This window comes from Actinomycetota bacterium (genome assembly GCA_040757835.1).
GTDB lineage: Bacteria > Actinomycetota > Geothermincolia > Geothermincolales > RBG-13-55-18 > SURF-21.
Window position 1 is genome coordinate 56,593 of sequence record JBFLWJ010000005.1, and the last position, 54,153, is coordinate 110,745.

At 64.2% G+C, this 54,153-nt stretch carries 44 protein-coding genes and 1 tRNA gene; 16 read left to right on the plus strand and 29 right to left on the minus strand.

What is annotated here, in order from left to right; all coding sequences use genetic code 11:
- The coding region (locus tag AB1384_06755) for a hypothetical protein (protein ID MEW6553969.1) at nt 1-223 on the plus strand (223 nt) is incomplete at its 5' end.
- A 238-nt stretch (nt 224-461) separates the two neighbouring features.
- Nucleotides 462-1,625 carry an ATP-binding protein gene (locus tag AB1384_06760; protein ID MEW6553970.1) on the plus strand — a complete coding sequence of 388 codons (1,164 nt, stop codon included), beginning with the start codon at nt 462-464 and terminating at the stop codon, nt 1,623-1,625.
- Between the two features lie 40 nt (nt 1,626-1,665).
- On the opposite strand, the gene AB1384_06765 is transcribed toward AB1384_06760, so the two are convergent.
- Nucleotides 1,666-1,741, minus strand: a tRNA-Arg gene (locus AB1384_06765).
- A 370-nt stretch (nt 1,742-2,111) separates the two neighbouring features.
- On the opposite strand from AB1384_06765, the gene AB1384_06770 reads away from it, so the two are divergent.
- The 6 genes from AB1384_06770 (at nt 2,112) to AB1384_06795 (ending at nt 5,883) form a co-directional block, all read left to right on the plus strand.
- Entirely contained in the window at nt 2,112-2,792 is a 681-nt protein-coding gene (locus AB1384_06770) for an energy-coupling factor ABC transporter permease (protein MEW6553971.1), read from the plus strand.
- Nucleotides 2,792-3,196, plus strand: coding sequence for a PDGLE domain-containing protein (locus AB1384_06775; GenBank protein MEW6553972.1), 405 nt, complete (start codon nt 2,792-2,794; stop codon nt 3,194-3,196). Before AB1384_06770 ends, AB1384_06775 begins: the two co-directional genes overlap by 1 nt.
- Nucleotides 3,193-3,954 carry a cobalt ECF transporter T component CbiQ gene (gene cbiQ, locus AB1384_06780; GenBank protein MEW6553973.1) on the plus strand — a complete coding sequence of 254 codons (762 nt, stop codon included), beginning with the start codon at nt 3,193-3,195 and terminating at the stop codon, nt 3,952-3,954. The genes AB1384_06775 and cbiQ overlap by 4 nt, the downstream gene beginning before the upstream one ends.
- Before the next feature lie 2 nt (nt 3,955-3,956).
- Entirely contained in the window at nt 3,957-4,736 is a 780-nt protein-coding gene (locus AB1384_06785; protein MEW6553974.1) for an ABC transporter ATP-binding protein, read from the plus strand.
- 112 nt (nt 4,737-4,848) lie between these two features.
- A complete protein-coding gene (locus AB1384_06790) occupies nt 4,849-5,388 on the plus strand; it encodes a hypothetical protein (GenBank protein MEW6553975.1) in 540 nt (179 codons plus the stop codon).
- A gap of 72 nt (nt 5,389-5,460) precedes the next feature.
- On the plus strand, nt 5,461-5,883 hold the full coding sequence (locus tag AB1384_06795; GenBank protein MEW6553976.1) for a hypothetical protein: 423 nt from the start codon (nt 5,461-5,463) through the stop codon (nt 5,881-5,883).
- A gap of 34 nt (nt 5,884-5,917) precedes the next feature.
- Here AB1384_06795 and lon read toward each other — a convergent pair whose 3' ends face one another.
- From lon to xseA, 7 genes are all read right to left on the minus strand, one after another.
- Entirely contained in the window at nt 5,918-8,482 is a 2,565-nt protein-coding gene (gene lon, locus AB1384_06800) for an endopeptidase La (GenBank protein MEW6553977.1), read from the minus strand.
- Between the two features lie 34 nt (nt 8,483-8,516).
- On the minus strand, nt 8,517-8,966 hold the full coding sequence (locus AB1384_06805) for an Hsp20/alpha crystallin family protein (GenBank protein ID MEW6553978.1): 450 nt from the start codon (nt 8,964-8,966) through the stop codon (nt 8,517-8,519).
- A 165-nt stretch (nt 8,967-9,131) separates the two neighbouring features.
- Nucleotides 9,132-10,148 (minus strand): BMP family ABC transporter substrate-binding protein, encoded by a 1,017-nt coding sequence (locus tag AB1384_06810; protein MEW6553979.1) that lies wholly within the window; start codon nt 10,146-10,148, stop codon nt 9,132-9,134.
- 77 nt (nt 10,149-10,225) lie between these two features.
- Nucleotides 10,226-11,134 (minus strand): DMT family transporter, encoded by a 909-nt coding sequence (locus AB1384_06815; protein MEW6553980.1) that lies wholly within the window; start codon nt 11,132-11,134, stop codon nt 10,226-10,228.
- Between the two features lie 247 nt (nt 11,135-11,381).
- A complete protein-coding gene (locus AB1384_06820; GenBank protein ID MEW6553981.1) occupies nt 11,382-12,731 on the minus strand; it encodes an LCP family protein in 1,350 nt (449 codons plus the stop codon).
- Between the two features lie 114 nt (nt 12,732-12,845).
- Complete coding sequence (xseB, locus tag AB1384_06825; GenBank protein ID MEW6553982.1) at nt 12,846-13,091, minus strand: exodeoxyribonuclease VII small subunit; 246 nt, start codon at nt 13,089-13,091, stop codon at nt 12,846-12,848.
- 84 nt (nt 13,092-13,175) lie between these two features.
- Nucleotides 13,176-14,594 (minus strand): exodeoxyribonuclease VII large subunit, encoded by a 1,419-nt coding sequence (gene xseA, locus AB1384_06830; GenBank protein ID MEW6553983.1) that lies wholly within the window; start codon nt 14,592-14,594, stop codon nt 13,176-13,178.
- 201 nt (nt 14,595-14,795) lie between these two features.
- Between xseA and AB1384_06835 the strand changes: the two genes are divergently transcribed.
- Entirely contained in the window at nt 14,796-15,302 is a 507-nt protein-coding gene (locus tag AB1384_06835) for a hypothetical protein (GenBank protein MEW6553984.1), read from the plus strand.
- A gap of 15 nt (nt 15,303-15,317) precedes the next feature.
- On the opposite strand, the gene AB1384_06840 is transcribed toward AB1384_06835, so the two are convergent.
- The 3 genes from AB1384_06840 to AB1384_06850 all read right to left on the minus strand — a co-directional run bounded on the left by AB1384_06840 (nt 15,318) and on the right by AB1384_06850 (nt 19,126).
- Entirely contained in the window at nt 15,318-15,605 is a 288-nt protein-coding gene (locus AB1384_06840; protein MEW6553985.1) for a hypothetical protein, read from the minus strand.
- A gap of 1 nt (nt 15,606) precedes the next feature.
- The gene (locus AB1384_06845) at nt 15,607-17,256 is read right to left on the minus strand and encodes a M23 family metallopeptidase (protein ID MEW6553986.1); all 1,650 of its coding nucleotides are present in this window, start codon (nt 17,254-17,256) and stop codon (nt 15,607-15,609) included.
- 268 nt (nt 17,257-17,524) lie between these two features.
- Nucleotides 17,525-19,126: a PASTA domain-containing protein gene (locus tag AB1384_06850; GenBank protein MEW6553987.1), complete on the minus strand. Its 1,602-nt coding sequence runs from the start codon at nt 19,124-19,126 to the stop codon at nt 17,525-17,527.
- A 327-nt stretch (nt 19,127-19,453) separates the two neighbouring features.
- On the opposite strand from AB1384_06850, the gene AB1384_06855 reads away from it, so the two are divergent.
- Nucleotides 19,454-24,253 (plus strand): PAS domain S-box protein, encoded by a 4,800-nt coding sequence (locus AB1384_06855; protein ID MEW6553988.1) that lies wholly within the window; start codon nt 19,454-19,456, stop codon nt 24,251-24,253.
- 188 nt (nt 24,254-24,441) lie between these two features.
- Here the strand turns inward: AB1384_06855 and AB1384_06860 are convergent, their stop codons facing one another.
- Both AB1384_06860 and AB1384_06865 read right to left on the minus strand, forming a co-directional pair.
- Nucleotides 24,442-26,337, minus strand: coding sequence for a CocE/NonD family hydrolase (locus tag AB1384_06860; protein MEW6553989.1), 1,896 nt, complete (start codon nt 26,335-26,337; stop codon nt 24,442-24,444).
- Nucleotides 26,338-26,495: 158 nt separating this feature from the next.
- On the minus strand, nt 26,496-27,686 hold the full coding sequence (locus AB1384_06865; protein MEW6553990.1) for a 4Fe-4S dicluster domain-containing protein: 1,191 nt from the start codon (nt 27,684-27,686) through the stop codon (nt 26,496-26,498).
- 132 nt (nt 27,687-27,818) lie between these two features.
- On the opposite strand from AB1384_06865, the gene AB1384_06870 reads away from it, so the two are divergent.
- Nucleotides 27,819-28,682: an aminotransferase class IV gene (locus tag AB1384_06870; protein ID MEW6553991.1), complete on the plus strand. Its 864-nt coding sequence runs from the start codon at nt 27,819-27,821 to the stop codon at nt 28,680-28,682.
- Here the strand turns inward: AB1384_06870 and pabB are convergent.
- Together pabB and AB1384_06880 are read right to left on the minus strand one after the other, a co-directional pair.
- Nucleotides 28,624-30,102, minus strand: coding sequence for an aminodeoxychorismate synthase component I (gene pabB / locus AB1384_06875; protein ID MEW6553992.1), 1,479 nt, complete (start codon nt 30,100-30,102; stop codon nt 28,624-28,626). The genes AB1384_06870 and pabB overlap by 59 nt on opposite strands.
- Nucleotides 30,099-30,659, minus strand: coding sequence for an aminodeoxychorismate/anthranilate synthase component II (locus AB1384_06880; GenBank protein ID MEW6553993.1), 561 nt, complete (start codon nt 30,657-30,659; stop codon nt 30,099-30,101). The genes pabB and AB1384_06880 overlap by 4 nt, the downstream gene beginning before the upstream one ends.
- A gap of 191 nt (nt 30,660-30,850) precedes the next feature.
- Between AB1384_06880 and AB1384_06885 the strand changes: the two genes are divergently transcribed.
- The gene (locus AB1384_06885) at nt 30,851-32,449 is read left to right on the plus strand and encodes a carboxylesterase/lipase family protein (GenBank protein MEW6553994.1); all 1,599 of its coding nucleotides are present in this window, start codon (nt 30,851-30,853) and stop codon (nt 32,447-32,449) included.
- A gap of 179 nt (nt 32,450-32,628) precedes the next feature.
- On the opposite strand, the gene AB1384_06890 is transcribed toward AB1384_06885, so the two are convergent.
- Nucleotides 32,629-35,217 (minus strand): YCF48-related protein, encoded by a 2,589-nt coding sequence (locus AB1384_06890; protein ID MEW6553995.1) that lies wholly within the window; start codon nt 35,215-35,217, stop codon nt 32,629-32,631.
- A gap of 416 nt (nt 35,218-35,633) precedes the next feature.
- Here AB1384_06890 and AB1384_06895 point away from each other — a divergent pair, with 416 nt between their 5' ends.
- Nucleotides 35,634-36,827, plus strand: a complete 1,194-nt coding sequence (locus tag AB1384_06895; GenBank protein ID MEW6553996.1) for a glycoside hydrolase family 172 protein — start codon at nt 35,634-35,636, stop codon at nt 36,825-36,827.
- Between the two features lie 79 nt (nt 36,828-36,906).
- On the opposite strand, the gene AB1384_06900 is transcribed toward AB1384_06895, so the two are convergent.
- The 8 genes from AB1384_06900 to hgcC all read right to left on the minus strand — a co-directional run bounded on the left by AB1384_06900 (nt 36,907) and on the right by hgcC (nt 44,376).
- Entirely contained in the window at nt 36,907-37,041 is a 135-nt protein-coding gene (locus tag AB1384_06900) for a hypothetical protein (GenBank protein ID MEW6553997.1), read from the minus strand.
- A 97-nt stretch (nt 37,042-37,138) separates the two neighbouring features.
- Nucleotides 37,139-38,305 (minus strand): uroporphyrinogen decarboxylase family protein, encoded by a 1,167-nt coding sequence (locus AB1384_06905; protein MEW6553998.1) that lies wholly within the window; start codon nt 38,303-38,305, stop codon nt 37,139-37,141.
- Between the two features lie 168 nt (nt 38,306-38,473).
- Nucleotides 38,474-40,054 (minus strand): hypothetical protein, encoded by a 1,581-nt coding sequence (locus tag AB1384_06910; protein MEW6553999.1) that lies wholly within the window; start codon nt 40,052-40,054, stop codon nt 38,474-38,476.
- A gap of 8 nt (nt 40,055-40,062) precedes the next feature.
- A complete protein-coding gene (locus tag AB1384_06915; protein MEW6554000.1) occupies nt 40,063-41,697 on the minus strand; it encodes an FGGY-family carbohydrate kinase in 1,635 nt (544 codons plus the stop codon).
- Between the two features lie 254 nt (nt 41,698-41,951).
- Complete coding sequence (locus tag AB1384_06920; GenBank protein MEW6554001.1) at nt 41,952-42,605, minus strand: lactate utilization protein; 654 nt, start codon at nt 42,603-42,605, stop codon at nt 41,952-41,954.
- Nucleotides 42,606-42,721: 116 nt separating this feature from the next.
- On the minus strand, nt 42,722-42,988 hold the full coding sequence (locus tag AB1384_06925; protein MEW6554002.1) for a ferredoxin family protein: 267 nt from the start codon (nt 42,986-42,988) through the stop codon (nt 42,722-42,724).
- The gene (gene hgcA / locus AB1384_06930) at nt 42,981-43,985 is read right to left on the minus strand and encodes a mercury methylation corrinoid protein HgcA (protein MEW6554003.1); all 1,005 of its coding nucleotides are present in this window, start codon (nt 43,983-43,985) and stop codon (nt 42,981-42,983) included. Before hgcA ends, AB1384_06925 begins: the two co-directional genes overlap by 8 nt.
- A gap of 121 nt (nt 43,986-44,106) precedes the next feature.
- The gene (hgcC, locus tag AB1384_06935) at nt 44,107-44,376 is read right to left on the minus strand and encodes an HgcAB-associated protein HgcC (protein ID MEW6554004.1); all 270 of its coding nucleotides are present in this window, start codon (nt 44,374-44,376) and stop codon (nt 44,107-44,109) included.
- A gap of 232 nt (nt 44,377-44,608) precedes the next feature.
- Between hgcC and AB1384_06940 the strand changes: the two genes are divergently transcribed.
- Complete coding sequence (locus tag AB1384_06940) at nt 44,609-45,625, plus strand: uroporphyrinogen decarboxylase family protein (protein ID MEW6554005.1); 1,017 nt, start codon at nt 44,609-44,611, stop codon at nt 45,623-45,625.
- Between the two features lies 1 nt (nt 45,626).
- Here the strand turns inward: AB1384_06940 and AB1384_06945 are convergent, their stop codons facing one another.
- Complete coding sequence (locus tag AB1384_06945; GenBank protein MEW6554006.1) at nt 45,627-46,622, minus strand: metallophosphoesterase; 996 nt, start codon at nt 46,620-46,622, stop codon at nt 45,627-45,629.
- A gap of 178 nt (nt 46,623-46,800) precedes the next feature.
- Between AB1384_06945 and AB1384_06950 the strand changes: the two genes are divergently transcribed.
- Both AB1384_06950 and AB1384_06955 read left to right on the plus strand, forming a co-directional pair.
- Nucleotides 46,801-47,751 carry a cysteine synthase family protein gene (locus tag AB1384_06950; GenBank protein ID MEW6554007.1) on the plus strand — a complete coding sequence of 317 codons (951 nt, stop codon included), beginning with the start codon at nt 46,801-46,803 and terminating at the stop codon, nt 47,749-47,751.
- A 106-nt stretch (nt 47,752-47,857) separates the two neighbouring features.
- Nucleotides 47,858-49,537, plus strand: coding sequence for an ATPase, T2SS/T4P/T4SS family (locus AB1384_06955; GenBank protein ID MEW6554008.1), 1,680 nt, complete (start codon nt 47,858-47,860; stop codon nt 49,535-49,537).
- A gap of 1 nt (nt 49,538) precedes the next feature.
- Here the strand turns inward: AB1384_06955 and AB1384_06960 are convergent, their stop codons facing one another.
- The 4 genes from AB1384_06960 to AB1384_06975 form a co-directional block, all read right to left on the minus strand.
- Complete coding sequence (locus AB1384_06960) at nt 49,539-49,883, minus strand: STAS domain-containing protein (GenBank protein ID MEW6554009.1); 345 nt, start codon at nt 49,881-49,883, stop codon at nt 49,539-49,541.
- Nucleotides 49,867-51,330 carry a hypothetical protein gene (locus AB1384_06965; GenBank protein ID MEW6554010.1) on the minus strand — a complete coding sequence of 488 codons (1,464 nt, stop codon included), beginning with the start codon at nt 51,328-51,330 and terminating at the stop codon, nt 49,867-49,869. The genes AB1384_06960 and AB1384_06965 overlap by 17 nt, the downstream gene beginning before the upstream one ends.
- Before the next feature lie 121 nt (nt 51,331-51,451).
- A complete protein-coding gene (locus tag AB1384_06970) occupies nt 51,452-52,279 on the minus strand; it encodes a hypothetical protein (GenBank protein ID MEW6554011.1) in 828 nt (275 codons plus the stop codon).
- Between the two features lie 193 nt (nt 52,280-52,472).
- Nucleotides 52,473-54,153, minus strand: a 1,681-nt coding sequence (locus tag AB1384_06975; protein MEW6554012.1) for a hypothetical protein, incomplete at its 5' end; no start/stop codon positions are given.

The following is a 54,153-nucleotide window of genomic DNA, read 5'->3' on the forward strand; positions in this document are numbered from 1 at the left end:
CGACGCGTCGGTCATGGTCATCCAGATAACCAGCGCTACCGGCACCCTCCCGGTGGCTAGCCTGTTCACCGGGGACAGCGAACGCACCCGCAACTCCGCGCGCCGGGCCGTGCACGCCTGGAACCTGCACCCTGCGCGTGGCACGCAGCCTCGCAATCCTGGAGAGGGAGCTGGCCGTCGTGCTGCTGGACGCACCAATGCCGCGCCGCGGGGCCGCGCGTGACGGGGCAGGTGGTCTCTTCTGGGCGCACCTGCGCGAGCGGGCGCCCTCGTGGCGGTACGCGCTCGCTCCCGGGTACGGATAAAAGAGAAACGCCGCGACATAACGATTATTCAGCATGAATTAAGTGTTGTCATTATTGCTTACTTAAATATGTCATTATTTATTATTATACTATGCAATAATGACAGTTTATTTGCACCGCGAGCTTGCCGAAACCGCAAGGCGTGCACTCGAACAGATGCCGGTTGTAGTCGTTAGCGGCATGCGCCAAGTGGGCAAGAGCACCATGCTGCTTAAAGACCCTTCTTTCAAGGGCCGGGAATATATAGATCTGGATGATCTATCTCTGCTGGCGGCGGCAAAGAATGATCCCGAGGCTATATTGAGCAGAGGTGAACGCATTGCGGTCGACGAGGCTCAGCGTTGTCCGGAGCTGTTCTTGACCATTAAAAGGATGGTCGATGAGAACCGGCGCCCAGGCCGCTTCCTGCTGTCCGGCTCGGCGAACGTCTCACCCCTCAGAGAGGTGACCGAAAGCCTGGCGGGTAGGGCGATCTACTTCAACCTGCTACCCCTCACGTTACGCGAAATAAGCCGAAATATCGCTGAAGAACCGTTTATTCTGCGTTTTATAAAGGATTTCAAACTACAAGGCAACAACAAACGCCATTCTCCCATAAAGGACAACAACATACTTGACGGAGGCATGCCCCAGATACTGCTCGGAAACATCACAGACAGGGAGATCTGGTTCAAGGCTTACGAGCAGACCTATCTGGAGAGGGACTTGAGGGACATCGCGAGTGTCGATAACGTCCTCGCTTTCCGCCGCCTGATGGGCCTTACAGCCCTGCGTACCGCACAGGTATTGAACCTGAGCAATCTCGCACAGGATGCCGGGATCAATAGGTCGACATGTGAGCGATATCTAGGCCTGATGAACGTTTCTTTCATTACACATGTTCTGCCCCCTTATCTGAAGAACGCATCAGCGCGCTTGAGGAAGGCCCCGAAGCTGATGATGGCCGACTCCGGTATAGCCGCATATCTCGCTAATGTCGCCGATCTCAGGGACAGCTCCATGAGGGGGGCACTATATGAGACCTATGTCTTCCAAAATATACTGGGCATTCTGGAGCCGCATCTCATCCGAACGAGCATATATTACTGGCAGATCGCCGGCAGGCACGAGGTCGACTTCGTGTTAGAGCTGGGAAAGGATATTGTTGCCATCGAGGTAAAAGCTTCTTCCAGCTGGGGAAACAGTGACCTTTCCGGCCTTCAGGCTTTTATAGAGCGGAATCCCGAGTGCAAGGCGGGCATCCTGGCCTACAACGGCAGGGAGGCAGTAAGCCTGGGAGGTAAGATGTGGGCAATTCCCTTGTCGCTGCTTTTATCCTGATCTAGCGATAAGCGAGGACTTAGCTAGATGTATAAATATGTGGAGCCCCTGGCCAGAATCGAACTGGCGACACAAGGATTAGGAATCCTTTGCTCTGTCCACTGAGCTACAGGGGCCCGCATGCCCGCGTCTGCCACGAGCACATTTCACCTCAAGAATTATAGCTTGAGGGGGTGGAGCCTTCAAACAGCGCGATATCGGCTATCATTGACGCCGCGGCGGCGGGGCCATTATATTTAGAGGTGCGAAAACGGTCGCGAAGGCCGGAGCGAAAGAGCGGTTCAGAGTAGAACGCCACGGAGGCGCAGGCGATGAGAAGTCGCCGCCGTCCGAGGCGTTTTTTTCATAGGTCGCAGGGAACAATAGGTTAACGGTCACGAAGGCCGAGGACGTTGCCGGGATGAAGGAGCCACGTAGGCTCGAGTGGCGCGAAGCCGCCGGGTGCCGTGGCGTTTTTCTTCAGGCAGGATATCGGGAGGTTGATAAATGCACATACCCGACGGCTTTCTGAGCACCGGAGTGAGCATCGCCACCGGCGTGGTGGCGGCGGGAGCGGTGGGCTACGGGCTGTACAGGGCCCGGGAGGAGCTGGACGAGAAGACCGTGCCCATGCTGGCCCTCTGCGCCGCTTTCGTCTTCGCCGCGCAGATGCTCAACTTCCCCGTGGCCGGCGGCACCAGCGGCCACTTCCTAGGGGGCGTACTGGTCGCGGTCCTGTTGGGTCCGTGGTTGGGCAGCCTGGTCATCGCCCTGGTCCTGCTGGTGCAGTGCCTGGGTTTCGCCGATGGCGGCCTCACGGCCCTGGGGGCCAACATCTTCAACATGGCGGTCATCGGCACCATCCTCTCTTACTACATCTTCTACGGTATAAAGCGCCTCCTGCCCAAGAGCAGGACTGCTTTCCTGGGAGCCACCGGCGTGGTGGCCTGGCTCTCGGTGATGCTGGCCTCGGGCGCCGTCTCCTTCGAACTGGCGATATCCGGCACCACCCCTCTGAGCGTGACCCTGCCGGCCATGCTGGGGGTGCACGCCATCATCGGGGTGGGCGAGGCGATTATCACCGTCCTGGTGGTGGGCGTGGTCATCGCGGTGCGCCCCGACCTGGTCAAGACCTATGACTACCCGACTCCAGTACGCCGGTACGAGGAAGCGGAGGTGAGCCAGTGATGGAGTCACGCAAGAAGAGTATCATCATCTTCACCCTGGCCGGACTGGCCATCGCCGTGGCCCTGGCCCTGGTCGTGTCTCCCTGGGCATCCTCGTCCCCGGACGGCCTGGAGAAGGTCGCGGAGGACAAGGGGTTCATCGAACAGGCCGAGGAGACGGAACCGGCATGGGAGAGCGCTCCCATCCCCGACTACGCCGTGCCCGGACTTACCGAGGAAGCGGTGAACGAGGAGACGGGCGAGTTGGAGGAGGTGCCCAACAAGCTCGCCACCGCCCTGGCCGGTCTCATCGGCACCGTGGCCATCTTCCTCATCGCCTGGGGGCTTGCCCTGGTGCTCAAGAAGAGGGGTGGCGATACGGGAGGGGACGCTCCCGGAAGAACCACGGCGGAAGAGAGTACATGAGCCACGTCTTTCTGGACAAGTGCAGCGACCTGAAAAGCCCGCTCCACCAGCTTGACCCACGGGCCAAGCTGGTGGGCTTCGTCGCGCTCATCGTCATCTGCGTGACCACGCCGCCCGACCACTACGCCGCCTTCGCCGCGTACCTGGGTCTGGAGATCGTCCTGGTGGTGATGTCGCGCCTGCCCTGGGGGCACGTGCTCAAGCGCATGCTCATCGTGCTGCCCTTCATCCTGGTGGTGGCGGTGTTCATCCCCTTCTTCGACCACGGAGGCGGCAGCTACAACCTGGGACCGCTGACGGTATCCGCCCACGGCCTCATGGTGCTGTGGAACGTGGCCGCGAAATCCACGGTGAGCGTGCTGGCGGTTATCCTCATGTCTTCCACCACGCCCTTCCCCGAGCTGCTCAAGGGCATGGAGAAACTGAGGGTGCCCCACCTCATGACCACCATCATGAGCTTCATGTACCGTTACATCTTCGTGCTCATGGACGAACTGCAGCGCATGCGCCGGGCCCGCGACTCGCGGGGGTGGAGCGGCAAGTGGCTGTGGCAGGCCCGAGTCATAGGCCACATGATAGCCGCGCTCTTCCTGCGCTCCTACGAACGGGGCGAGCGCGTCTACGCCGCCATGCTGGCGCGCGGCTACGATGGCGAGACACACACCCTTTACCTCTACGACTTCGGCGCGGCGGAGATGGGGTTCGTGGTGCTGGCGGCGCTATTCCCGCTTGCGGCAAGGCTCATCGTAGGGGGTTGACCATGCATCACAGGCCGGCGGTGGAGATAAAGGACCTGCGCTACGTATATCCCGACGGTACTCCCGCCCTGCACGGGGTGGACCTGACCATCGAGGAGGGAGAATCGGTGGGCATCGTCGGTCCCAACGGGGCCGGCAAGTCCACCCTGCTGCTCCACCTCAACGGCATCCTCACCGGGCAGGGAGAGGTGCGCATCTTCGACCTGCCGGTGGAGAAGAAGAACCTGCGCGAGATCCGGCGCCGCGTGGGGCTGGTCTTCCAGGACCCCGACGACCAGCTCTTCTCGCCCACCGTCTATGACGACGTGGCCTTCGGCCCCACCAACATGGGCATGCCGCGCGAGGAAGTGACGGCCGCCGTGGCGCGGGCCCTGGAGGAGGTGGGCATCGCGGGCATGGAAAAACGCTCCGCCTATCACCTCAGCTACGGGCAGAAGAAACGGGCGGCCATCGCCACGGTGCTGTCCATGAACCCCGACCTGCTGGTGCTGGACGAGCCCTCCAGCAACCTCGACCCGCGCGCCCGCAACGAGTTCTCACAGCTGCTGCAGGGCATGAGGATAACCAAGATACTGGTTACCCACGACCTGCCCTTCGTCTTCGAGAACTGCGACCGTGTGGTGATCATGAGCAAGGGGAAGATCGCCGCGGACGGCGACTCCTTCACCATACTCTCAGACGAAGGCCTCCTCTCCGAGTACGGCCTGGAGCTACCCTATGGCTTCTTTCCCGTGCGGCGGGAGGATACCCCGGATCACCATGACCGGGAAAGGGAGGGCTGAGAGCCGCCGGGAGTCGGACGCTCGACCCGAGGGATCCTCATACACCGGCGTCATGGACGGCCAGTGATGGCGAACACCTTCAAACCCACCCCCAGGCTATATACTTATGGTCATGGAGGAGAACGAAGAGGGAACGGCGGAGAAGCCGGCGGCCAGAGCGGGAAACACCGTCAAGTGGGCCTTCGTGGTGGGGCTGGTGGCGGCCGCGGCCGTCATCGGGTTCTTCGCTATATTCCGCGGCCACGCCGCCGAGGACACGGTGCGCAAGGCGCTGCAGGCTGTCGAGGAAGGTGACGCCGACGGGTTCGTGACATATTTGGACCCCGAGGGGCAACTGGGCAAGATGTGGGAGGGGAACGAACAGGGCGCCAGGGACGCCGCCCTCTCGCTGCTCGAGAGCTACCGCTTCGAGTTCTCTTCCCTGAAATTCTCCACCCGGGCGCAGGGGGAAAACGCGGAGGTGGAACTCGAGGGGGGGCGGGTCACCGTCTATAACCGGGATGGCGGAGGGCCTCCCGCGGCCTTCTTCGACCTGAAAGACAGCGGGCTGGTGTTCTACGTGGAGAAGAAGGACGGCCGCTGGCTCATCGGGGGCGTCAACTACGACCTCGAGGAGCTCCTCTCCGGAGGCGCGGACCTCCTTCCCTTATGAGCCGTGGGGGTCTAGGGGCGGGAAAGCGCGAGCAACGGTGAGGCCATGCGGAGAGAGGGTAGCGGGATGATCATGAGCGCGATGACGCCGGGACGCCGCCTCGCGCTGCGGTTGGGGGTAGCGGCCGCCATGCTCACCTGCCTGGCGCTGATATATTGCGGCTGTTCCGCTTCCACGCCGCAGCGCGCGGTGGGCGATTTCATCTCCGCCCGCATCGCCGGCAAAGACGACAAGGCCGCGAAGATGACCGTAGAGGAGACCCTGGAGGGTTACGCCGGCGGTGAGGCCTACCTCTATGCTTCCAGCGTCACCTTCACCATGGACCCGCCGCAGGTCGACGGGGACCGTGCCGTGGTCACGGTGCACTATGCGTGGGACGACAAGGTGGTGGACCTGCAGTACGTTGCGCGGCGCGTGGGCACGAAGTGGAAGGTGGCCCTGGCCGAGACCGAGGAACTGTGGCTGCCGGACATCGACCTGGACGGCGGGCCTTGAGACATCAAGGCCCCGGCATGTCCTGAGTATTGCCTCAGGACCTGCCCCCCGCTCTCTTCTTTCCCCCGGCGGACGGCGTCTTCTTCGCGGCCGGCCTCCTGGCGGCGGACTTCGCGGGCTGCCTGGACGTCCTCTTCACGGCCGGCTTCGCGGCCGGCCTGGAGGTCTTCTTCGCCGCGGGCGCCGCCGGTTTCACCGCCGCGCGCTTCCTGACCACGGTGGTGGGAGACTTCGCGGCGCCCTCCCGCGGCGCCTTCTCCGCCGGGTGCAGCGCTATTCTGAAGACCTCCTCGATATGCGTGACGGGGATGAACTTGAGGTCCTTGCGGATGAAGGCCGGGATCTCCTCCAGGTACTTGCGGTTCTCCTCGGGGATGATCACCCGTTTGACTCCGGCGCGGTGGGCGGCCAGGACCTTCTCCTTGAGGCCGCCGATGGGCAGGACCTTGCCGCGCAGGGTTATCTCCCCGGTCATGCCCACCTCCTTGCGCACCTTGCGTCCGGTGATGGAGGACATGAGCGCAGTGGCCATGGTCACGCCCGCGCTGGGCCCGTCCTTGGGTATGGCCCCGGCGGGCACGTGCACGTGCATGTCGTTGCTGCGGAAGAAATCCGCCTCCACGCCGTAGCGGCCAGAAACGCTGCGACAGTAGGTGAGGGCCGCCTTGGCGGACTCCTGCATCACGTCGCCCAGCTTCCCGGTGAGGATGAGGTCGCCCTCCCCGGGCATCACCTGCGCCTCCACGAAGAGGACGTCGCCGCCCGCCTCCGTCCAGGCCAGGCCCGTGGCCACGCCCACCTCGTCCTCCTCCTCCAACACCTCGAAGCGGAAGCGGGCCGGCCCCAGCAGCTCGTGCAGGTCCCTCTCCAGGATCTTCCTGCTCTTGCGCTTACCGGCCGCGATATCCCTGGCCACCTTGCGGCAAACGGTCGCTATCTCCCTCTCGAGGTTGCGCACGCCCGCCTCGCGCGTGTAATTGCGGATTATGGCGCGCAACGCCTCCTCGGTGATGTTTATCTGGCTCTTCTTCAGACCGTGGGCCTCGTACTGGCGCGGCAGCAGGTGGTCGAGTGCGATGTGCACCTTTTCTACCTCGGTGTAGCCGGGAAGCTCCAGCACCTCCATGCGGTCGAGCAGGGCCGGGTGGATGGGTACCGGGGTGTTGGCGGTGGTGATGAACATCACCTTGGAGAGGTCGAAGTCCACGTCGAGGTAGTGGTCGGAGAAAGAATGGTTCTGCTCCGGGTCCAGCACCTCCAGCAGCGCAGAGGCGGGGTCGCCGCGGAAATCGGCGCCGATCTTGTCCACCTCGTCCAGCATGAACACCGGGTTGTTGGAGCCAGCCCGCTGGATGCCACGGATGATGCGGCCAGGCAGCGCGCCGATATAGGTGCGCCGGTGGCCCCTGATCTCCGCCTCGTCGTGCATGCCCCCCAGCGAGATGCGCACGAACTTGCGCCCCAGGGCGCGAGCAATGGACTGCCCAAGGGAGGTCTTGCCCACGCCCGGCGGCCCCACGAAACAGAGGATGGGCCCCTTCATGTCCTCCTTGAGCTTGCGCACCGCCAGGTACTCGACGATGCGGTCCTTGACCTTGTCCAGGTCGTAATGGTCCTCGTCCAGGACCCGCCTGGCCCGCTTGATGTCCAGGTTGTCCTCGGTGCTCTCGTTCCATGGCAAGCTGGTGAGCCACTCCAGGTAAGTGCGGGCCACGGTGTACTCGGCCGCGGCCACCGGCATCTTGGCCAGGCGGTCCAGTTCCCGTTCCGCTTCCTTGCGGGCGCCCTCGGGCATACCGCTCTGGTCCATCTTCTCCCTGAACTCGTTGATCTCCATGGTGCGCTCATCGACCTCGCCCAGCTCCTTCTGGATGGCCTTGAGCTGTTCGCGCAGGAAATACTCGCGCTGGCTCTTGGACATCTCCGTCTGCACCTCGGACTGGATCCTGGAACCGATCTCCAGGATCTCGATCTCCTTGTTCAGAAAGACGGTCAGCTTCTCCAGGCGCTCCTTGACGTCGAAGGCCTCCAGGAGTTCCTGCTTCTCCGCAATGTCTATGTTGACGTTGGAGGCGATGAAGTCCGCCAGGTTGTTTGACTCTCCTATGTTCATGGCGGCGATAAAGATCTCGCTGGGCAGGTAGGGGGCCAGTGAGACCATCTTCTTGAACTGGGTGAGGACGTTGCGCGCGATCCCCTCCAGCTCCACCGACTCCTCGATTATCTCCTGCACCTTCTCCACCCGCGCCTTGAGGTAAGGCTGCCGCTCCACGTACTCCATGACCTGGATCCTCTGCACGCCCTGCACGAAGAGCTGCATTGAGCCGTCGGGCAGCTTGAGCATTCGGATGATGGCCGCCGCGGTGCCGATATCATAGAGCTGCTCCGGCTCCGGCATCTCCACCTCCTCCCGGCTTGCCACCGCCGCGACCAGGCGGTCCGCCGCCAGGGCGTCGTCGATGAGCTTGACGTACTCCTCCCTGGTGATGAGAAGCGGCACGATGATATGAGGGTAGATCACCGTGTCCTTGAGGGGGAGCACGGGAAGGACCTCGGGTATGTAGTTCTCGTTCGCCATCGGGACATCGTTATCAGGCAAGGTTAACCTCCTGTTCCGGCGGTCGATACCGGGATCACTCGCTGCTGATGTCCACGCCGCGCAGCTTTTCCCGCTTGAGTTTGGGCAGGATGATCTCCAGCAGACCCTTACGGTATATGGCCCTGGTCGCCTCGGCATCGATATCGGTGGGAAGCTCCAGGACCCTCTCGAAATCGCCGTAGTTTATCTCGAGCATGTAGGTGTTGCTGATATCGGAGGGGTGGAAGCGCTCGCGGTGCCCGCGGATGGAGAGCACCCTGCCGTGCAGGGTCACCTCCACCTTCTCCTCGTCCACCCAGGCCAGTTCCACCACCACGGTGAAGTTGTCCGCGCACTCATATACGTCGCAGAGGGGCTTCCACGCCTTCTCGAATACTGCGGAGGGCCTCCTCCAGTACGGCATATTGCCGAAGAAGCGTTCCATGTCGCTGTGCAGGCTGAAGAAATCATCGTAATCATCGCGGTTCCAGAAAGCCTCCGTCACTTTCTGACCTCCTTAAACGGATGGGATCAAAACCGGAACGCTTCTATTATACCCAAAAGGTTATGGGGTCAGCCCCTGACATGTGACATTTCCAGCAAAGGCAAATCTTCAAGCATTTCGGCTATCAGGAAATGTCACATGTCAGGGGCTGACCCCATCTTCCCATTAGCTGAAGTCCACCTCGGAGATGTTCTGCTCCAGGTCGCGCAGCTTCTCCTTGATCTCCTTGCGGATATAGGGATCGCTGCCGTGAAAAGGCGCGATGCTCCACGCGCCTACCTCTTCGCCCCAGGCCTGGCGGCCCGGCGCCATCTCTCCGTCCACGGCTGCCGCCACCGCTGCGAAGACGGTGTTGTCGTCCCTGAGCACCAGCGAGGTGAGCACGTGGTCGGGCGACTCGGACGAGCGGTCGGCTCCCACCAGGATAACCAGCACGTCCTTCTCCTCCGCCACCTCGATCACCTCGTCGTTGAAGAGCCCCGGGGTGCAGAAGATTATATCGATGCCGTCTTCTACTGCTTCCTCCGCATACGCCCTCGCCTGCGCCGAGTCGCCGGCCTTCTCCAGGTGATAGCTGTAGGTCCCTTCCTTGCCGAGGCCGGCTTCGACGCCCTTTCCAAATCCGACGTTGTAGTAGATCAACAGGGGGTCGTCCTTGGCGCCGATGAAGGCTACCAGCGGGACCGTGTTGGTCAGCGGATGGTCGCTGCGCCCGGTCAGCCATCCCGCCAGGTAACCGCATACGTAGGAACCCTCCTCGACACGGTAACGCACCAGGGAGGCCCCATCCTCTCCCTTTACCGTCTGCGGGCTCTCGAAGTCCAGGGCGCAGGCCGCGGCCTCGCTGCCGGCGGGCCGGGCGGAGAGCATGTCGAGGGAGGATTCCCGCCCCAGGGAGATCACCAGGTCGTAGCTGTCCTCGCCGCCGCTGAACAGGTCTCCATAATCTTCTCCCGCCGCGGGCAGGATGAAGTCCACGTCCACTCCCAGTTCCGCTTCCGCCCTGCGCTTGCCGTATTCGGCCAGGTTGTTGCGCTCCTCGCCCGCGGTGCCTTCCCCGAACCCGATCAGGGCAACGCTAAAGGGGGAACCCGCATCGCTGCACGAGCACGCCGCAAGCGGCAGGAGCAGGCAGGTACATGCGAGCGCGGTGGCTGCCAGCCGGCGTGAACACATCCCCATCCATAAGCTCCGATCAACGGTCGTTAGCCATCTTTTCCGCCCGTATACCGCGTCCATTATAGCACCACACCGCGCCGTCACCTGCGCGCCGAAGGAAAGGTGACCAGCAGTATGCCCGAGGCCACCATCACCGCGGCGAACAGGAGGGTGTAAGAGATGGGTTCTCCCAGTGCGAAGTGGGCGAAGAGCAGTGCCAGTACCGGTTTGAGGTAGAAGAGGCTGGCCCCCCGCGACGCCGGCACGCGCCTCATCCCCTCGAAATACAGTATGTATCCGATGCCCACGGTGACCATCCCCAGGTAGAGCAGCCAGGCCCAGGCGCGCAGGTTGTAAGCGGCCATCTCGGACCATCCACCCTCGACCGTGAGCAGCGCCGCCAGCAGCAGCGAGCCGGCGGCCATGGTCAGAAAGGACACCGCCAGGCTGCCGTAGCGCTCGGAGTATCTCTTGCCGAATACGGTGTAGACTGACCAGGTGGCGGCGGAGGCGAGCACCAGGATGCCGCCCAGGAAATCCTCCCGGGAGAAGAGCCCCGCGAATTCGAAGCCGGTTACGGCCATGAAGGCCCCGGCCAGGCCCAGGGCTACCCCCAGCCACCCCACGAGCCCCAAGCGCTCGCGCAGCACGACGGAGGCGATGAGCACGGTGAACACGGGGTTCATGGAGAAGATGACCGCCGCGGTGGACGCGCTGGCCGATTCGATGCCCTCGTGCAGCAGGAAGAAAGTGAGAAAAACCCCCACCGCACCCAGCATGGCGATGGGCAGGCCGTCGGCCTTCACCGCGGAGACGATGAACTTCCCCTGGCGTTGGCCCAGCAGGAGGGCGAGGATAAAGGCCGCCCCCAGGAGAAAGCGCAGGGTGGCCACCTGCTGCGGGCCTACCCGTGAGGCTGCGCCCGCTCCTGACTGGAGGTATTTGGAGACCACCTCGATGGTGCTGAAGAGGACGATGGCCCCCAGGACGAAAAGATAACCACGTCTCATCGGCCGCGTCTCGCTCTCGCTGCTTTCATGCGGCGATTATAACGCACTGCGCAGGACACCGTAGGCTGGTGGTCTCTTACCTTTCCATCTCGCTCTTTAAAGGAGACGGCACGCGCTGTGGCAAGAGGACTGTGTCTTGATGCTGCCGCCGATCAAAAACGCCGCCGTATACCAGCGCCGTGTTGAGGAAGAAAACCCTGGCGTTTGCAGATCGAGACCACCGCTGCGAGGTGGTGATGCGGCGCGTTCAGTCGACGTAGTCCTTGCCGATGACCAGGACCACATCGGCGCCGTAGGTGGTGGCCACGTCAGCGTCCTCGTCGATGATGAAGTCGGCGCTGGGGCTCAAGTCCCTGGCCACCATGCGCGCCGCCTCCTCGTAGCCGGGGGCGTAGTAGATGGTGGTCTCCTCGTAGAGGTTGACGGTATTGCCGGTGGTGATGTCGCGGTAACCCTCTTCCTCCAGGATGCCGGCCACCTGAGCGGCCATGCCTTCCCAGCGCGCGCCGTTGAGGACCGACAGGTCCACATCGGAGGGATCGGGTGCCGCGTCTGTCTCGGCCAGTTTCTCTTGCTGCCGTTCGTTGGCCTCCTGGGCCGCCTCCTGCTCCGGGGTCACGGTGCTGCAGTAGAGCTTGATGTTCTGGAAGAGGGTGGCCGCCGCAGCCTCGTCGTAGATGTAATACCAGGGCTGTCCGGGAGGGGGGTCCGGCTCGTCGCCGGGCAGGGTGACGAATTCCACGTCGTCAACGGACATCCCCTGCAGGGCTTCGGCCAGGCCGAAGATGAGGTCGGGCTCGATGGTGGTATCCAGGTACTTGACGGTGGCGTCGAGGACGTCGAGCAGGGCCTGCAGGTCGCGGTTCTGGACCACCTTCTCCATCATGGCCTTCAGGAACTTCTTCTGGTTGTCGATGCGGTCCAGGTCGCCGCGGGGCAGCTCCCGGCTGCGCACCAGGATGAGCGCGTTCTCGCCGTCGAGGAAGACGTCGCCCTTGGGGAGGGCCCCTATCTTGGGGTCCAGGATGGGGTAGTCGAGGTGGAGGATGACCCCTCCGAGTGCGTCCACGATGCTCTTGAAGGCCTCGAAGTCCACCTCTGCGTAACCGTTAATATCGATGCCGGATATCTTTTCCACCACCTCCACCGCCCCCGCGGGCCCGCTGAAGGAGTGGGCGGCGTTGATCTTTTCCGTCCCGTATCCCGGTATGTTCACCCTGGTGTCGCGGGGAAAGGACACCAGCACCGCTTTCTTCTTCTGCGCGTTCACCGAGGCCAGGATCATCACGTCGGAGCGGGTGTAGCCCTCCTCGCCCTCCACGCTGCCGCGGTCGATGCCGATGAAGAGCACGTTGACGTTCCCGGAGAGGTCGTACTTGTCGATGACGTCGTATAGTTCTTGGTTCTCTTCCTCGTTCATCTGGGGTCCGCTTACCCAGCGCATGCGGAAGTAATGCTTGCCGGCCCAGGTCTTGACGGCATCGAAGTTCATGATGCCGACCACCAGGCCGCCGATGAGCACCACCGCCAGCAGCACCTTGAGGACGGTCTGCCTCTTCTGGCGCTTGCGCCTCTTCAGTCTGTCCTGTCTCTTCATGTGCCGATAAGACGTCTTTCTCTCCCGGCCGGTTCCGGGCCACCCGCCGCGCCTCTGCCTCAGGACCACGCAATATTATAAGGCCCCGCGGCGCGCGCGGCCTAGGCCGCCTGTCTATTCCTGCTCCGGCGAGGCCCCTTCCAGGTCGAAACCCTCCGTGGCCAGCCCTTCCTCCATGGAGCCGATGAGCTTTTCCACCTTGGAGCTGGCCAAGCCCAGCCGCTGCCTGGCTTCCCGGATCAGGCCCACCCCCTCCTCGAAGAGACGCAGGCCTTCCTCGAGCTCGAGGTCCTCCTTCTCCAGGACCGAGGTTATCTCCTCGAGCCTCTCCATTATCTCCCTGAAGGTCATCTCGCTCATCGTTCATCCCCTTCCGCTGGGTCTTACTCCATTTGCCATGAGCCCCGCCAGTATGAATGCGCGGTACAAGCCGCGGTACATCCCTCAGTCCTTCCCCTCCTCCCGCGGCTCCCGCACTTCCCTCACCTCGCAGCGCAGGCCGCCGCGGTGCAGGCGCACGTCCACCATGTCGCTCACAGCGACCTCGGAGCCATCCGTCAGCGGCTTGGCCTCCCCGGCCCTGGTCGCGATGGCATAGCCCCGCGCCAGCACGCCCAGGGGGCTCATGGCCTCCAGGCGGGAGGCAGCCACCTTGACCCGGCCGTCCTCTCGCGCGAGCATGGCCAGTGCCGCCGCCCGCAGTCCCCTTGCGCGCGGACCGGGTTCCCCCTCTTTCCACCTGCTCCAGGACGCCGCCGCCGTGGAGAGCTTGCGCGCCGCCGCCTGCAGCCGCAGCGGCAGCTCCCGGTATTCGCGCGGGTATCGCGCCAGGGAGACCAGCGCTGTGTCCACCCCGCGCTCCATCCTCTGCACGGAGAGCTGGATGCCGGAGAGCAGCCGCGCCTCGCTTTCCGCCAGGCGCTGCATGGGCTGGCCGGTGAGGGCGGACGCGTCCGAGAAGCATCGCCTCTTTTCCAGCGAGACCAGGCCCCTCTCCATGTGGTGCAAGCGCCGCCGCAGGCCCGCCGCCAGCGACACCTCGCACTCGCGCAGCAACGACAGCACCTGCCCCGCCGCGGGCACCACCGCCTCGGCCGCGCCCGTGGGGGTGCTGGCGCGAAGGTCCGCCGCGAGGTCACAGAGGGTCATGTCCGGCTCGTGCCCCACTCCGGTCACCACCGCGATGGAAGACGACCTGATGGCCCGCACCACCTCTTCGCAGTTGAAGGGCTGCAGGTCCTCCAGGGAACCGCCGCCCCGGGCGAGGATGATCACGTCCACCGGAAAGGCGCGGTTGAAGAGGTCGATGGCCGCGACTATGTCCCCCACCGCGTCCTCTCCCTGCACCCTTACCCCGCGCACCACCAGGCGCGCCCCCCGGAAACGGCGGGTTAGGTTGGTGACCACGTCCCGCACCGCCGCGCCCTCCAGGGAGGTGATCAGCCCCACCGTGTCGGGGTAAGCGGGAAGCGGCCTCTTCACGGCCTCGTCGAAGAGGCCTTCCTTGGACAACTTGCGCATGAGGACCAGGAACTCGCGGCGCAGCCGCCCCTCGCCCGCTTCCTGGAACTCCAGGACGTTGAGGCGGAACTGGCCCCGGCGCACATAGACTCCGAGGCGCCCCCTGGCCAGCACGCTCATGCCCTCCTGCAGATGGCATGCCGCATCCCGCATGGCGCCGGCGAACATGATGCAGGAGAGTGAAGCGTCCCCGTCCGAGAGGCTGAAGAAGGTGTAGTTGGGGTACGGCTTCAGGTTCGATACCTCCCCCTCTACCCACAGGACCACCCCCTGCAGGAGGTTGTCCGCCAGGCGGTTCACCTCCCCGACGGTGTATATGCGCTCTTCCTGCACGTCATTCATGGTAATGACATTATAACCGCCGCCGCTGCCATCTCCCCCGGCCCGCACGAGGCTCAATAAAAGATATTGAACACCATGAAGGAAAAACGAAGAAGCGGTTGAAATACATTATGTAGAGTGATGTAGGAGAGCTCTGAAACTATATGTAGTATTTCCGGGTCCGGAGCTTATGGCGTGGCCCGGAATGCAGGGGGGATCGGCTTGGAGATACTGGCCCTGCTCCTCCTCGGCTTGATAGCCATGCTGGCCATAGTCCCTCCCATCATCCGGGGGAAGCTGGACGAGTCGCCCCTGGCCTCGACCCAGAGTTTCCAGCGCAGCATGCAGGAGATGGCCAACTCCATCGAACCCAGGAGCGGTCGGGAAGAGACTCCGTACCGGGCCAGGGTGATTAACGGCAGCGTCACCCCGATTAGGCAAGGGTACCCCGACCGGCCACACATGGTACCGTCACCCATGGCGAGCAGGAGAAAGGCGGCGGTGAAAAGGAACCGCATCACCCTGGGACTGATGGTCTTCGCGGCCATCTGGGGTATAGCCACCCTGATCAGTGGCCGGACCTGGTGCATGGTGCTTTTCACCATCGCCTGCGGCCTGATGGTCATCTACTGGGGCCTGGTGCTGATAATGCCGGGCATATTGCAGCGGTCCAGGGCCGCGAGCCGCGCCGAAGAGGCGCGGCGCTACCGCCACAGCCAGGCGCTCTAGGCGCCGGGCTATTCCTCAGCCGAAGACCCCGATCCTCCACAGCACCGCCACCAGCGCGCCATGGCCCAGCAGGAAAACGAGGGTGTAGGGGACCGCCCTGGTCCCGTACTGCGGGCGCATGTAGAAGAGCACCACCGTGACCAAGAACCCCGTGGCCAGGATGAGCAACAGCCCCAGTACCGCCCAGGCCGCGGGCCCCCAGCCGTCCCGCAGTCGGCTCAGGATATAACCGCAGACGATGGACGCCATACCCAGGGCACAGATGAGCAGTGTCTGGGGCCAGGTTGGCATGGTCTCTTTCATTTCAGTTCTCACCTCCGAAATCCAGTCGCCACAGACTCTCACGTTTCCCGCCCTCTCCTCCCCTCAGCCAGCGCAGGAGCCGGGTCGAGCCCTCCTTGAAACCACGGGAGAAGGACTTGCTCATGAGCGCCTTGAGCAGGTCGCTCTGGAGCGTGATCCTTCCCCTGCTGAGCCGAGAGATGATGCCTGCGACCCCCTCCCCGCTCCCCGCCAGGTTCAGGATCCCGGTGAGGCAGCCGCCCCCGAAACAGAGCAGGGACTCCGCGATGGAGGGCATGGCACCGGTCACGCCACGCATGATGACATCGCCGAGGAAGCCGGCACAGCCACAGAAGAGCACGTATGCGGCCTTGTTGGCGAAGCGCGTTACCGCCGCCCAGGCCAGCGTGGAGAGTGCTACGCCTCTGCCGGTGAGCAAAGTTCCCCCCGCGGAGAACCACCCCGACGCCAGCGCCTGCGCCGCGCCGTGGGAGAGGAGCCCCGACGTCACCAGCTTGCCTATACTTCCGGTGGCGCCGCCGATAAGGAAAGAGGCCAGCACGCCCATGGGAGATACTTTTCTCCCCGTGGCGAGACAGAACCCGATATAGACGAGGGAATCCGCGCACCCGTGGACGAGAAAGGCCTTGCCCAGTCCCAGCCACCCCAGGCTCGACCATCCCGTTCCGATGAGCGGCGCGAGATACGACAGCAGCAGGCAGGCACCCGCGGCTATGGCCCCCACACTGAGGGACGCGAGGAAGCACCCGCCGAAGGTAAACGAGTCTCCCGCGGCAAAGGCATAGTAGATGGCGTAGCCGATGGCGGCCAGGCTGCCCACCACGCACGCGACGACAGTGGCGAACACGGAGAGGCCGAAAAGCAGCGCGGCGCCCACCACCGCCAGGCAGACTAAGGCCGCCGCCGCCAGCCCGGCCAGCACCGCCTGTACGTAGCGGTTGGAGAGCGCCGCCCTGACCGCTTCGGCCAGGCCCCTGCACACCGGAACCAGCCACGGCTCGATGCAGGCGCGGTAAAAGGCCGCGAAGGCTCCCCCCACCGCGCGGGCCGCGCGGCAGGTCCAGCGCCACACCGCTCCCAAGGCCTTGCCCGCCGTGTCCACCGCCCAGTGGAAAGCCTTGCCGATGACCTTTCCCGCGGCGCCGAAGCCGCGGCCCAGCCAGTCGAAGAACCCCCCGCCGGAACGATGGGCGAAAAAGGTATCGAGGGCCTTCTGGTCCTCCCAGGGACCGAGGAACAGGCTCTCGGAAGGGTCCAGCACCCGCCCCTGCAGGAGCGGCAGGGGGTCCAGGGCCACCCCGTTGAGATAGATCCCGAAGTGTAGATGGGGCACGGAGCAGGAATGGTCCTTTGCCCCGTCGCTCGTGCCCAGCGCCTGCCCGGCCTGCACCTCCTGGCCGCTCCGCACCGCCGGCGACGCCAGGGAGACGTAGGTGGTCTTGAAACCGCCCCGGTGGATGACGCTAACGCACGTGCCCACGGGCGTGCTCCCGGCGAAGCTCACCGTGCCGTCCGCCGAGGCGCGGACCTCGCTGCCACGCGCCAGGGCGATATCTATGCCCGCATGGCCCCCAGCGCCGTACGGACCCTGCGGGGGGTTGAACGGTCGTATGACCGCACCCCTGGCCGGCCACGCGAAGGAGGGCGCCACCCCCCCGGCCGCGATGGCCGGGGGAGACAGCGGGTGGAAGGAGATGATGAGGAGGGTTAAGAGGAGGATGATAAGAAGGGGCTGGGCTGATGCCCGGCTCGTGAAGGGTGCCTTTCCGCCCCTCCAGCCGCCAGGCGGTCGCCCTTGCGGACGACCCGCCTGGAAAGCCCGCCGGTCCCCGGGCAAGGCCACGTTAGCGGGGGACCCGGACGGGCTTCCCTTATGTGCCGGCCTCTCGGGGCGGTTCTCCTTCCAGGTGAGAGACAATTCAATAGACCTCCAGCACGATCGCGGAGGAATGGCTCAGTCCGCCTGCGTCAAAGACCTCGAGAACGACCTGAAAACGGGCAGGTATGACCGCGGGATCGTAGACGTGCTGTGCCCTGGGCCCCTCGATCACCGTGCCGTCGCCGCAGTGCCAGACGTAGCGGACGATGCCGCCATCGGGGTCGTAGGAGGCGCTGCCGTCCATGGCCACGTAAAAGGGCGCGGGCCCGCTGTTCGCGGAGACGGAGGGCACGGCGCGGGGCGGGAGGTTGACGGCTGGAGGCGGTACCGCGGGGGGTGAGACCGGTCGCGGGGACTGTGCCGCCGGAGCCGGTGAAGGCGTGGCCATGGAGGTGGGGACCACGGATGAACCAGGCTGCTCCTGCGGCTGGCCGCCGCCGGTCTCCGCGGACGTTCCCCCGTCCGCACCGGTGCTGATGACCAGGCATACCGCATCGCCGGGCTGCAGCGGCGACCCCTCGGCGGGCTCCTGAGCCGCGACCCGTCCGGCGGACCACAACCGCGACGGTGCCTCGCGTGTGGTGCAGCGCAGTCCCAGCCCATCGAGTATCTCCTCGGCTTCCGCGGCGGTAAGTCCCTGCAGGTCCGGCAGGGTGATCCTCTCCTCGAAGGCGGCGGATTCCCGCTCCGTCTCGGGCGGCTTGCCACGGAGGAGGCCCCCTGCCGCGGCAAATGCGACCCACAGCGCCAGGCCGCCTGCGAGTATGAGCAGGAGGTTGCGGAGGAGGCGTCCGCGGGGACGCCGCGACAGGTCCACGAGGGACGGTGAGGTCTCGTTCTCCAGGAACGAGAGGCCGCCTCCGCTTCCCGGCGGCGGCAACACGGCGCCGGCCCCGGGGACAGGTATGCCGGGGGCGGCATCGCCTTCCGCGGCCTCCAGCGCCTCCAGCAGCAGCCGCGGAGAGGAAGGCCGGCGGCGCGGGAGCGGATCTACCGCCATGCGCAGCAGGGAACTCAGGCGCTCGCCGGGCTCGGCCGGCAGCATCTCGCGCACCATGACCGCCAGGGCGTAGACGTCGGAGGTGCGCGAGCCCTCTTTCTTCCCGTCGGTCTCCGGGGCCCGGTAGGGGGAGACCCGTGACGCCAGCTCCGGCTCCAGCTCCTCCAGGACCCATGAGAAGCCCACCCGCAGGAGCTTCACGTCGCCCCTGCCGTCCAGGACCACCTGTCCCGGGTTGAGGCCCAGGTAATAGAGCCCCCTGCCGTAAGCCTCCGCCAGCACCTCCACCGCCGCGTGGACGACCTCCGCCACCTGCCGCCGCGGCAGTTCACCCGTGCCCGCCAGCACCTCGGAGAGGAGGGCTCCTCCCGTCCTCTCCCTGACCATGCAGACAAAGCCTTCTTCCTCGTCATGGTCCCAGGCGAGGAGGCTGGCTATGTGGGGCCCGTGCACGAGCATGGCCGCGTCCAGGATCTCCCCTATGCGCTGCGCCGAGACCGGGGAGTCCGCCTCCAACTCGAGGACGTCTACCTCGACTTCCGACCCGTAGGTGCTATCGACGGCGATGTAGGTGGAAAGGGCCTTCCCCTTATGCAGCCCCTCCGTCACCCGGTACCTGTCCGCCAGCGTCCTGCCGATCATTTTCACTCCCCAAACCTTATAATCATGTTATATAACTTTATAATTTTTATTATCTTTGTCAAGTATTATTTTGCTGAAGCGCCTGCCGGATAGCAGCGCCAAGGCACGGGTCTCCGCGTGGTGGAAACCGTGTTGCGGGAGCGTGGCGATGCGGCGACCTCGATGCCTGCGGGGACTTGCTCCCGGCACGGCGTGATGAGAAGCTCAGGGTGTTCTCGCGGCCGGTCCCTATGCTGGAACACGTAATAGTACCTATAATTATTAAGTAAGGCCGTCAGGGTGGGTAGCTGCGGGGGAAGGCTGAAAGCCGCTTGTTGGAGGCGTTGGATGCGACTTAAAAGGAGGAAGCTCCCGGGGGATCCCGGCGGGAAACCACACATCGACGGCGAGGGGCGGGCTGAAAATGCCTTCCCCCGCGGAGAGGAGCATTTTCGCAAGCTCATCGAGAACGCCATGGACCTGGTCGTTTTGCTGCTAGCGGATGGGACCATTACCTACGTAGGTCCGTCGGTATGGCATCTCCTGGGCTACGATCCCGTAGAAATGACCGGCGAGAACATCATTTCCTTCATCCACCCCGAGGAGGTGGAGGGCGCACGCGCCGCCCTGGCCTTCGCGGCGGGCCGTCCTGGAGACACTAAATATTTCGAGCTCAGAGTACTCCACCGTGACGGCTCCTGGCGCCTGCACGAGGCCAGCGCCCGCAACCTTCTTGGCGATCCCGGCATAGGCGGATTGGTCATCAACTCCCGCGATATAACCGAACGTAAACAGGCGGAGCGACTTATCGAGTTGCAGAGGGACCTCGAAGTGAAGCTGGGGGCGACCACGGACCAGTTCGAGGCGCTCAGCGTCTCCCTGGACGTGATCCTCGAGGCGACTGGCCTCGATTGCGGCCGTATCTACATCCTCGAAAATGAAACGGGCGGATTACGGCTCGTGCAACACCGCGGCCTATCGCAAGCCTTCGTGGATACGGCAAGATATTATGATGCGGCTTCCTCGCAAACCGCATTGGTCAGAGCGGGCGAAGTGCTATTCTTGAGCTACGAGGAATCCCCGGCAGAGAAGACCGGTGCCCATGTCGAAGAGGGGCTCAAGGTTGGCGCCTTTTCTCCCATTATCGTTGAGGGCCAAATCATAGGCTGTATTGACCTGGCGTCGCACGAGATGGAGGAGGTCCCGGCGGTCACCCGGAACATCCTCGAGATCATGCTGGGCCGGGTCGGTCAGATCCTGGCCCGCATCCGCCTCAATGCCGCCATACGCAAGTCCGAGGAGCGCTACCGCCTGCTGCACGACTACGCAGGCGAGGCGATCTTTACCTTCGATCGTGATCTCGTGCTGCGTAGCGTGAACCACGCCACCGTCGAGAAGATCGGGTATGGCCGGGAGGAGATACAGGGGCGCAACGTGCTGGAGCTCGGCGTCCTGCACCCGGACGACCACGCGAGGGTGGTGAGAAGCATCGAGAGGCTCTTCGCGGGGGAGAGCCCCACCAAGAACAGATTACGCCTCATAGCCAAAGACGGATCCGTGAAACTGTTCGATGTCACTTCGGCGGGCATCTTCGATGACGAGGGTAATATAGTCGCCGTCTCGAACGTCGCCCTGGACATCACGGAACAGGCGAAGGCGGAAGAAGCCCTGAGGCGGAGCGAGGAGTATTTCCGCGCTCTGATCGAGAAATCAACCGATGTAATAACCATCCTCGATGCCACCGGGGTGATTATCTACGAGAGTCCATCCCTGCAGCAGTTCCTGGGTTACCGTCCCGAGGAGTTGACAGGCAGGAACGTCTTCGACTACCTGCACCCCGATGATACCCCCGTGGCCCTTGCCGCCTTCTGGAAGGGACTGGACATCCCCGGCGACTCCTCCTACATAGAGGTACGTTTCAGGCATAAGGACGGGTCCTGGCGCTGGTTCGGGGGGACGGGAAGAAACCTGCTCGACGATCCGGCGGTGCACGGTATCCTGCTCAATTCCCACGATATAACGGAGCGCGTGGAGATCGAACATGCGCTCTTGGACAGCAAGAGGGCGCAGGTCACGCTCTTGAGCAACCTTCCCGGCATGGCCTACCGCTGCCGCGTCGACCCCGACTGGACCATGGAATTCGTCAGCGAGGGAAGCTTCGAGCTCACAGGGTACAGACCCGAGGAACTCGTCGATGATCCGCAGGTCGCTTTTGGTTCGCATCTCATCCGGCCGGACTTCCGTGAATACGTGCAGCGTGAGGTGCAGGAGGCCCTGAAGATGGACCGCGCCTACGAGTTGGTCTACCCGATAACAACCCGGCAGGGTACGGAGAAGTGGGTGTGGGAGCGGGGGAGAGGTGTCCACTATCCGCGGGGGAACATCTTCATCGAGGGATTCATCAGCGATATAACCGACCGTAAGCAGGCGGAGGAAGCATTGCGCATCCAGCGCGACCTGGCTTTCAGATTGAGCGGGGAGAGCGATCTTGCCAGTGTTTTGAAGGTGTCTCTCCGGGCAATCCTGGATACGAGCGGCCTGGAAAGCGGTGCCGTCTACCTGGTTGACGAGGAGACAGGGGCGCTTGACCTCGCGTTCTCGCTCGGGCTCTCGAGAGATTTCGTGGAGAGCGCGAGGCACCTGGAAGCCGACTCGGCCCAGGCAGCCGTCGTCAGGGAAGGCCGAGCGGTATTCGGCAGGGTAAGAGGCGCCGAGCTGGCCATGAGCGATAGGTTAAACGCAGAAGGCATCAAGTCCGTCTACATTGTGCCTATACTCCACGAGGGCCGTGCCGTCGGATCGGTTCTCGTATCCTCCCATACCTCTGAAGAGATCTCCCAACACGTACGGGATATCGTAGAGATCCTGGCGGGCCAGATCGCCCAGGCCGTGGCGCGTGCGAGGTTGATCTCCGCCCTGGGAGATTCTGAGAAAAAATACCGGCTCCTCCACGATCATGCCGGGGAGGCCATCTTCACCTACGACCGGGAATTGAGGCTCACGAGCATCAATCGCATCGCCTGCGAGGAGATAGGCTTCTCAGAAGAGGAGTTGCTTGGAAGAAGCGTCCTGGACCTGGGCATAATCTATGACGAAGATATGGAGGTTACGGAGCGCAACATAGAAGAGTTGCTCTCTAAAGAAAGAGAGGTTGTGCGAGAGGAGATCAGGTTCCGCCACCGGGACGGCAGCATCATCATAGCCGACGTGTCCTCGGCGGCCCTCTATGACGATAACGGCGAAGTGATGGCCATTACCAACATCGCGACGGACGTGACCGAGCAACGCCGAGCGGAGGAGGCTCTGAAGACATCTGAGACTACATACCGGGAGATCTTCAATGCCGCTAACGACGGTATCTTCGTGCACGACCTGGAGACGGGAGCCATCCTGGACGTAAACGAGAAGATGGGCGAGATGTACGGGGTCTCCCGGATCGAAGCGTTAGGTATGGGCGTGGAGGACTTGAGCTCCGGCGTGCATCCGTATACCGGGAAAGAAGCCGCGGAACTGGTCCGTAAAGCTGCTGCCGGAGAGCCCCAACTCTTCGAGTGGCACGCAAAAGATGCGAACGGCCGTCTTTTCTGGGTGGAGGTCAGCCTCAAGCGGGCGGTCATCGCGGGAACGGACAGGGTTCTGGCTCTGGTGAGGGATATCAGCGAGAGGAAGAAGTCAGAAGAGGCACTGAGGAGCAGCGAGGAGAGATACCGCGCCACCTTCGAGTCCACCGGCACGGCCATGGGTATAATCGAATCGGACGGCAGTATCTCCGTGACCAACTCCGAGTTCGAGAGATTAGTCGGTTATACCCAGAAAGAGATCGAGGGCAGGAAGAGGTACTGGGAATTCGTGCACCCTGATGACGTAGGGACGATGAAAGCCTATGCCAGGGATATGGTCAGCGGGGAGTTGCCCATGCCGTTCCAATACGAATGCAGGTTGCGGCATCGGGAGGGAGGAACGCTGACGGTACTGGTTAGCGTGAACGCCCTGCCGGGCACCACGAAGAGCGTGGTCTCCCTGATAGATATCACGGACCGCAAACTCGCGGAGGAAGTGCTGCGCAAGAGCGAGGAACAATACCGCGCCACCTTCGAGACCACGGGCACGGCGATGTTCCTGGTCGAAGAGAACGCCGTCCTTTCGGGTGCCAACCGGGAGATGGAGAAGATCTTCGGTTACTCTCGCGATGAAGTAGTCGGCAAGATGAAGTATATGCAGCTCGTGATGCCCGAGGAAGTCGATAAGGTAAAGCGAATGTCCTCCAGGATATTGCGGGGAGAACTCGAGGGCCCCATACAATACGAGATCAAGGCGAGGCATAAGAGCGGCAGGGCTGTCGACGCTCTGATTAATATAAATACAATACCAGGGACGGGCAAGAGCGTGGTATCACTCATCGATATATCCATGAATAAAGCATATGAACGCCAGCTAGAGGAGAACGCGGAGCAGATGCGTGACTTCCTGGATGTCGCGGCCCATGAACTGCGCCATCCGGCCACTCTGCTCAAGGGCTACGCCATGACCCTGGAGAAACGGGGAGCGGAGATCGGTGATGAAAACCGGCAGGCTTGCTTGCAGGGGATCGAGGCGGGCGCCGATCGCCTCGTATATGTTGTGGATGAGTTGTTGAACGCGTCCCGCCTCCAGCGCGGCAGATTCTCCATCACCAGGGAGGAAGCGCCTCTGGAAGCTATCGCCATGAAAGCGGTAGAGGAGATAAGGCTGCGGGGAACGGGCCGGGACATATCGCTGGAATTGCCCGACGACATGAGTATGGCCAGCGTCGACACCGACAGCATGATGCGCCTGTTCATCATACTCCTGGACAACGCGGTCAAGTATTCGCCTCATGGATCGGCGGTCGAGCTGAAGGGAGAGGTGGGGAGCGGAGAAATGATCTTCTCGGTCATGGACCGGGGTGTGGGCATCCCACTCAAGGACCGGGAGAAGGTCTTCGATCGCTTCTTCCAGGTCGGCAGCGTGCGGCATCATAGCGGCCCTGGCCTGGGGCTGGGGTTGTACATAGGCAAGCGCATCGTCGAAGCGCACGGGGGCCGCATCTGGTATGAGCCGCGGGTGGGCGGCGGCTCCATCTTCAGATTCTCCGTGCCCACCGCCCCGTACCCGGGGAAGAGCCGGTAAGAGGACCCGCCCGACGGCGCTCGCGCTAACGGCGGCTGGTACCGGCATTATCCTGCTGAATGTCCTGTAGAGGGAACGGGGTCAAGGCTTCTTGTTTGTTACATTCCACCTGACGTATCTACAAGGTCCCAGGATACACGAATGCAAGAAACAAGACCCCCGACCAACGGTGAACAGATCGCAGCGTATCAGTATGAATCCGGCACCACCGGGAGGATGACGCGCGACGCCGCCCCCGCACGGCTGTGCAGCAGTATCATGCTGTACCCCCAAGACGGCCAGCAGGTGACGAGGTCCGCCGTGGAAACCACCAGCCTGATGCGGCTTCCGGCCTCGAAGCGATGGTAGCACGCCTGCATCTCCACCGGGCTCTGCGGACTCATCAGCTTCCATACCTTGCCGGCATCGGCGAGCCCCTCGTAGTTGTGCCCCTCGTAGAAGCCGCGGCTTATGAGTATCTCCTCGCCATCCGGGGTGACCTCGTAGAGCCAGGGTATCAACTGCGCGAACACGGACGATGACTGGTAGTAGGGCTCGAAGCGGGGGGGACCCATGATGGTCACGTCCTCCCGCAACGGCTCGCTGGTGAAGTCCGTCTCGGTGAAGGGTATCTCCAGGAGCTTCAACCTGCGCGGCATGTCCATGACCTCTCCCCCCATGAGCTGCGGGGCATCCTGGAAATAGGGGAGGGAGACGGAGCCGGTGAGCCCCATGTTCAGAAGCAGGTTGTACCCGAAGGCCCGCGTGGGGCCGGAAGTGGTGAGCGTGGCGCGGCCGTCGCGGCCCGCTCCCCCCAGGAAGTACGATACCTGCTCCGTGCCCGGGACGGGATAGGCCCCCGCCTCGCCGTAGTCACCGGGGGCGTGGTCGCGGTAGAAGGCCACCGGCGCCTCGTCCTCGACCCCGTTCTCGATCCCCTTGAGGAAGCGGTCGAACCACTTGTCCACCTGCTCCAGCACCCACGCGCTCTCGGGGCTGCCCAGGCCCTCGACCGGGTAGGGCCCGGGGTAGCACCCCAGGTGGCCGTGGTTGGTGATGATGATGCGCTTGGGGGCTTCCGTGTATTCGTAGGCCATGAGCCCCTCGTTGGCGTAGAAGAGGTCGTCGTTCCACCCGGCCAGGATCAGCATGGGTGCGGTGATGGGATGCTCCACCACCCCGTCGTACTCCTCGTCGCACCAGTACCGCGCGGAGCGCTGCTTGAGCCAGCCGCGGGCGAACCACTCGTCCTTTACGCGCCGCTCCATGGCTATCCCGTAGACGTAGGGGAGGTCGTTGCTGAGGCTGGTGACGGGCGGGATCAACTTCCACATGGCGGCGAGGATCGCCTGCAGCTTCTGCCAGCCGTCGGACCTCTGGTCCATGGAGATGGCCAGCATGTTCATCATGAACCCCGACAGCTCGCCCATATAGGTCATGCCCAGCAGGCCTGAGACCCAGAAGAGCTTGAGCACGTCGTTGGGATAGAGGGAGAACTGCAAGTCGAAGGAGCCATGCATGGGGACCACGGCCCGGATACGCTCGTCCCCCGGGTCACCGGGGCGGGGGTCCTTGCGGGGGGCCATGAGATAGGAGAAGCAGCCGCCCATGGAGGCGCCGGTGATGCCTGCCACGGCGCCCTTGTCGTCGGTGAGGAGGGGGAAACGGCCGTCGCCCTCGAGCAGGCTGATGATATGGCTCACGTCCTTCATCTCGTGCTCGGGGTCCATGCACCCCACCTCGCCCCCGGCCCCGAACCAGCCCCTCGCGGTGAAGGCCACGCCCACATAGCCCTTGGCGGCGTAGTACTCCGCCGCCCACTCGGCCATGGACTTGTCCATGGTCCAGCCGTGGACGACGAGGATGGCCGGGAAGACCTCCCCGGGGTCCGCGTCCTCTGGATAGTACACGGACACCGGCAGGGTGATGCCGTCCCACATGGTCCAGTCCTCGGTGATCTTCGCCACCTCGTGGCCGGAGGCCGTCTCGGAGGCTGCTTCCGTGGGCGCGGCAGCCGCCGGCACGACCGTGCCGCCCAGCGGCAGGACCAGCAACAGGACCAGGAACAGGACAAGGATGGAGCATGGCCGGAACTTCGTCATCATAATCCCCCCTCATGCGCGCAAGCTTGCGTCCTCAAAGCCGGAAAGGTGCAGGGCTCTGGTGCGACTCGATGGTATTCCCCCGCTCCCAGGGTAGCAAAACCCCGCGGCGAAAGGAAGCGTTTTCAGACATATCGCGCCGCCGTATTCAGGCGTGCCGGCTAAGCGCCGCGGCGGCGCGAGGACCACACCTTGTAGGTGTTGAAGAGGTAGTTGTGTCCGTAGCGCGCCAGGTAGGCCGGGATGTGCGCCGGCGGCTCCCGGTAGCCCGGCACCTCACGCATGGTAACCGCGTTTTCCGGGCAGGCGACGGCGCACAGGCCGCAGCCGATGCAGCGCTCCACCTTCTGCTCCACCCTTTTTAAGTCGCCTTCGCCCGCCACTTCCACCGCCTTCATGGTGCACACCCGTGCGCACTTGCCGCAGGCGTTGCAGGCCCGCAGGTCGATATGGGGCAGGTAGTGCGGGGGGGCGATGAAGCCGGGGACGTTGAACTCTGTTATCTGGCGCAGGGCGTCGCAGCAGCAGCCGCAGCAGGAACAGGAGCACCGGAAGGACTTCGAGCTGCGGTCGTTGAGCATCCAGGTGATCAGGCCCTCCTTCTCCGCCGCTTTCTTTATCTCCACCGCCTCCTGCCTGTCCACCCTGCGCGCGCGCCCCTCACTGGCGAGCCTGGAAGTGAAGCTCCCCATGACCATGCACACCTCCAGGGGCCTCCCGCACCCCTCGCCCAGCATGGTCTTGGTGAGGCGGCACTGGCACACCCCTACGGCGAAATCGTCGTAGTCGTCCATGATGGCTTCCAGGCGGTCCGACGGCATGGCCATGGGTATGGCCTCCACGGCTTCAGCCACCGGCAGGTAGCGCACGGAGTGCGTGGGCCTGCTGTTGTATTCCGCCACGTACCCGGTGGCGAACAGGGCCTCGAAGAGCTCCGCGAAACGCCGGTGCCAGGGGGTGACGCTCTCCGGCGATCTTCGTATCAGCACGTGCTCGAAGGTCCCCGGCACGATAGGCAGGATGGCGAAGCGTTCACGGTGCTCCTTTCCCACCGAGATGAGGAGGTATTTCTCGTGGGCCAGGCGGTGCAGGATCTCTCTCACCTCGGAGACGGGCCTGCCCGATGCCGCGGCTATGGATGCTGCGCCCTTGAGTCGCCACGGCTTGATGTGCCGCACTATCTCCGCTTCCTCTTCGGTGTACATGTGCTCGACCAGGGCGATGAACTCGTCGCAGATGGGCGGACCGATCAGCAGCGGGCTGGAGTAGGACCTCGCCACGTCGAGGTGCGCTCGCGACACCCCCGGATAGTCCCCGAGCTTCCTCATGGTCGCGCGGACGCCACCGTCCATCTTCTTCCCCCTTCTTCCGTCCAAGGCAGCCGTGTCTCGATTATGACACAGGATCTTCAAACGGACACCTGCACCCGCTCTCCCCCGCGGGCCGGATGTTATAATCTGCATGACGAGGGGAGGTTTCGCGGGATGAAGGTCTTTCTCAATGGCAGCGTCATCGACGAGACCGAAGCGTTCATCGCGGCTAACGACCGCGGGGTGCTATTCGGCGACGGTGTCTTCGAGACCTTACGGGCCTACAACGGCAGGCCCTTCCGTATGGACCGCCACCTGGACCGCCTGAAGGCGGGTTGCCGTGAACTGCGGATAACACCCGTCCCGTCCGACGACGGGCTGGCCGACGCCATCGACCAGCTCTACCGGCTCAACGTGGTCAGCGGCGACGCCTACGTGCGTATAACCCTCACCGGGGGCTGGTTTGACGGCAGTCGCAGCCTGGAGAGGTCCTCCGACCCAAACGTCCATATCGTGGTCAAGCCTTTCGAGGGATACCCGCGGGAGTGGTACGAGAGCGGCATACGGATCGTCGTGTCTTCCGTCCGCAGCAACGAGGGTTCGCCTCTCTCGCGCATCAAGAGCACCAACTACCTGGACAATCTCATCGCCAAGCAGGAGGCCCGGGAGCGGGGCGCGGACGACGCGCTTATGCTCAACTGCGGCGGCTACCTGGCCGAGGGCACCTCCTCCAACCTCTTCCTGGTACGGCGGGGCAAGCTGGCCACCCCGGGAGTGGAGTGCGGGCTGCTCCCCGGGGTCACCCGCGAGGCGGTCATGGAGCTGTGCGAGGAATACGGGGTGGCCTGCGATACCGCCTTTCTCTCCCTGGAAGACCTCCTGGGGGCCGACGAGGCCTTCTTCACCATGAGCACGGGGGAGATCGTGCCCATCGCGGAAGTGGAGGGCACCCCCATCGGCTTGAGATGCCCCGGACCCATCACCATCCGGCTCTCCGCCGCCTACCATGACCTGGTGAGACGGGAGCTGGGGGGCTGACCCCATCCGTTACCCCATCGGAGAGGGCGGCGAAGATGGCCTTGCCCTTGTCCAGGGTCTCCTGGTACTCGTCCGCGGGGTCGGAGTCCGCCACGATGCCCCCGCCCACCTGGAAGTACGCCATGTCCCCCTTGCAGATGATGGTGCGGATGGCGATGTTCAGGTCGTACTTGCCGTTGTACCCCAGGTAGCCGATGCTCCCGGTATAGACGCTGCGCGCCGTGGGCTCCAGCTCGTCGATGATCTCCATGGAGCGGATCTTGGGGGCGCCGGTGATGGAGCCTCCCGGGAAACTCCCCTTGAGCAGGTCGATGACGTCGCGCCCGGGGTGGAGTTCGCCCACCACGGTGGAGACCAGGTGGTGCACGGTGGCGTAGTGCTCGATTACCGCGTGCTCCTCCACCTCCACGCTGCCGTATTCGCATACCCTGCCCAGGTCGTTCCGCTCGAGGTCGACGATCATGGAGAGCTCGGCGCGGTCCTTGGCGCTGGCCAGCAGCTCCTCGGCCAGGCGCCGGTCCTCCCGGGGGTCGTCGGAGCGCCGCCGCGTGCCCTTGATGGGGCGCGTCTCCACATGCCCGCCCTCTCCTGCGAGATAGCGTTCCGGGGAGGAGGAGCACACCTGGCCGTCCACGGCGTTGAAATAGGCGGCGAAGGGCGCCGCGTTGAGGCGGCGCAGCCTGCGGTAGAGCACCCAGGGGTGCTCGCGCAGGGGGGCCTGGAAGCGCTGGGAAAGGTTTGCCTGGTAGATATCCCCGGCAAGGATATATTCCTTCACCCGTCCTACCGCCTCCATGTATTCGTCACGGCTGAAGTTGGAGACGAAACTCGCCTCTGCGGGATGCGGCGGCGAGGGGTATTCCGGCGCGGTCCCCTCCAGGCGGCTCTCCGCCTCGGCCAGCACCTTCCCGGGGTCCTCGGGATGCGCCGCCGCGATCCAGGTCCTGCCGCTGGCGTGGTCATGGGCCAGCACGCGGTCGTAGAAAGCGAAACACATCTCGGGCAGCCCAAGGTCGTCCACCGCCCGTTCCGGCAGCTTCTCCAGGCAGCGGCCCAGCTCGTAGGAGAGGTAACCCATCCCCCCGCCGAGGAAGGGCGGAAGGCCTCGCGCCGCATCCTCCAGGCGGTACTCCCCCAGGGCCGCTCTCAGGGCGTTGAAGGGGTTTTCGCTGGTCTCTTCGGTCGTGCCTCCGCGACGCCACCAGCGGCAACCGCGCCCGCGGGTGGTGAGCACCAGGTAGGGGTCGAAACCGATGAAGGAATATCTTCCCAGTCTCTCCATGACCAGGCTCGAGTCCAGGAAGCAGGCGTAAGGGGAAAGGGCGATGCGGTGGAAGATGTCCTCCATGGCCGGGGCGCCCGCCAGCTCGCGCACCTCGAGGCGCAGCAGCGTCCCCTCCCCCTGTCCGAGCGCGGTCATGAGCATACCTCCAGGAAGTTGGCGAGGAGCCGCAGCCCCTCGGGGGTCATGAAGGATTCCGGGTGGAACTGGATGCCCTCCACCGGGTATTCGCGGTGCCGCACCCCCATGATCAACCCGTCATCGGTGCGGGCGCTCACCTCCAGGTCCGGCGGGAAGCCCTCCTCCAGGATGGCCAGGGAATGGTAGCGGGCCGCCTCCATGGGGCTGGGCAGGCCGGCGAACACCCCGCGTCCGTCGTGCTCCACCCGCGAGGTCTTGCCGTGCATGACGTAAGGGGCGCGGTCCACAGTGCCGCCGTAGACCTCGCCGATGCACTGGTGCCCCAGGCACACGCCCAGCACCGGGATGCGGGGGCCGAACGCGCGGATGATGTCTTTCGAGAGCCCGGCGTCGCGCGGGGCCTTGGGCCCTGGCGACACCACGATACCCGCCGGGGCGAGCGCCGCAACCGCTTCCAGGTCGGTGTGGTCGTTGCGGAAAACCACCAGGTCCGCCCCCAGCCGCCCCAGGCACTGCACCAGGTTGTAGGTGAAGGAGTCGTAGTTGTCGATCATCAGTATCTTGCCGCCTGCCACACCATCCCCTCTTCTTATGTAAAAAGAAAAACCCAGCCTTTCCTCCGGCTGGGTGCCGACTTCAAGAGTCGCCTGACATACCGTTGCATGCGGATTATAGCACAATGTTGGGTTATCATTAAGGAGGTAAGATCTTCGTCTCCGGCTGTGTCAGACGGGAGGTTGCGGTGATGTCCAGGAAAACGGCGGCGTTCTTGACTATCCTGTGCGTGCTGGTCGTGGTGGCCCTCTGCGGGGCCGGTTGCGGCGGCACCAGCACCAGAACCGAGACGACCATGGAGGTGCCGCAGCTGGACGACGGGCCCATCAGCGGCGTGCTCGAGGAAGGGGTGTGGACGTATAAGGGCATACCCTATGCCGCCCCGCCCGTGGGCGATCTGCGCTGGAGGGAACCCCAGCCGGTGGAGCCCTGGCAGGACGTGCTCGCCTGCGACTCCTACGGGCCGTCCTGCCCGCAGCCCAATGACGACTGGACGGGCATGATGGACGTGGGCTACACCGACGAGGACTGCCTCTACCTCAACGTATGGACCCCGGCTCAGGACCCCGGCGAGGGTTTGCCGGTGATGGTGTGGATCCACGGCGGGGCCTTCCGCAGCGGCTCCGGCTCCCTGGCCATCTATGACGGACACAACCTGGCGGAGAAGGACGTGGTGGTGGTGACCATCAACTACCGCCTGGGCGCGCTGGGGCTCATGGCCCACCCCCTGCTCTCCGAGGAATCGGAGCACGGGGTCTCGGGCAACTACGGCCTGCTGGACCAGGTGGCCGCGCTGGAGTGGGTGAGGGACAATATCGACGTGCTCGGGGGAGACCCGGACAACGTCACCGTCTTCGGGGAATCGGCGGGAGGCATGAGCATCCTCGACCTCATGGTCAGCCCCCTGGCCGAGGGGCTCTTCGACCGCGCCATCGTGGAGAGCGGCCCCATGCTCGACCTGGGGCTGCCCATCAACGAGTTCCCGACCCTGGAGGAGGCGGAGAAGACCGGCGAGGAGATATCGCGGGAACTGGGCTGCGACGAGGAGGAGGACGAGCTGGCCGCCCTGAGGGAGGTATCCCCGGACGAGCTCCTCGCGGCTTCCTCGGGCGAGAACGAGTTCTTCAGCCCCATCAACCTCAGCCCCAACGTCGACGGCTACCTGCTCCCTGAGGTCCCGTCCGAGGCCTTCGCCGCGGGCGGGCAGCACGCCGTCCCCCTGCTCACCGGGGTCAACGCCAACGAGGGCACCATCTTCCTGCCCGACGTGACCCTCAACCAGTACCAGCTGATGGGAAACTACCTCTACGGGGAATACGCGACGGAGGTGGAGGCCCTCTATCCCGCCCAGACGGAGACCGAGGTCAAGGCGGCCATGGACCGGCTCATTACCGAGATGGGGTTCGGCGCTTCCGCCCGCTTCACGGCGGACTGCATGGAGAAGGTGGACGAGCCCGCATACCTGTACCTCTTCAACCAGGCCCCGTCGGACCCCCGCGTGCAGCAGTTGGGCGTCTTCCACGGCCTGGAGATCATGTACGTCTTCGGCAACCTGGACAAGGTAGCCATGGAGGGGGTCACGGAGGCGGACCATGCCCTCTCGGAGGCGATGATGGACTACTGGACGTCTTTCGCCAAGGAGGGTGACCCCAACGGAGGAGCGGCCGCGGCGTGGCCCGTCTACACGGCGGCGGCATCCGAATACATCGAGCTGGGAACCCCCATCACGACCGGGACGGACCTCTTCCAGCCCGCCTACGACATGGTGAAGAAGATAAGCGGCCTCTGAGCCAAGGCGGTCCAACACGTTGATGCTTCCTAGCGCTAAGGCCCGGCGCAGTAACTTCTATGGTATTCGCGGCTCCGGTTCACAGAGGTCGGCAGCTTGACGGATGGGCTGAAGCGAACTCATTGTAACCGACTGGGGCCGGCACCCATGCCGGCCCCAGTCGGTTTATTGCTGCGCTCTTATCTTTTTTTTGCCATCCTTCTGGCCAATCCGCCGCCTCCGGCCAGGGACATAAGGCCCATCAGGAGGCCGAAGAGCAGTACTCCCATCCCCGCGCCCATGCCGCAGGGCAGCGCGGGCGAGGTCACGGAGAAACCGCCGCTGAACCTGCCCTCGGTCCCGTCCGGGTTCCTGACCACCACGTCATAGGCGGCGACGGGCGCGCCTTGGAGATCGAGGTCACAGGTAATGAGCAGGCCCGAGACGACGTTAACATTGGTCGCGTTCACGACCGTGCCGCCGCCTTCAAGCCTGACCGAAGCCCCCGCGACGAACCCGCTGCCGGAAAGGCCGCTGATGCTCATACTCGAGTTCTGCACACCGGAAGCAGGTGCGATCGCCTTCACCACCGGCACGGGATGGCCATCTCCTCCGTCAACGGTATGCAGGATGGTGCCGTTCTCTCCCACCGCCCAGGCGATGTTCGCATCTAGCGCGGAGAGGTCCCTCAAGCTGGCCTGGCTGCTCCAGGACTGGACCCCCCAGCTAACCCCCCCGTCGTATGTCTTGGCGATGCCAAACAGGTTGGTGGTCCAGGCCGTGTTGGCATCGAGGAGCTGCGTCGTGTCGCCATTGGGGCTGGTCCCTGCCGGGACGGATATCCAGTTGACGCCGCCGTCGTTGGTCTTCTCAAGGGCGGGAAATGTCAAGGGAGGGAAGTAATTCCCCGAAGATGCAATGCCGAACGCCCAGGCCGTATCGGCATTCAGTGCGGATACTGAAAACCAGTGGGCGGTGCCCATTTTCGCCGACCAGTTAGCCCCGCCGTCGGAGGTCCGCAGTATAATGCCCCCTGTCGGAGTAACGGGCATGTTCCCGCCAGCCGCCCAGGCGGTGTTGACACCGATGGCGCATATCGAGAGCAGCTTGTTGGCGGGGTCGAAATAAACGACCGACCAGTTGACGCCCCCGTCAACGGTCCTGATGATAAAGCCCCCGCCCGACGAGTTCACACTGCCGCCCGCCGCCCAGCAGATATTGGCGTCCACCGCCGAGATCGCGGTGACCACGTAGTTGCTGTCGGCAGCCTGGGTGACCCAGCTCTGGCCCCCGTCGCTCGTCTTCATGAGCACGCCGTTACCGCCTATCCACGCGGTGTTCTGATTCACGGCGGATATGCAGGCCATGAGGGTAGACGCGCCCGAGCTCCGGCTCGTCCAGCTTGACCCTCCATCGGTAGTCCTGAGTACGCTCCCATCCGCTCCCACCGCCCAGCAGGTATTGGCATCCACGGCGTCGGCGCCCAGCAGGTGTATATTGGTGCCCGAATCCTGGTAGATCCAACCCTGCTGCGGCCTTTGGACGCTAAAGGGAAGCGCGTTAGAGGTCCCCTCCGGGGTATGCACGGTCACCTGCACGTCTCCGGCGGGCAACACCGGAACCTTGCACTTGATCTCCGTATCGGACCACGACACGTACTGAGTGACCGCAACCGTACCGAAGGAGACATAGGACGATCCCTGCGTCGCCCCGAACTTCGTTCCGCCGACCCGGATAACCTGCCAGGGCTGCCCCGATGTGGGGCTTACGACGCTTGCGTTGAGCACGGGATCGCCGCCGTTCACGGTATGCAATATCGTCCCGTTGTGTCCGACCGCCCAGACCAGGTTCTTGTCGGCCGCGTCGACCGAGAAGAGGCCGAACGGAAATCCCGATTTCTGTCTCGTCCAGGTAGCCCCACCGTCGGCGGTCCTGTAGATGACGCCTAGGTCCCCGACCACCCAGGCGTTGCCGGCGTCGGCGGCGGCTACGTCGCTGAATGCATCGTAGGTCCCCGCGCTCTGGCTGATCCAGGACGCACCTCCGTCACTGGTTTTAAATACAGTCCCGCTGCCGCCCACCAACCATGCCGTGCTGGCATCTATGGCGCAAATAGAGGAAGCCGGAGCATTGATGGAATCCTGTATCGCCCACGTACTGCCCCCGTTGGTGGTCTTGAGGATGACGCGGTGGGTATAACCGTCCGTCGCGTTATAGTCACCTCCCACGGCCCAGGCGGTATTGGCGTCCACCGCACATACGCAGTTCAGGATGTAAGCGATGCCGGAGGTCTGTTTTTTCCAGGTAGAACCCCCGTTGGTGGTCTTGAGTATCATGCCGTTATTTCCAACCGCCCAGGCCACCGAGGCGTTGGCGGCGGATACCGACATGAGCAGGTTGGTGGTCCCGGAGGTCTGCTTGCTCCAGGTGCTCCCGGCGTTAACGGTCTTGACGATGGTCCCGTACCCCCCCACGGCCCAAGCGACGTTCTTGTCGGCCGCGCACACCTCCTGCAGGTCCTCCAGAGTCCCGGAGGACTGGGTAGCCCATGTAGCTCCGCCGTCCGCGCTGTGGCGGATGTAGCCGGTGCTGCCCACCGCCCATATATTCTGCGCATCGGCCGCGGCCACGGAGAAAAGGAAGCTGGAGCCGCCCGTATCCTGCTGGTACCACCCCCCGGTGACTTCCGACCTTGCCGGTGGACTCGCAATGCCCAACATGGACGTGAGCACCAGCGCGACAAGCGCCAGGAACAATGGGCCCCTCACCCATCTGGATGTTTCTTTCATCGCATTCTCCCCCTTATCACGCAAACAGCGAGCATTGAGAACCCTCATCCGAACACCCTTCCACCGTCCTGGATACGATGTCCTCGTAAAACACCATGCATGGAATATACCGAAGAGGTTTCAGCGTTCTTCTCTTGGCGGACTACAGCGCGGACAATCCGACAGACACCCCCCATACGCCGCCACCGTGCCCTATTAGGCGACCCATGCTTCGGATATACACATTCCCAGATAATATTCAAACATATCTGGATGAAGCTGTAAATCTTCACCCCCATACGCATCTCCCAATCCCAATTCGCTACTATCGAGGATAGCTGATACATGGATGACCCACCGGAAACATCTCTATTGGATTTGCTATGATAAGCACGGGATAGATATCGCGCTCGCTCAGTGCCTTAAGGGGGAGAGACATGTATATAAACCTCAGCCGGGACCTGTTGGGCATCGACCCCCGGGACGGCACCACCTTCCAGGCCTCCAGTTTCGGCAGGCGCGGGAGGAACGTGCCCGGGGTGGCAGGGCGATTCCAGGAGAAGTGCCTGGACCTGGCGCCCGGTGAGCCCTTCACCATGGCCGACCTGGAGGGCCCCGGCGTCATCACCCGCATCTGGGTGACGGTGCCGCGCAAGATAAACCCCGGGGTGCTCCGCAACGTGGTCTTCAAGGCGTGGTTCGACGGCGAAGAGGAGCCCTCGGTGCAGACCCCGCTGGGAGACCTCTTCGGCACCACCTTCGCGCGTCCTCGCCAGTACGCCTCGGCATATACCGCCATCACCTCCGGCGCCTACCTCTGCTTCTTCCCCATGCCCTTCCGGCGCCGGGCCGTGCTCACCCTGGAGAACCAGGGTAAGCTGCCGGCGCGCCTCTTCTTCTACCAGGTGACCTGGCTGAGCCTGGAGCGCGACCTGCCGGAGGGCACGCCTTATTTTCACTGCAGCTGGCACCGCGAACGGTGTGCCCGCAAGGACCCGCCCTACACCGTACTGGATACCGAGGGGCGTGGTTTCTACCTGGGATGCCACCTGGACATGCAGGGGAAAGGCTGGCCGTGGCGCCTCAACCCGGCGCGCATCTCCCTGCCCGAGGGCTACGGCATGGGGGTGCTGGAGGGCTGGGAGACGATGTGGATCGACGGCGCGGAAGAGCCCAACGTGCACGGCACCGGGGGGGAGGACTACTTCAACGGCGCCTGGTACTTCACCCGGGTACCCTCGACCTGGCCCACCCACGGGGTGACCCAGAGGCGTTACGACACGCGGCGCGTATCCTGTTACCGCCTCCACGTCGAGATGCCTGTCCATTTCCGCGAGCGCATCCGGGTGACCATCGACCACGGCCTGGACAACCTGCTCCCCGCGGACATCGACGGCACCACCTACTGGTACCAGGAGGAGCCGCATACACCTTTCCGCCCCCTGCCGCCCGCGCGGGAGAGGCGCCCCGTCTCGACCATCCCCAACCGCCTGATCATGGCCGCCCCCCTCGCCATTACCTTACCTATCCTTTTTGGTGTTGTTTTGGGCAAACGGGATTCCGATAGTCCGGCTGCCAAAACACCTCAATCAAATTATCTTGCAGGTTGTCACCACATGGGTGTATCTTAGGATTAATCCGATTTATCGGAGGTGGATAGCCCGTAAAGGGCTAGCGTGGAGAAGCCGTCACAATGGCGGCTTCTCCATTTCATCCCAGAAATATCTTCCCGTATCCATCGATACGTCCCGAATATGGTTGACGATTGTACTTGGCCTGCAGAACAGGTGTTATTCTCCTGCAGAAGTTTCCCAGATCATCTTCCGAAATCCTGTTTCCATCCATTAGAATCTCTTGCTTGCTAGGGTGCGCCAACAGCTACGGTCATGCAAAGAAGATGCGCTTGCCCTGGCCCTATCCACGGATTAGTGTGAAGACACCTTTACTTCACCAAAGGGTAGCGGCCGTAGGTGTGCGCCGCCTCCATCATCCAGCGCAGGCGCTCCACCGAGACGGTGAGGTGGCTGTGGTTGGGGGCGAGGATGTACCCTCCCCCCGGGCCGGCGTCCCGGATAGCCTGCCGCACCGCGCCTTCCACTTCCTCCCGGCTGCCGTCGACGAGGACGTGGGATACGTCGATGTTCCCCACCGGGCACATGCGGTCGCCGACCATCCGCTTCACCTCCGCCAGCTCCATGCCGGCGGTGGGCTCCAGGGGGTGCACGCCGTCGAAGCCGCAGTCGGCGAACCACTCCAACAGCTTGTAGGTGTTGCCGCAGGAGTGGACGATGATCTTCATGCCCTGGGCGTGGGCCGTCTCGGTGACCCGCCGCAGGGAATCACCGAACAGCTCCTCGAAGGTGCGCGGGCTGAACATGGGCCCCGAGCGGTAGGCCATGTCGTCCCCGTAACAGTAGCCGGGGATGCCCGCGTCCGCCGCGGCCTCGATGAACATGCAGCAGAGGTCGGTGTTGAAGCGGATGAGGCGGCGCACGAACTCTCTCTCCTTGCGCGCGGCCACGGCGAAGCGCTCGAAGCCCAGGGGTTGCCAGCTGTTCTCGAAGATACCTGCGCTCACGGCGGTGAAGATGAAGAGGTCCTTCCCGAAGTCCTTCGCCAACCGCTTCATGAAGCGGTTGGCCTTCTCGGGGAGGCGCAGCAGGTCCCGCTTGTCCCACGCGTTCCAGTCGGAGGGGCTCCCGATCAGCCCGCCGCTGTACATGGGGGTGCTCATGTTGCCGCGCCCGTCGGGCACCAGGTCCCAGAGGCGGCCCCCGTAGTCCTCCGACTGCCTGGCGCCGCGGAAGCGCCACATGGGGGCGTAGATGACCCAGGCCGCGTCGCTGCCCAGCTTTACCGACGCCGCCGTGCGGTCGTGGGTGAAGCGCTCCACCTCCGCCTCCATCACCCGCAGCCGGTTGAGCAGGGGGTAGAAGCGGTCGATGGCCCCGGTTACCAGGGGGTTGGCGAGCAGTTTTCCCATGGGGATGTGCTTCTTCCCCAGGATCTCGTAGACGGCGTCGTACTCCGACACCAGGTCCAGTACGGGGACCCGGTCCGGCTCGCGCAACTCCAAAGCGTCGATGACCCTTTCGTGTACCGTAGACAATCCGTGCTCCTCCTCTTCATGAGTTGTACGGGGTCAAGGCCCCCGACCACGCCGTGCACATCTACACCGTGTGCGCCAACGGCCTTGCGGGCACTTCGAGGTAGCCACGTCGGCGAAGACGCCTCCTCGCGATGACATCATTGGCCCACACTCGGGGTCCTGCTCCGGTCAGGAAAGCCCCTCGTGCAGGACGCCGTTGCGGTCGTAGACGCGGTAACCCATGCCCAGCCGTGACGCCAGCTCCACCAGGTGCGGCGTGTAGTCGCCGTAGACGAAACCCAGGTGGTTGCAGGGCCACAGCGCGATGAGCTCCTCCCCCGAGATGGGGGTCACGCCCCGGATTATCGGCCAGGAGAAGTTGTAGCGCTCGTGCTCCCGCGGGTCCACGTCCACGGTGTCCAGCACCGTGCCGACCAGGAAATAGCGCAGGTTCTCCCGCGCCACCCTGGCTATGGTCATCACCTGGCCTCCCCCCGTGCGGCCCCGCACCGCCGCGCCTCCCGCGTCGTAGAAGACCTCCTGCCCGACGAACTCGGTGCGCGCCAGCTTCTCCTCCGCGCTCTCCTCCTCCCAGCCGAAGAAGGCGGGCGGGTGCTGCCCGCAGTTTACGATGGCCAGGGTATCATCCTCCACGTCGCGGAAGTCGCCGAAGCCCGCGCTCTTCCCCCCGCTGAGGAGGGAGAGCATCAGCTGGGTCAGGGACGAGTCCATATCGTTCTCGCAGGCGCAAGGCACGACCCGTTTTGCCTCTCCCAGCGGGCCGAAATCGCATGAGAGGAAGGCGGTGGCCAGGCACATGGTGCACTCGTGCGCGGACAGCTCGTCCTGGCACTTGATGCCGGTGAAGGTGCCTCCGTACTCCTCGAGCAGGTCGCAGGCCGCATAGTAATAGCTGAGTTGATAGGTGAGCTTGTTCAGGTCCCTGAACTTCTCGCGCGAACAGTCGAGCACGCAGTGCCGCTCCAGGCTCTCTATCCCCGCGGCCACGCGCGCGTCGCTGATGGCCACGGGATCGCTCTCGCCCGCCTTCCCGCTCCAGCTCACGTAGCGCAGGGCCCTCGCGGTCAACTCCGACTGGTCAAGGGCCTCGTAGCTGATGCCGAAGAGCTTCGCCCAGGCGTCCACGTCGGCGGTGGTGGTGCACATCTTCAGGGACATGCCCCCGAAGGCCACGTACTTCTGGCGGCGCAGCTCATCCCGCGCCGCTGCCGCGCGCGCCGAGGCCTCGCGGCGGCGGTCGCAGAAGGCCAGGATGTCACGCATGCGTTTCCGCACCGCCCCGTCTGAATCTATCCTGCCATAGACGAGATGGTAGGGGATGCCCACCCTCCTCAGCGCCCCGGCGACGGCCATACCCGCGACCATGCCGGGGACCTGCGTGTCCTGGTAGGCGAAGATCAGCGCCGCGGGACCGCACCAGGGGTCCTCGCGGCGCTTGAGGTCCGTGAAATGCTGCACGGCGTCGCGGGAATCGTAGGGGAAGGTCCAGGAGCCCTGGTTGAGGACGAGCACGTCCGCTCCCCCCTCCACGATGTGCTCCACGTGCTCCCGCACCAGCGCCGTGTTCCAGGCGATGCTGTCCATCTTCCCGTGTCCTTCCCCCCCGCGCACTACTTCGTATCCTTCTCCGCGCAGGAAGTCTGTTAGGAGCTTCTCGTGTCCAATCATGAGGTCTATGTTGTCCGTCCTCACCCACTCCCTGAAGTCGTTGGGGGAGAAGACCCCCACCCTGCCTTTAGCGCTTTCCATGCCGCCTCCTAACCGTCAAGGATCTTCCTGATCTCGATCTGGTTGCGGTACATCTCCTTGAAGACCCGGTATTTTTTCTCGTAGAGAGCGCGCATCTCTTCCCGGGGCTTTATCTCCCTGCCCGGGGTCGACATGGCGGCCATGGCTTCGATCAGGGACGGGTATTCCCCCGCCGCGGCCGCCGCGTTTATCGCTCCCCCCAGGAGCATGTTCTCCGTCTCCCCGCCTAGGTAGATGGGGCGCCCCAGGATGTTGGCATGTTCCTGCAGTAGTAGCTCGTTCTTCGTGTGTCCGCCGGTAGCGACGATATTCTCGATGCGGTAACCATGGCCCTCCATCTCCTCGACGATGTGCCTGGTGCCGAAGGCCAGCGCCTGCACCGTGCTCAGGTAGAGCTTGGCGTAGGAGACGAGTGGGTCCTCCAGCCTGAGGCCGTCGATGGTCCCCCAGAGGTCGGGGTCGGCCCGCGGCGAGCGGTTGCCGTAGAAGTACGGCAGCACGTTCAAGTACCTGTTGAACTCGGGATCGCTCACGCGCAAGTCCGCCACCTTACGTTCGAGGACGTCGAATATGGTCTCGCCTTCCGCGGTCAGCTCGTCGTGGACCTTCCTCTCCCGCAGCAGGAGGTCGAGGAGGGAGCCGGTGGCGTTCTGCCCCCCTTCGTTAAGCCACATCCCCGGCACCATGGCACCGTAGTACGGCCCCCAGACGCCGGGGATGAAGACGGGCTCCCGCGAGGTGGCCATATGGCAGTTGGAGGTACCCATGATGACCACCAGGGTCCTGGTCAGGGCCTCCACCCGGTCTTCCGTCTCCCCCGGCGCCAGGGCCGTCCCGGCGCTGCCAACCCCGCCGCTGTGCGCGTCGATGAGCGGGACGGCCACGACGCAGTCGGGGCTCAATCCCAACTCCGCCGCCAGGCCCGGCGACACCCTGCCCGCCGCCTCTCCCACCCGACCGATCTCGTAGCGGGAGAGGTGCTTCTCGTAAAGGTCCTCCAGCCCGGCCGCCGCGAAGAACCCCCGGTCCCAGCCGGCATCGCTCCGGTGCGCCAGGTAGCCCCACTTGCAGACCATGGTGCAGTTGCTGCGCACCCGCGAGCCCGAGGCCATGTGGGTGAGGTAGTCGGCCAGGTCGTAGACCTCGCCCATGCCGTCGTAGGTAGCGCGCATGTGCCGCTTCAGCCACAGCAGCTTGGGCAGTTCGTGTTCGGGGCTGACCGTGCCCCCGAGGTAGCGGACCGGCTCCCCCCGCGTGGAGGTGATGTCGGCGGCCTCCGCGGCGGCGCGGTGGTCCATCCACATGATGATGTCGCGCTCGGGTTCCGCGCCGGGAGAGACCGGAAGCGGCCTACCGTCCCTCCCCCGCACCACCAGGGAACAGGTGGCGTCGCAGGAGATCCCCCGGACCTTGCGGCGCTCGGCCCCCTCCAGGACCTCGTCGCAGGCCTCCAGGGCCTTGGCCCATATCTCTGTCGAGGACTGCTCGTAGTGGTCGCCGGCGGGGGAGAAGACCTCTATCTCGCGCGACGCCGCGGCCCGCATCCCCCCCTGGGAATCGAAGAGACCCGCCCGCAGGCCGTGTGAGCCGACGTCGAGAGCCAGGCAAAGGGAACCTTTTTCGGAGACCCCAGGAGCTCCCATCGCCATCACCCCACAACGCCGGCTTGGTCCGTATTCCCGCCTATCTTAACATACAACCCCGGGACAGGAAGGCGGGGATGGAGGTTACAGTAAAGGAGCGAAGGTGTCGGAAAAAGCGGGGTCGTGTCTTCAGAATCCAATTTCTTCGCAGGCAGGCGGGAAGACCAGCCGTCTCCTGAAACGGAATTCGTGAAGACACGACCCTTCACGCGCCGTATCCGAGATTGCGCAACAGGCTCCTGACCCCTTAAACCCTAGAAGCCAAGGCTCTCGCCGACCAGGAAGACCTTGTAGTCGGTGATGATGGGTTTCTGGCGGATGATGGTGGTGATGCGGCAGATGCTGGAGGGCCTGGTGCAGTCGTAGCACCTGCCCTTCTCCACGCAGGGGGCGTCCGCCTTGTAGCGGATGGCGTTGGCCGGCGCCGCGACCTCGCGGATGCGCTCGAAGGCCGCGTCCAGGTCGGCCACCAGCTTGTTGTAGCCGGCCACGACGATCACCGTCCCCGGTCCGAAAGAGAGCCCCGCCACGCGGTTGCCCATGCCGTCGGTGTTCACCAGCTCGCCGCGCATGGTGATGGCGTTGGAGCTGGAGAGGTAGAAGGGGCTCACCAGCGCCTCCCTGCGTACACGCATGGCCTCGGCGAAGTCCATGCCCTGGTCGTGGGCGTAGACCTGGTTTCCCCGCTCCATCAGGGCCTCCAGCAGCCCGATCTGGCGCATGGTCCACGAGCCGCCGCACCCCACCGCGGCGTCGGGGGGGATGATCTCAAGCACGGCGCGCACGACCTCCTCGCGGGTGGGATAGAAGCGCGCGTCGAAATCCCTCTTTGCGAGGTGCTCCACGGCGTTGGCGCAGCGGACGCGCACGTATTCGCTCCATACCTCGCCCATCTCGGAATAGCTCATGCCTCCTCCTCTCCTCCATATATATTCATGGGAATCGGCTACAGGCCTTTAGGATAGCTTTATATCGCTCGGGCGGGAAGCGCCCGCGCCGTTGCGCCACGCAGTCCAGCGATGTCTCAGCAGCAGGCTGCCTCGTCACGGCGGAGCAGGGCCGCCTTGATCATCGCCGTGGCGCACCCCACGTCGCTGTCCACCTTGATGGCCCCCGCCTCACAGTTCAGGCGGCAGGCGCCGCACTCCATGCAGGAGTCACGGTCCACCAACCTCGCCGGGCCGTCTCCGCCGTTTTCGAAGACACCGTGGGGACAGACGACGGCGCAAAGGCCGCAGCGGTTGCACCGGGCCGGGTCGTACTCGAGGGTGTTCACCTTGCTCTTAGCCATCTTTCTCTCCTCTAAAGGCATGCGCGACGCGCGCCGCGACGTTCGCGAGCAAGCCGGCGCCGGCCATCCCCGCCATCACCGGGATGTAACGGTTCATCTCCCGCCGCACCCCGCTGGGCGAGGTGTAGGTGGTGCAGCCGGTGAAATTGAGCCCTATGAACGCGGTCACCGGAGGGAGGGCAAGGGCATAGGATGCCGCCTTGATGGCGCGCAGGGGCAGCGGCATCGCACCGTCCCTCGCGAGAGAAGCGGCCGCGGCGCCCAGGCCCACCAGGCCGCCCAGGGCAAATCCCTTGAGGCTGAAGTCCTCGCCCGGCAACCAGGGCAGCAGCAGGGGAAAGGCCACCAGACCGGCGGCCGATGCCGAAGCGATCCCCGCGGCACCGACAGCGTCACCGGCGACAACAGCCAGGGACGAAGCGCCCGCCGCAACGGGGAAAGCGTTTACCGCCTCGACGGGCACGAGCACCGCCCGGTCGCGCAGGCCGAAGCGGACGCGGCGCATCTCCGGCGTGGCCTTGCCGCCGTTCGCCATGTTCGCCATGTAATCCTTTATGTCCTCCGCCCGCACCGGGCCGAACTTCACCCGGAACCCCGAGCGCCTGCGCACCTCGTGGGCGGCGACACCGGTGGCGCACAGCTGCGGCGCGATAAGGGTGCGGTGGGATACGACACCGGCGAGCCCGGTCTTCTCGATCCTCGCCACCAGTTCCCCGGTGCCGAAGCTGCCCTTGCCGGCGGAACACCATACGTTGACCCCCTTGGTGTCGAGCACCAGTATGTAGGCGTCCATCCCCTCAAGGGCCTGGCGGAGGGCGTCGAAAGAAAGCCGGTAGTTCGCGCTGACGAACACCGGGGAATCGGGACCCGCGTCGCCGAGGGCGTACAGCCCGGGCCTCACCCTCCATTCGTTCCGCTTGACGCCGAGGCGCGCCAGCAGGTGGACAAGACGGTCGGCGGCGCCGATCCGCGACGTCGCTATACCTGTTCCCTCCAGGTCCGCGGGACCCGCGGTATCCGGGGGGCCTCAACAGGTGGGCTTTTCCGCCTCGCAGACAGTGTCGGCACAACCACAGCCCATGGTGGCGGCCTCGTCATGTCCGGTCATCTCTCTCCTCCTAAGCTATAATGTCCTTCATCATCGGACCCAGCACTCCCTTGACCATCTCGGTGAGCGACTCCACCTTGATGAGGGAGATGCAGCAGACCTCCCCTTCCCTCTCGTGGCTGACGACGGCCAGCTTGTCGCCGGGGCCGATTCCGGCGCGCGTCCGGAGCTCCTTGGGCAGGACCATCTGCCCCCGTTCGTCGACGCTGAGGATGGACTCCACCCTCGAGTTGGCCCCGTCTCGCGAAACAGCGCAGCAGTCGGTCTCCTTTTTGCCCATGGGTCCGTCCTTTTCTATCAGCTAATTCAGATGTTACTGATATGCCTGATTATGTGCTCCCCACGGCCATATGTCAAGGCGGGCGGCCGCCGCATGCGCCGCCCCGATATGGCGGGGAGGGCCGCACCGCCACGGTGCGGTCCTTTACTTGTGCGGTTTTAAGCCGATAACAGGTATAGTGTCAGGACATGACGGGCCGGCGGGCCCGCAGGCGAATGACGGGAGAGAGACCTTGAACCGGCGCGATATCCTCATGGCCGCCCTGTCCGGGCAGAGCACTCCCCGCTTTCCCGTGCTCGGCCCGGGCGGCTTGATCAACGTGCTCACCCGTACCGTCCTGGACCGTTTCGGTATCCCCCTCCCGGCCGCGCATTACAGCGGGGTGATGATGGCGGAGCTGGCCGCCGCGGCCTACGACATGGCCGGCTTCGACAACATCGGCGTGCCCTTGTGCCTGACCGTGGAGGCCGAGGCGCTGGGGGCCAAGGTCTTTATCGGGGACAGCACGGCGCTGCCGCGCATCGTCGCCTTTCCGGAGCTGCCCCTGGAGGAGATCATGGCCAAGTCCCTCTCCGGCCTGCTCCAGCACGGGCGCGTGCCCCAGGTGCTGCGCTCCATCGAGCTCTTGAGCGAGATGCGCCGCGGCATCCCCATCATCGGCAACATCGCGGGCCCTGCCACCCTGGCCGCATCCCTCATCCGCCCCTCCGCCATGATCGAGCTGGTCAACCGGGACCCGGGTTTTCTCAACCGGCTGCTGGAGGGGATGGTGTCCTTTCTCTGCTCCTACGCCGAGGCCATGGTGGAGAAGGGCGCCTCCATCATCATGATCCACGAGCCCGCCGCGAGGTCCGGCTCCTACACGGGCTTCGACCTCTTCCACAACGTCCTTCCCTATTTCAACGAACTTAGCCGTTACGCGCACCTGGGCGGCGCCAAGGTCATCCTCCACGTCTGCGGCGGCCGCATGGACCAGGTGAGGATGTGCCGTGAGGCCGACGTGGACGCCTTTTCATTCGAGGCCGAGGTCCACCCGGGCGAGGCCCACGCCGTTCTGCGCAAGCCCATTATCGGCACCGTCCCCTCCTCGCTGGTGCACTACTTCCCGCCGGAGATGGTGCTCGAGGAGACCCTGATGGCGGTGAGGAACGGGGCGGCCATCATGTCTCCGCCCTGCGGCCTGGGTCTGGACACCCCTTTTCAGAACCTGCGCATCATGAAGGAGGCCTCCCACCGCTTCGGCGTGTGAGCTACGGGTACCCCAGGGTCATCTCTTCTCCCCCCAGGCGGCGCAGGCGTATGGCATCGTCGATGACCAGGTAGGTCATCCCGGTCTCGTCCCCGGACCCCTCCACCCAACAACCGCTGTTGACCAGCAGCAGCGGGGCCCCGCCGACCGCGATGCGGGAGAAACCGGCGCGGTGGGTATGGCCGAAGACGAAGACGTCGGGTATGAAGCCGGGCAGGAAGTCGCGCAGCAGCTCCTCCGCCTCGCCGTTGTTCTGCTGTACGCTGGTGAGGCGGCGTGGGCTCCCCCCCGATCTCGACTGGAAACGCAGCAGGCGGGCGAAGAAGCGCAAGCATGCGTAGAAGCGGTACTCCCACTCACGCAGCTCCGCCACGTGAGCCGTCTGCGTCAGCAGCTCGAAGAAGGGCTTGTTGAGGCGGTCGATATCGGAGAGGGCCACTCCGCGCGCTCTCCCGAGCATCCAGCGCGCCAGCCACGCCGTCTTGGCCCACCAGAAGGAGGCGCTGAAGAAATCGAGGTGGTGCCCGTGCATGAAGAGGACGGACCTGCCGCCCACCTCGACGCGCAGCAGCGGGTAGTGCACCCACAGGGGGAGGTCCTCGAACAGGCAAATCCTCTCGCTGCAGGACTCCTCCTGCACCAAGCCCAGGGAGACGCCCTCTACCTCCTCCCATCCCGCTTCCCGCCGCGCCCGCCGGTCCTCGCAGGCCGTCCAGAGGTGATAGTCGTGGTTGCCGGCGACGAACACGCATTCGCGTGGGGCCTCCCAGGCGGAGAGGGCGCGGAAGAACGGAGCGCCCGCCGCCGCGGCAGCGCCGAAGCCGCTGCTCCACAGGTCCCAGATGTCCCCCAGCAGTACTAGCAGGTCGATCTCTCCAGCCTGCCCGAGCTCGGCGAGGAGGCGCCGCACCAGGTCCTCACGCGTGAGCAGCGCGCTGCCGTCGCCGAAATGGCAATCGCTGAGCACTACCAGGCGCCGCAGTCCTTTTTCGCTCATCCCTGCCCTCCTCGTATCCCCATCTGCCCCGGATAGATCTCCAGGTACAGGATAACAGGTCCACCGCCGAGAAAGGATCGTCCTGTTGCGCGGAGACGCCTTGAGATATAATCTCGATTGACCGGTGAATAGGCCAGGCGGACAGGGCCGCCGTGCAGTGGAAAGACGGGACTGGTCCATGGAAACAGGGAAAGGGGCGCTCGACCTCATCGGCCGGACGCCGGTGGTGCGTCTCACCAAGGTGACTCCCCGCAATCCCCGCGTGGAGATTTTCGCCAAGATGGAGGGATATAATCCCTGTTCGTCCGTGAAGGACCGCATCGCCAGGTACATGATCGAGGGCGCCGAGGAGCGGGGCGAGCTCACCTGCGACAAGGCCATCATCGAGGCCTCCAGCGGCAACACCGGCATCGGGTTGGCCATGGTCGCCGCACACAAGGGTTACCGCCTCAAGATCATCATGCCCGAGTCCATGAGCGTGGAGCGGCGGCGCGTCATGCAGGCCTTCGGGGCGGAGGTGGTGCTCACCCCCAGCGCGGAGGGCATGAACGGGGCCATAGCCCTGGCGGAGGAGATGGGGAAGGACGCCCGTTACTATCACACGAATCAATACGCCAACCCCGATAACGTGCGGGCCCATTACGAAGGCACGGGGGCCGAGATCCTGGAACAGGTCGAGGGGATCGATGCCCTGGTGGCGGGCCTGGGCACCGGGGGGACCATCATGGGCGTGGGCAGGAGGTTGCGTGAGGCCTACCGGGACCTGCGTATCGTGGGGGTTGAGCCCTATCCCAACTCGCTCATCCAGGGCCTGCGCAACCTGCAGGAGTTCGTCCCCCCCATCTTGGACCTCTCCATCATGGACGAGAAGGTGAACGTGGAGGACGGCTGCGCCTTCAACACCGTGCGCGTGCTCGCCAATATCGAGGGGCTTTTCGTGGGGATATCCTCGGGCGCTGCGGTTCACGCCGCCCTGCAGGTCGCGGACGAGATGGACGCGGGCAGGATCGTGGTCATCCTCCCCGACCGCGGCGACCGTTACCTGAGCACCGACTGTTTCACCTGCACCAACCTGGAATGCGTATACCGGGACTTCCTGCAATCCCTGCGGGCTGGACATGAAAAATAGCTGCTAGGCATCCCTATAGGAACTCATCCCAGCCGCCGATTAATCCATTGAATGCGTTGAATCCGGTTATTATCTCCTTCCTTTTGCGAAGGGACGAGGAGGAGCAGTGGCACCTTCCGCGACGGACAGGCTCTCGCAGCTGTTGATCAAGAACAGGGTGATCAACGAGCAGCAGCTGGCGAACGCCCTGGAACGCCAGAAGGAGACCGGCTCTTCCCTGGGCAAGGTGCTGCTGGAGATGGGCGTGGTCAAGGAGAACCAGCTCGCCGAGGTCATTGCCCACGAGCTTGGTCTGGGTTATGTGGACCTGCTGGAGTACAAGATCAACATCCAGGCCACCACATCCATCGACGAGTCCACCGCCGAACGCTACACCTGCATCCCCATCGACTTCGATGCGGGGAAGCTGGTGGTGGCCATGGCGGATCCGACCAACATATACGCCCTGGACGACATCCGCCTGAGCACCGGCTACGAGGTCAAACCGGTGGTGAGCGCGAGGGAAGACATCATCAACGCCATCCAGCGTTACTACCACCTGGACACCGACGTGGTCGAGGAAGCCTTGGAGGGAAGGGACTTCGACGAGGGCGAGAGCATCTCCGGCGTGGTGGAGGATACACCCCTGGTGCGTTTTACCACCACCATGATATCCGAGGCCATCAACCGCGGGGCCAGCGATATCCACGTGGACCCCCGCGAGAACGAGGTGCTCATCCGCTACCGCATCGACGGTGTTTGCCAGGAGATCAAGCGCGTGCCCAAGAACATCCACCAGGGCATCGTCGGGCGCATCAAGATCATCTCGGACCTCAACATCGCGGAACGGCGCGTCCCCCAGGACGGCCACTTCGGCATGGTCTCGGGCGGCAAGTCCATTGACTTCCGCGTCGCCATCCTTCCCACCGTCTACGGCGAGAAGGTGGTCATGCGCATACTGGACAGATCGAGCATCATGCTCAGGCTGGAGGACCTGGGGTTCCTGCCGCAGGCGCTGGAGAAATTCAAGAAGGCTTTCATGCTGCCCCATGGAGCGCTGCTGGTGACGGGGCCAACCGGTAGTGGCAAGTCCACCTCCCTCTACGCCACCCTCAACGTGCTCAACACCGAGGAGAAGAACATCACCACCGTCGAGGACCCGGTGGAGTACCGCCTCTCCGGCATCAACCAGGTGCAGGTGAACCCCAAGGCCGGGTTGACCTTCGCTAATGCCCTGCGCAACATCCTGCGTACCTCTCCGGATATCCTCATGGTCGGCGAGATCCGCGACCGCGAGACCGCCAAGATCGCCATCGAGGCCGCCCTCACCGGCCACCTGGTCCTCTCGACCCTGCATACCAACGACGCCCCCAGCGCCCTGCCCCGCCTCATCGAGATGGGGGTGGAATCGTTCCTTGTCTCCTCGGCCATCAACTGCGTGCTGGCACAGAGGCTGGTGAGGAAGCTTTGCCCCAACTGCAAGGTCCCGTACGAGCCCGACCCGGAGGTGCTCAAGAACCTGCGCTTTCCCGTCGACCCATCCGACGGCGACCTCATCCTGTACAAGGCGAACGAGAACGGTTGCGCCAAGTGCAACTCTACCGGTTACAAAGGACGTGTCGGACTCTATGAGGTCATGCCCATGAGCGACGCCATCCAGCGGCTCACGGTGCAGGAGTCGTCCGCCACCGTCATCATGAACAAGGCCGTCGAGGAAGGGCTTCTGACCATGCGGGACGACGGCTTCATAAAGGTCAAGATGGGGTTGACCTCAATCGAGGAAGTCATGCGCGTGGTGGCGATCTAAGCTACTGTATGGCCGCGATGGCCTCCTCGAGTCCCGGGTAGAACTCGATGATCTTCTCGAACTGCGCCACCTCGAAGAGCTCGCTCACCATCTCGGAGGCCCTGGCGATGACCAGCTTCCCGCCCTGCTTTTCCGCGCGCTTGTAGGCGTCGATGATCACCGAGAGGCCGCCGCTCGAGAAATAGCTGGCGTACTGCATATCCAGGACGATGCGGTTGATGCCCTGCTTGAAGATGAGGTTGATGAAGGCGAAGAACTCCTCGAGGTTGGTCGTGTCCACTACCCCTTCCAGCTCGATGACCGCTTTGCCGCTCCCCGGCTCGAGCTCGTTAACCCTCCAGGCCATGGCTCGCTTCCTTCTCCTCCGGCACCTGTCCCCTGAGGGCGTGCCAGACCTGGAAAAATATCTCCGGGATAGGGGGCATGCCGAAACCCACGATGAAGGCGGTGAGGGCGGGCAGCAGCAGCAGCCAGATGAAGGCCATCGGGAACATGGCATCGATTACGTTTTTCATGATCTCGGCCCCGTTCTCCCACAGGAACCGGAATGAGATGAGGTCGAAGAAGATGGTGCGGAAAGCGCTATACTTGGTGACGATCAGGAACCAGTGCAGGAACTCCCCGATGAAGAGGGCGAAGAAGGTGGTCAGGGCGGCCTGCACGGCCAGCTTGGTGCTGTGCTTCTTGCCCGCCTTCCACCAGAAGGCCAGGCCCAGGATAAGACCTACGAGCACGGCATGTATGCCGTATTCCTGATCCTTGGGGACGAGATAAGCATTGGGGACAGCCCAAAGCACCGCTCCCGCCAGGAGCATAAGAGCGATGAACAGTGCGGCCCTCCACCAGGAACCAGCGATGAGAGTGTACTCGGAGGAGCGGGGCTGGGCCAGGAAAGACCAGCGCTCAGCGTCCCTCTCCTTCGGCGGCTTCTCCCGGGCGGCAAGGGCACGCTCAGCCCTCTTCTCACGGCGGGCGGCAGACCTCTCCTCGCGTGCCGCCCTGGCCGGCGGCGCCGTGTGGACCGCGGCCGGGGGCTCCGGTTGCGCGGGAGCCTCCGGCCCCCTGTCCGCCACCGCCGGCTGCGGGACGGCCCCTGCATCCGTTGAGAGCAGCGTGGACATGACATCCTGCAGCAACCGGTCCTCTGACGGGGCGTCCTTGGCCCGTGGGACCTCCCGGGGTGACTGCGCCTCCACGCTCCCCCCCGCGGGGGGGACCGCGGGTATGTCCTCGACGGCGTGGACCGCGGCGGGCTCCTGCGTGGGGGGCTCCTGTGCGGCCCCCGCCGGTTGGGGGGCGGCGGCTCCGTCGTGGCGTGGGCGCTTGCCCAGCCGCCTGGTCCCTGAGGCGATCTGGCTGAAGTCATCGTCCGGGCCACGGGAGAGGAAGTCCTCGCTGGGCGGCTCGGGGGGCGCGGCCGGCGCCTTGACCTGCTTGTCCCTGCCCCGCCTCCCGGCGGCCCTTTTCTTCTCCCGCGGGGCCGCGACGGTCCCGACCGTATCGTCATCGAAGGGGGCCGGCTGCGGTGGCCGTGACGGCTCCGCTGCTTTCCCCGGCGACGGTGGCTTCTCCGACCCCTCTCCGGGGAGCGAGGACACGGGCGCCGCGCCCGGTACCCTTGTCTCCTCCTCGGGCTCGGTGAACTCCCGCGCGATCTCGTTCAGCTTGCGCCGGTAGCAGTCGGGGCAGAGGGTGGTCTGGTCCGTCTCCCGCACGCATTCTATGCAGAAACCCGTGCCGCAATCCTTGCACGAGGACACCACCCGCTTGTTGGGATGCCAGGGGCAGTTCAAGCCCGCACCTCCATAACGTCGTGAAACATATACAGCTTACGTCGGCCTGTCCGCTTAATATATTAACCCAAATAGGGAAACGATGGCTTGCTGCCGGCAAACCAGCCGTGCGGCCGCTCCGCTACCGCTCTTCCCCCAGGAAGAGGCGGTTTATCTCCAGTTCAACCTTCTCCACCTGGGGATCGATGCGGTATATCTCCAGGCCTTCCTCGATCTTTCCCACTACCCCGGGGTAATCCTCCAGCTGTTCCTGCAGACTGAGGAAGTCGGGGTTGTTCTCCGGGTTCAAGCTGGGAGCTTGTCCCGTGGCCATGGCGATGAGGTCGAGGACCACCTTGTGCAGGTCCGTGAAGATGCCCTCCAGTAGGGCCTTGTATTCGCGAAGTCGGTCCGGGACCTCTATCCCGGGCAGCTCGGCCAGCGAAGCGGCCAGGGCTGCGTCGAGCCTCCTCAGCCGCTCCAGCAGCTCGGCGTCATCACCAGGCGCCTCCAGCTGGGTGATGACCGCCTCCTCCCGCAGCACCGGCTCGATGGCCTCGAGGATGCCCTGGAGGCCGACATAGATGCCGTCCAGCTCCTCCACCGCCTCGACTACACGGGGCACATACTCCTCCACGTATTTGCCCAGGGGGGCAAGGCCGCCGCCGTAGTCGAAAGTCCCCATCTCCTCGACGCTGGCTAGGAGCTTCTGGGCCGCGGCGCGGCTGGAGTCCAGCGCGCTCATGGTATCCGTATAGAAGGCGGCGTTCTCGAAATCGAACTTTTCCAGGGCGGCGATGAAGGCGGTGGCCTCTACGATACTGCTGGTGCCGGCGCGGAAGGTCGTGTCGATCCTTTCCACCTCCTCGCGTGAGGGGACTCCGCCACATCCCGAGAAAGAGAGGCAGAGGCATGCCGCCAGGAGGCATGCCGCCGCAACCGTTGCCACACCGCCTTTCGAGATACTCATGACACCTCTATTGACGCATCCTGTCACAGTTGCAGTTCCGTGCAAGGCACAGGTGAATCGTCCCACACGAAGGTGATGAACACAACCACGGCGCCGGGGGTATCACTGCCATCATGATGTCCATCGGTCCGCGGCGATATGGAAGGGCCGGCCACGACCGGCCGGCCCTTTTCTCCAGTTGTCGGGCTCGATTTTACGGATCCCCGCCGTTGGCGTCCCAGTAGAACCCCTCGATTTTGCCGCGCAGATGGTGGCCGAGTCCCAGCACGTTGAGGTCCGAGTGCAGCAGGAGCACCATCTGGTCGAAGAAGGTGATGGGCGCGGTGTCGTTGTCCATGTCCACCCCGGTGGCGTTGAGGGCATTGATCAGGGCCTGCCCCCGGGCGCTCTGGGTGGGCCCGCCCAGGTTCAGGATGAGGTTGGTGAGGAAGGTGCCGTTGGAGGCGATGGCACTCGCCAGCACGTTGGTGTCCAGCGCCCCGATGAGGCTGGTGAGGAAGGTGCCGTTGGCGTTGATGGCACCCGCCAGCACCGCGGGGTTCAGGTTCCCGATCAGGCTGGTCAGGAAGGCCTGGTTGGTGTTTAACGCGCCCGCTACCACCGTGGGCGAGAGGCTCGCGACCAGGCTGTTGAGGAAGGCTCCGTTGGCGTTGACCGCAGCGGCCAGGGTCGCGGGGTTGAGGTTGCCTATGAGGTTGGTCACGAAGGCCCCGTTGTTGTTGACGATATAGGCGACCTGCACCGCGTTGAGGCGCGATACCACGTCGGTGAGCCAGTTCCTCACCGCGTTGGAATTGAGCACGTTCGCGAACACCTGCGGGTCGAGGCTGGTCAGCAGGGTGCTTAGGAACACCTCGTTGGCGTTGATGGCGTTGGCCAGCACGCTGGGAGACAGGTTGGTCACCATGTCGGTGACGAAAGCCTGGTTGTTGTTGACCGCCACCGCCAGCACCGACGCATCCAGGTAGCCGATGAGGTCCTCGACGAAGGCGCCGTTGGCGTTGATGGCGTTGGCCAGGATCTGGGGATCGAGGGCTCCGACCAGGGCGTTCACGAAGGCCGGGTTGGCGTTGATGGCCGCCGCGACGATGGTCGGGTTGAGAGCTCCGATCATGGTGCTGAGGAAGGCGCCATTGGCGTTGACTGCCGCCGCGACCACGTTGGCGTCAAGGGCCCCGATCAGGGCGGTCACGAAGGCGCCGTTGGCGTTGATGGCGTTGGCCAGCACTACCGGGTTGAGGTTCTGTATGAGGGCGGTCACGAAGGGCCCGTTGGCGTTGACGGCCTGGGCCACGATGGACGGGTCCAGGTTGGCCAGCAGGTCCTCGACGAAGGTGAGGTTGGAGTTGACGCCACGCGCCGTGGCGATGGCGGTGTCGGAGTTCAGGCCTCCCACCAGGTTCTCTATGAGGGTCGTGCCCGCGGGAAGGGCCGAGTTGGTGTTGACCGCGCCCGCGAGCACCGCCGCGTTCAGGTTGGCCAACAGACCGGTCAGGAACGGACCGCTGCCGTTGACGATACCCGCGATATTGGCGGGATCGAGGTAGTCCAGCAGGGCGTCCACGAAGGCGGTGAACTGGGGCGAGTTGGCGATGTTGCCCAGCACGCCCAGGCTGGTGGCGTTGTTGAGGGCGGTGAACAGGGCGCTGGTCCACGCCGGGTCCAGGTTGTCCACCACGTCCACCACCATGCCGGTGCTGAGGTTGGAGATGAGGTCGCCCACCCAGGCGCCGTTGTTGTTGACCACGCCCGCGAGGGCCGCGGGATCGAGAAGCGGCAGCAGGCGGTCGAGGAAGTCTATGGTGTTGGGATGGTTGACCATGGTGGCGATGATGTTCTCGTTGAGGCCCGGCATCAGGCTCCCCAGGAACCAG

Coding starts and splice junctions, on each gene's coding strand:
- AB1384_06760 (MEW6553970.1), top strand. CDS start 462: ATGCCGGTTGTAGTCGTTAGCGGCATGCGCCAAGTGGGCAAGAGCACC.
- AB1384_06770 (MEW6553971.1), top strand. CDS start 2,112: ATGCACATACCCGACGGCTTTCTGAGCACCGGAGTGAGCATCGCCACC.
- AB1384_06775 (MEW6553972.1), top strand. CDS start 2,792: ATGGAGTCACGCAAGAAGAGTATCATCATCTTCACCCTGGCCGGACTG.
- cbiQ (MEW6553973.1), top strand. CDS start 3,193: ATGAGCCACGTCTTTCTGGACAAGTGCAGCGACCTGAAAAGCCCGCTC.
- AB1384_06785 (MEW6553974.1), top strand. CDS start 3,957: ATGCATCACAGGCCGGCGGTGGAGATAAAGGACCTGCGCTACGTATAT.
- AB1384_06790 (MEW6553975.1), top strand. CDS start 4,849: ATGGAGGAGAACGAAGAGGGAACGGCGGAGAAGCCGGCGGCCAGAGCG.
- AB1384_06795 (MEW6553976.1), top strand. CDS start 5,461: ATGAGCGCGATGACGCCGGGACGCCGCCTCGCGCTGCGGTTGGGGGTA.
- AB1384_06810 (MEW6553979.1), bottom strand. CDS start 10,148: ATGGGGATGTGTTCACGCCGGCTGGCAGCCACCGCGCTCGCATGTACC.
- AB1384_06815 (MEW6553980.1), bottom strand. CDS start 11,134: ATGAGACGTGGTTATCTTTTCGTCCTGGGGGCCATCGTCCTCTTCAGC.
- AB1384_06820 (MEW6553981.1), bottom strand. CDS start 12,731: ATGAAGAGACAGGACAGACTGAAGAGGCGCAAGCGCCAGAAGAGGCAG.
- xseB (MEW6553982.1), bottom strand. CDS start 13,091: ATGAGCGAGATGACCTTCAGGGAGATAATGGAGAGGCTCGAGGAGATA.
- xseA (MEW6553983.1), bottom strand. CDS start 14,594: ATGAATGACGTGCAGGAAGAGCGCATATACACCGTCGGGGAGGTGAAC.
- AB1384_06840 (MEW6553985.1), bottom strand. CDS start 15,605: ATGAAAGAGACCATGCCAACCTGGCCCCAGACACTGCTCATCTGTGCC.
- AB1384_06850 (MEW6553987.1), bottom strand. CDS start 19,126: ATGATCGGCAGGACGCTGGCGGACAGGTACCGGGTGACGGAGGGGCTG.
- AB1384_06855 (MEW6553988.1), top strand. CDS start 19,454: ATGCGACTTAAAAGGAGGAAGCTCCCGGGGGATCCCGGCGGGAAACCA.
- AB1384_06860 (MEW6553989.1), bottom strand. CDS start 26,337: ATGATGACGAAGTTCCGGCCATGCTCCATCCTTGTCCTGTTCCTGGTC.
- AB1384_06865 (MEW6553990.1), bottom strand. CDS start 27,686: ATGGACGGTGGCGTCCGCGCGACCATGAGGAAGCTCGGGGACTATCCG.
- AB1384_06870 (MEW6553991.1), top strand. CDS start 27,819: ATGAAGGTCTTTCTCAATGGCAGCGTCATCGACGAGACCGAAGCGTTC.
- pabB (MEW6553992.1), bottom strand. CDS start 30,102: ATGACCGCGCTCGGACAGGGGGAGGGGACGCTGCTGCGCCTCGAGGTG.
- AB1384_06880 (MEW6553993.1), bottom strand. CDS start 30,659: ATGATCGACAACTACGACTCCTTCACCTACAACCTGGTGCAGTGCCTG.
- AB1384_06885 (MEW6553994.1), top strand. CDS start 30,851: ATGTCCAGGAAAACGGCGGCGTTCTTGACTATCCTGTGCGTGCTGGTC.
- AB1384_06890 (MEW6553995.1), bottom strand. CDS start 35,217: ATGAAAGAAACATCCAGATGGGTGAGGGGCCCATTGTTCCTGGCGCTT.
- AB1384_06895 (MEW6553996.1), top strand. CDS start 35,634: ATGTATATAAACCTCAGCCGGGACCTGTTGGGCATCGACCCCCGGGAC.
- AB1384_06900 (MEW6553997.1), bottom strand. CDS start 37,041: ATGGATGGAAACAGGATTTCGGAAGATGATCTGGGAAACTTCTGCAGG.
- AB1384_06910 (MEW6553999.1), bottom strand. CDS start 40,054: ATGGAAAGCGCTAAAGGCAGGGTGGGGGTCTTCTCCCCCAACGACTTC.
- AB1384_06915 (MEW6554000.1), bottom strand. CDS start 41,697: ATGGGAGCTCCTGGGGTCTCCGAAAAAGGTTCCCTTTGCCTGGCTCTC.
- AB1384_06920 (MEW6554001.1), bottom strand. CDS start 42,605: ATGAGCTATTCCGAGATGGGCGAGGTATGGAGCGAATACGTGCGCGTC.
- AB1384_06925 (MEW6554002.1), bottom strand. CDS start 42,988: ATGGCTAAGAGCAAGGTGAACACCCTCGAGTACGACCCGGCCCGGTGC.
- hgcC (MEW6554004.1), bottom strand. CDS start 44,376: ATGGGCAAAAAGGAGACCGACTGCTGCGCTGTTTCGCGAGACGGGGCC.
- AB1384_06945 (MEW6554006.1), bottom strand. CDS start 46,622: ATGAGCGAAAAAGGACTGCGGCGCCTGGTAGTGCTCAGCGATTGCCAT.
- AB1384_06950 (MEW6554007.1), top strand. CDS start 46,801: ATGGAAACAGGGAAAGGGGCGCTCGACCTCATCGGCCGGACGCCGGTG.
- AB1384_06960 (MEW6554009.1), bottom strand. CDS start 49,883: ATGGCCTGGAGGGTTAACGAGCTCGAGCCGGGGAGCGGCAAAGCGGTC.
- AB1384_06970 (MEW6554011.1), bottom strand. CDS start 52,279: ATGAGTATCTCGAAAGGCGGTGTGGCAACGGTTGCGGCGGCATGCCTC.